55 protein-coding genes are annotated in these 55,257 nt (G+C 71.5%); 31 read left to right on the plus strand and 24 right to left on the minus strand.

The annotated features are described in order from the left end of the window. Positions 1 to 95: 95 nt before the first annotated feature. The 3 genes from NOD94_RS13395 to NOD94_RS13405 all read right to left on the minus strand — a co-directional run bounded on the left by NOD94_RS13395 (position 96) and on the right by NOD94_RS13405 (position 3,744). On the minus strand, positions 96 to 1,319 hold the full coding sequence (locus NOD94_RS13395; RefSeq protein ID WP_281206103.1) for a DUF5667 domain-containing protein: 1,224 nt from the start codon (positions 1,317 to 1,319) through the stop codon (positions 96 to 98). Positions 1,320 to 1,643: 324 nt separating this feature from the next. After that, on the minus strand, positions 1,644 to 2,450 hold the full coding sequence (locus NOD94_RS13400; RefSeq protein ID WP_281206104.1) for an ECF subfamily RNA polymerase sigma factor, BldN family: 807 nt from the start codon (positions 2,448 to 2,450) through the stop codon (positions 1,644 to 1,646). Positions 2,451 to 2,790: 340 nt separating this feature from the next. Beyond that, positions 2,791 to 3,744 (minus strand): HAD-IB family hydrolase, encoded by a 954-nt coding sequence (locus tag NOD94_RS13405; RefSeq protein ID WP_281206105.1) that lies wholly within the window; start codon positions 3,742 to 3,744, stop codon positions 2,791 to 2,793. 99 nt (positions 3,745 to 3,843) lie between these two features. Here NOD94_RS13405 and NOD94_RS13410 point away from each other — a divergent pair, with 99 nt between their 5' ends. The 8 genes from NOD94_RS13410 (at position 3,844) to proP (ending at position 13,909) form a co-directional block, all read left to right on the plus strand. After that, complete coding sequence (locus NOD94_RS13410; protein ID WP_281206106.1) at positions 3,844 to 4,122, plus strand: glutaredoxin family protein; 279 nt, start codon at positions 3,844 to 3,846, stop codon at positions 4,120 to 4,122. A 273-nt stretch (positions 4,123 to 4,395) separates the two neighbouring features. Beyond that, entirely contained in the window at positions 4,396 to 5,211 is an 816-nt protein-coding gene (locus tag NOD94_RS13415) for a redox-sensing transcriptional repressor Rex (RefSeq protein WP_281206107.1), read from the plus strand. After that, positions 5,208 to 6,893: a glutamyl-tRNA reductase gene (locus tag NOD94_RS13420; RefSeq protein ID WP_281206108.1), complete on the plus strand. Its 1,686-nt coding sequence runs from the start codon at positions 5,208 to 5,210 to the stop codon at positions 6,891 to 6,893. The genes NOD94_RS13415 and NOD94_RS13420 overlap by 4 nt, the downstream gene beginning before the upstream one ends. Beyond that, a complete protein-coding gene (gene hemC / locus NOD94_RS13425) occupies positions 6,890 to 7,894 on the plus strand; it encodes a hydroxymethylbilane synthase (protein WP_281206109.1) in 1,005 nt (334 codons plus the stop codon). Before NOD94_RS13420 ends, hemC begins: the two co-directional genes overlap by 4 nt. Next, the gene (locus NOD94_RS13430; RefSeq protein ID WP_281206110.1) at positions 7,891 to 9,558 is read left to right on the plus strand and encodes a uroporphyrinogen-III synthase; all 1,668 of its coding nucleotides are present in this window, start codon (positions 7,891 to 7,893) and stop codon (positions 9,556 to 9,558) included. The genes hemC and NOD94_RS13430 overlap by 4 nt, the downstream gene beginning before the upstream one ends. A 188-nt stretch (positions 9,559 to 9,746) precedes the next feature. Then, positions 9,747 to 10,835, plus strand: a complete 1,089-nt coding sequence (locus NOD94_RS13435; protein ID WP_281206111.1) for a hypothetical protein — start codon at positions 9,747 to 9,749, stop codon at positions 10,833 to 10,835. A gap of 114 nt (positions 10,836 to 10,949) precedes the next feature. Next, positions 10,950 to 12,287, plus strand: coding sequence for a HEAT repeat domain-containing protein (locus NOD94_RS13440; protein ID WP_281206112.1), 1,338 nt, complete (start codon positions 10,950 to 10,952; stop codon positions 12,285 to 12,287). A 122-nt stretch (positions 12,288 to 12,409) separates the two neighbouring features. Continuing rightward, positions 12,410 to 13,909: a glycine betaine/L-proline transporter ProP gene (gene proP / locus NOD94_RS13445; protein ID WP_281206113.1), complete on the plus strand. Its 1,500-nt coding sequence runs from the start codon at positions 12,410 to 12,412 to the stop codon at positions 13,907 to 13,909. 27 nt (positions 13,910 to 13,936) lie between these two features. On the opposite strand, the gene NOD94_RS13450 is transcribed toward proP, so the two are convergent. Further along, the gene (locus NOD94_RS13450) at positions 13,937 to 14,182 is read right to left on the minus strand and encodes a DUF397 domain-containing protein (RefSeq protein WP_281206114.1); all 246 of its coding nucleotides are present in this window, start codon (positions 14,180 to 14,182) and stop codon (positions 13,937 to 13,939) included. Next, complete coding sequence (locus NOD94_RS13455; RefSeq protein WP_281206115.1) at positions 14,179 to 15,003, minus strand: helix-turn-helix transcriptional regulator; 825 nt, start codon at positions 15,001 to 15,003, stop codon at positions 14,179 to 14,181. The genes NOD94_RS13450 and NOD94_RS13455 overlap by 4 nt, the downstream gene beginning before the upstream one ends. A 112-nt stretch (positions 15,004 to 15,115) precedes the next feature. Here NOD94_RS13455 and NOD94_RS13460 point away from each other — a divergent pair, with 112 nt between their 5' ends. From NOD94_RS13460 to NOD94_RS13470, 3 genes are all read left to right on the plus strand, one after another. Then, a complete protein-coding gene (locus NOD94_RS13460; RefSeq protein WP_281206116.1) occupies positions 15,116 to 15,550 on the plus strand; it encodes an ATP-binding protein in 435 nt (144 codons plus the stop codon). Positions 15,551 to 15,593: 43 nt separating this feature from the next. After that, complete coding sequence (gene hemB, locus NOD94_RS13465; RefSeq protein ID WP_281206117.1) at positions 15,594 to 16,595, plus strand: porphobilinogen synthase; 1,002 nt, start codon at positions 15,594 to 15,596, stop codon at positions 16,593 to 16,595. 126 nt (positions 16,596 to 16,721) lie between these two features. Further along, positions 16,722 to 16,988 (plus strand): DUF1876 domain-containing protein, encoded by a 267-nt coding sequence (locus tag NOD94_RS13470; RefSeq protein ID WP_281206118.1) that lies wholly within the window; start codon positions 16,722 to 16,724, stop codon positions 16,986 to 16,988. Between the two features lie 79 nt (positions 16,989 to 17,067). Here the strand turns inward: NOD94_RS13470 and NOD94_RS13475 are convergent, their stop codons facing one another. After that, complete coding sequence (locus tag NOD94_RS13475) at positions 17,068 to 17,817, minus strand: ABC transporter permease (protein WP_281206119.1); 750 nt, start codon at positions 17,815 to 17,817, stop codon at positions 17,068 to 17,070. Further along, positions 17,814 to 18,740 carry an ATP-binding cassette domain-containing protein gene (locus tag NOD94_RS13480; protein ID WP_281206120.1) on the minus strand — a complete coding sequence of 309 codons (927 nt, stop codon included), beginning with the start codon at positions 18,738 to 18,740 and terminating at the stop codon, positions 17,814 to 17,816. The genes NOD94_RS13475 and NOD94_RS13480 overlap by 4 nt, the downstream gene beginning before the upstream one ends. A gap of 112 nt (positions 18,741 to 18,852) precedes the next feature. Here NOD94_RS13480 and NOD94_RS13485 point away from each other — a divergent pair, with 112 nt between their 5' ends. Beyond that, positions 18,853 to 19,629: a TetR/AcrR family transcriptional regulator gene (locus NOD94_RS13485; protein WP_281206163.1), complete on the plus strand. Its 777-nt coding sequence runs from the start codon at positions 18,853 to 18,855 to the stop codon at positions 19,627 to 19,629. Here the strand turns inward: NOD94_RS13485 and NOD94_RS13490 are convergent. From NOD94_RS13490 to argS, 4 genes are all read right to left on the minus strand, one after another. Then, a complete protein-coding gene (locus tag NOD94_RS13490; RefSeq protein ID WP_281206121.1) occupies positions 19,626 to 20,138 on the minus strand; it encodes a DUF3995 domain-containing protein in 513 nt (170 codons plus the stop codon). The two genes, NOD94_RS13485 and NOD94_RS13490, sit on opposite strands and share 4 nt — an antisense overlap. Before the next feature lie 72 nt (positions 20,139 to 20,210). Next, the gene (locus tag NOD94_RS13495) at positions 20,211 to 21,008 is read right to left on the minus strand and encodes a VOC family protein (protein ID WP_281206164.1); all 798 of its coding nucleotides are present in this window, start codon (positions 21,006 to 21,008) and stop codon (positions 20,211 to 20,213) included. A 390-nt stretch (positions 21,009 to 21,398) separates the two neighbouring features. Continuing rightward, positions 21,399 to 23,417 carry a hypothetical protein gene (locus tag NOD94_RS13500; protein WP_281206122.1) on the minus strand — a complete coding sequence of 673 codons (2,019 nt, stop codon included), beginning with the start codon at positions 23,415 to 23,417 and terminating at the stop codon, positions 21,399 to 21,401. Between the two features lie 178 nt (positions 23,418 to 23,595). Then, positions 23,596 to 25,368 (minus strand): arginine--tRNA ligase, encoded by a 1,773-nt coding sequence (gene argS, locus NOD94_RS13505; protein WP_281206123.1) that lies wholly within the window; start codon positions 25,366 to 25,368, stop codon positions 23,596 to 23,598. 142 nt (positions 25,369 to 25,510) lie between these two features. Between argS and lysS the strand changes: the two genes are divergently transcribed. After that, positions 25,511 to 27,271 carry a lysine--tRNA ligase gene (gene lysS / locus NOD94_RS13510; RefSeq protein WP_281206124.1) on the plus strand — a complete coding sequence of 587 codons (1,761 nt, stop codon included), beginning with the start codon at positions 25,511 to 25,513 and terminating at the stop codon, positions 27,269 to 27,271. Between the two features lie 105 nt (positions 27,272 to 27,376). On the opposite strand, the gene NOD94_RS13515 is transcribed toward lysS, so the two are convergent. The 3 genes from NOD94_RS13515 to NOD94_RS13525 all read right to left on the minus strand — a co-directional run bounded on the left by NOD94_RS13515 (position 27,377) and on the right by NOD94_RS13525 (position 30,825). Next, complete coding sequence (locus tag NOD94_RS13515) at positions 27,377 to 28,855, minus strand: DUF2637 domain-containing protein (protein ID WP_281206125.1); 1,479 nt, start codon at positions 28,853 to 28,855, stop codon at positions 27,377 to 27,379. An 89-nt stretch (positions 28,856 to 28,944) separates the two neighbouring features. Further along, positions 28,945 to 29,760 carry a DUF3558 family protein gene (locus NOD94_RS13520; protein ID WP_281206126.1) on the minus strand — a complete coding sequence of 272 codons (816 nt, stop codon included), beginning with the start codon at positions 29,758 to 29,760 and terminating at the stop codon, positions 28,945 to 28,947. Between the two features lie 135 nt (positions 29,761 to 29,895). Continuing rightward, positions 29,896 to 30,825, minus strand: coding sequence for a DUF3558 domain-containing protein (locus NOD94_RS13525; RefSeq protein WP_281206127.1), 930 nt, complete (start codon positions 30,823 to 30,825; stop codon positions 29,896 to 29,898). Between the two features lie 176 nt (positions 30,826 to 31,001). Here NOD94_RS13525 and NOD94_RS13530 point away from each other — a divergent pair, with 176 nt between their 5' ends. Then, on the plus strand, positions 31,002 to 32,195 hold the full coding sequence (locus NOD94_RS13530; protein ID WP_281206128.1) for an RtcB family protein: 1,194 nt from the start codon (positions 31,002 to 31,004) through the stop codon (positions 32,193 to 32,195). Positions 32,196 to 32,239: 44 nt separating this feature from the next. Here the strand turns inward: NOD94_RS13530 and NOD94_RS13535 are convergent, their stop codons facing one another. Then, a complete protein-coding gene (locus NOD94_RS13535; RefSeq protein ID WP_281206165.1) occupies positions 32,240 to 33,070 on the minus strand; it encodes a hypothetical protein in 831 nt (276 codons plus the stop codon). A 367-nt stretch (positions 33,071 to 33,437) separates the two neighbouring features. Here NOD94_RS13535 and NOD94_RS13540 point away from each other — a divergent pair, with 367 nt between their 5' ends. Further along, entirely contained in the window at positions 33,438 to 34,550 is a 1,113-nt protein-coding gene (locus NOD94_RS13540; RefSeq protein WP_281206129.1) for a hypothetical protein, read from the plus strand. 41 nt (positions 34,551 to 34,591) lie between these two features. Then, entirely contained in the window at positions 34,592 to 35,272 is a 681-nt protein-coding gene (locus NOD94_RS13545; protein ID WP_281206130.1) for a polysaccharide deacetylase family protein, read from the plus strand. 96 nt (positions 35,273 to 35,368) lie between these two features. Here the strand turns inward: NOD94_RS13545 and NOD94_RS13550 are convergent, their stop codons facing one another. Further along, on the minus strand, positions 35,369 to 36,139 hold the full coding sequence (locus tag NOD94_RS13550; RefSeq protein WP_281206131.1) for an SDR family oxidoreductase: 771 nt from the start codon (positions 36,137 to 36,139) through the stop codon (positions 35,369 to 35,371). Positions 36,140 to 36,216: 77 nt separating this feature from the next. Next, a complete protein-coding gene (locus NOD94_RS13555; RefSeq protein ID WP_281206132.1) occupies positions 36,217 to 36,552 on the minus strand; it encodes a YnfA family protein in 336 nt (111 codons plus the stop codon). Positions 36,553 to 36,660: 108 nt separating this feature from the next. Between NOD94_RS13555 and NOD94_RS13560 the strand changes: the two genes are divergently transcribed. Next, positions 36,661 to 37,128 carry a hypothetical protein gene (locus NOD94_RS13560; RefSeq protein ID WP_281206133.1) on the plus strand — a complete coding sequence of 156 codons (468 nt, stop codon included), beginning with the start codon at positions 36,661 to 36,663 and terminating at the stop codon, positions 37,126 to 37,128. An 83-nt stretch (positions 37,129 to 37,211) separates the two neighbouring features. Here the strand turns inward: NOD94_RS13560 and NOD94_RS13565 are convergent, their stop codons facing one another. The 3 genes from NOD94_RS13565 to NOD94_RS13575 form a co-directional block, all read right to left on the minus strand. After that, positions 37,212 to 37,946 (minus strand): Mut7-C RNAse domain-containing protein, encoded by a 735-nt coding sequence (locus NOD94_RS13565; protein ID WP_281206134.1) that lies wholly within the window; start codon positions 37,944 to 37,946, stop codon positions 37,212 to 37,214. Between the two features lie 171 nt (positions 37,947 to 38,117). Continuing rightward, positions 38,118 to 38,639, minus strand: coding sequence for a GNAT family N-acetyltransferase (locus NOD94_RS13570; RefSeq protein WP_281206135.1), 522 nt, complete (start codon positions 38,637 to 38,639; stop codon positions 38,118 to 38,120). Positions 38,640 to 38,718: 79 nt separating this feature from the next. Beyond that, a complete protein-coding gene (locus NOD94_RS13575; protein ID WP_281206136.1) occupies positions 38,719 to 39,333 on the minus strand; it encodes a hypothetical protein in 615 nt (204 codons plus the stop codon). A gap of 133 nt (positions 39,334 to 39,466) precedes the next feature. On the opposite strand from NOD94_RS13575, the gene hemL reads away from it, so the two are divergent. The 7 genes from hemL (at position 39,467) to ccsB (ending at position 47,261) form a co-directional block, all read left to right on the plus strand. Further along, positions 39,467 to 40,801, plus strand: coding sequence for a glutamate-1-semialdehyde 2,1-aminomutase (gene hemL, locus NOD94_RS13580; RefSeq protein ID WP_281206137.1), 1,335 nt, complete (start codon positions 39,467 to 39,469; stop codon positions 40,799 to 40,801). Further along, positions 40,798 to 41,472 carry a histidine phosphatase family protein gene (locus NOD94_RS13585; protein WP_281206138.1) on the plus strand — a complete coding sequence of 225 codons (675 nt, stop codon included), beginning with the start codon at positions 40,798 to 40,800 and terminating at the stop codon, positions 41,470 to 41,472. Before hemL ends, NOD94_RS13585 begins: the two co-directional genes overlap by 4 nt. 238 nt (positions 41,473 to 41,710) lie before the next feature. Further along, positions 41,711 to 42,943 carry a hypothetical protein gene (locus tag NOD94_RS13590; RefSeq protein ID WP_281206139.1) on the plus strand — a complete coding sequence of 411 codons (1,233 nt, stop codon included), beginning with the start codon at positions 41,711 to 41,713 and terminating at the stop codon, positions 42,941 to 42,943. A 66-nt stretch (positions 42,944 to 43,009) separates the two neighbouring features. Further along, positions 43,010 to 43,654 (plus strand): TlpA disulfide reductase family protein, encoded by a 645-nt coding sequence (locus NOD94_RS13595; RefSeq protein ID WP_281206140.1) that lies wholly within the window; start codon positions 43,010 to 43,012, stop codon positions 43,652 to 43,654. 4 nt (positions 43,655 to 43,658) lie between these two features. Then, complete coding sequence (locus NOD94_RS13600; protein ID WP_281206141.1) at positions 43,659 to 44,432, plus strand: cytochrome c biogenesis protein CcdA; 774 nt, start codon at positions 43,659 to 43,661, stop codon at positions 44,430 to 44,432. A gap of 13 nt (positions 44,433 to 44,445) precedes the next feature. Beyond that, complete coding sequence (locus NOD94_RS13605; protein ID WP_281206142.1) at positions 44,446 to 46,185, plus strand: cytochrome c biogenesis protein ResB; 1,740 nt, start codon at positions 44,446 to 44,448, stop codon at positions 46,183 to 46,185. Beyond that, on the plus strand, positions 46,182 to 47,261 hold the full coding sequence (gene ccsB / locus NOD94_RS13610) for a c-type cytochrome biogenesis protein CcsB (protein WP_281206143.1): 1,080 nt from the start codon (positions 46,182 to 46,184) through the stop codon (positions 47,259 to 47,261). The genes NOD94_RS13605 and ccsB overlap by 4 nt, the downstream gene beginning before the upstream one ends. A 105-nt stretch (positions 47,262 to 47,366) precedes the next feature. Here the strand turns inward: ccsB and NOD94_RS13615 are convergent, their stop codons facing one another. Then, a complete protein-coding gene (locus tag NOD94_RS13615; RefSeq protein WP_281206144.1) occupies positions 47,367 to 47,903 on the minus strand; it encodes a hypothetical protein in 537 nt (178 codons plus the stop codon). 112 nt (positions 47,904 to 48,015) lie between these two features. Continuing rightward, the gene (locus NOD94_RS13620; RefSeq protein WP_281206145.1) at positions 48,016 to 48,393 is read right to left on the minus strand and encodes a PLD nuclease N-terminal domain-containing protein; all 378 of its coding nucleotides are present in this window, start codon (positions 48,391 to 48,393) and stop codon (positions 48,016 to 48,018) included. 90 nt (positions 48,394 to 48,483) lie between these two features. On the opposite strand from NOD94_RS13620, the gene NOD94_RS13625 reads away from it, so the two are divergent. Genes NOD94_RS13625 through mqnP form a run of 3 tightly spaced genes read left to right on the plus strand, consistent with a single transcriptional unit; the run spans position 48,484 to position 51,343 of the window. Beyond that, the gene (locus NOD94_RS13625) at positions 48,484 to 49,941 is read left to right on the plus strand and encodes a menaquinone biosynthesis decarboxylase (RefSeq protein ID WP_281206146.1); all 1,458 of its coding nucleotides are present in this window, start codon (positions 48,484 to 48,486) and stop codon (positions 49,939 to 49,941) included. Next, entirely contained in the window at positions 49,938 to 50,423 is a 486-nt protein-coding gene (locus NOD94_RS13630; RefSeq protein ID WP_281206147.1) for a hypothetical protein, read from the plus strand. The genes NOD94_RS13625 and NOD94_RS13630 overlap by 4 nt, the downstream gene beginning before the upstream one ends. Next, positions 50,420 to 51,343: a menaquinone biosynthesis prenyltransferase MqnP gene (gene mqnP / locus NOD94_RS13635; RefSeq protein WP_281206148.1), complete on the plus strand. Its 924-nt coding sequence runs from the start codon at positions 50,420 to 50,422 to the stop codon at positions 51,341 to 51,343. Before NOD94_RS13630 ends, mqnP begins: the two co-directional genes overlap by 4 nt. A gap of 11 nt (positions 51,344 to 51,354) precedes the next feature. On the opposite strand, the gene NOD94_RS13640 is transcribed toward mqnP, so the two are convergent. Beyond that, positions 51,355 to 51,960 carry a rhomboid family intramembrane serine protease gene (locus NOD94_RS13640; RefSeq protein ID WP_281206149.1) on the minus strand — a complete coding sequence of 202 codons (606 nt, stop codon included), beginning with the start codon at positions 51,958 to 51,960 and terminating at the stop codon, positions 51,355 to 51,357. 98 nt (positions 51,961 to 52,058) lie between these two features. On the opposite strand from NOD94_RS13640, the gene NOD94_RS13645 reads away from it, so the two are divergent. Continuing rightward, positions 52,059 to 52,748 (plus strand): UbiX family flavin prenyltransferase, encoded by a 690-nt coding sequence (locus NOD94_RS13645; RefSeq protein ID WP_281206150.1) that lies wholly within the window; start codon positions 52,059 to 52,061, stop codon positions 52,746 to 52,748. Here the strand turns inward: NOD94_RS13645 and NOD94_RS13650 are convergent. Further along, on the minus strand, positions 52,745 to 52,879 hold the full coding sequence (locus NOD94_RS13650; RefSeq protein WP_266947896.1) for a hypothetical protein: 135 nt from the start codon (positions 52,877 to 52,879) through the stop codon (positions 52,745 to 52,747). The two genes, NOD94_RS13645 and NOD94_RS13650, sit on opposite strands and share 4 nt — an antisense overlap. A 121-nt stretch (positions 52,880 to 53,000) precedes the next feature. Between NOD94_RS13650 and NOD94_RS13655 the strand changes: the two genes are divergently transcribed. The 3 genes from NOD94_RS13655 to NOD94_RS13665 all read left to right on the plus strand — a co-directional run bounded on the left by NOD94_RS13655 (position 53,001) and on the right by NOD94_RS13665 (position 55,162). Continuing rightward, positions 53,001 to 53,456: an Lrp/AsnC family transcriptional regulator gene (locus NOD94_RS13655; RefSeq protein WP_281206151.1), complete on the plus strand. Its 456-nt coding sequence runs from the start codon at positions 53,001 to 53,003 to the stop codon at positions 53,454 to 53,456. A gap of 53 nt (positions 53,457 to 53,509) precedes the next feature. After that, the gene (gene mqnE, locus NOD94_RS13660) at positions 53,510 to 54,673 is read left to right on the plus strand and encodes an aminofutalosine synthase MqnE (protein WP_281206152.1); all 1,164 of its coding nucleotides are present in this window, start codon (positions 53,510 to 53,512) and stop codon (positions 54,671 to 54,673) included. Positions 54,674 to 54,853: 180 nt separating this feature from the next. Next, positions 54,854 to 55,162 (plus strand): DUF4229 domain-containing protein, encoded by a 309-nt coding sequence (locus NOD94_RS13665; RefSeq protein ID WP_281206153.1) that lies wholly within the window; start codon positions 54,854 to 54,856, stop codon positions 55,160 to 55,162. Positions 55,163 to 55,257 lie beyond the last annotated feature (95 nt).

Below are 55,257 nucleotides of genomic sequence, written 5' to 3' on the forward strand. Positions count from 1 at the left end.
GGTGGGTGGGGGGGGGGGGGGGTTTTTTTTGGGGGTTGGGGGGGGGGGGGGGGGGGGGGGGGGGGCGCCCCGCCCCCCCCCCCCCCCTCTCCCCTTTACTGTTCCGCGTCCTCGGCGTTGAGGCCCAGGCCCGGGAGGAGGCCTGGGAGGAGGGGCGGGAGGGTGATGTCCGGCTGGGGGAGCTCGGGGGTCCCCGGGGCGGGCGTGTTCGGAGGGGCCTGCCCCGTCGGCGGGTTCAGCAGGTCGCCCGTGCCGCCCAGGAGACCGCCGCCGGAGGGTGCCGGGGTACGGCTTCCGGTGGACGGCGTCGGGGTGGCCGCGGGTGCCGATGAGGGCGTACTCGAAGCCGACGGCGAGGTCTGCTGTTTGCCGGTGGCCGGGGTGCTCGGCGTGGCCGAGCCGCTCGGCCGGCCGCGGGTCTGCTCCGGGGGCTTCGGTAGCAGGCCCTGGAGCGGGGCGACGTCATCGTCTATGGCCTGGAAGACCGATTCGACCTCGCCCCCGACGTCGGTGAGCTGCGCCGGGAGTTTCTCCCGGAGCTTGCCCCAGGCGTCGCGGTGGGAGCGGGAGAACGAGGACAGGGCCTGGATCGGGCCGAGCGAGCCGTCCCGTTCGTACGCGGCCTGGAGCAGCCGGTGGCCCTGTTCGGCATCGTGCTTCATGCCGGAGAGGGCGCGGCGGATCTCGCCCAGGGATTCGTGGTCGAGTACTCCCGTCCGGCCTCTTTCCATCAGTCGGCGGGCCTCCGACAGGCGGTTCGAGGCCCGGTCGAGGTAGAGCTCACCCCGGTCCGAGTCCTCATCGGCCATGCCCAGCTTGAGGTCCTCCATGCCCCGTTTGATCGGGTACAGGGAATCACCGGGCAGGGCGTCCGTGCTGGCAGCGGCCACTCCGCTGAAGGCCCCTGCGGCCACACCCACGGTGAGGCCTCCCGCTGCGATGCCCTTGGACCAGCGGGAGCGGGGCCGCAATTTCCGGAGCGACGTCGCCCGGTGGGCGCCGCGGCCGGTCCGCTGTTCGGGCACCAGAGGGTCCGCGGCGGCACCGCCCCCGGCCCTCTCCTCCATCACCATGGCCTCCATGGCGGCGACGAGCTGGGCTCGTTGCACCACTTTGACCTCGGGATCCAGCACCGGGCGCGGCATTCTTTCGCCGAGTGCGTTCGCCAGGGCCAACAGCCGGTCGTGGTCGGCAGGTTCGGCAGGTGCCTCGGACTGCTCGGCCGCCGGGTCCGGTTCTGGGAGATCGGATGGGTTCCGATCCTCCAGGGCCTGGGCGAAGGCGTTCGCCCGCCGGTGCGGAGTCACGTTCGCGATCACTGGCGGCACCTCCTCTCGTCATGACGATCGACTCCCCAAGGTGTCCGGAAGGTTGCCTTCCTTGAGCACGTCCACACTTTCGGGTGAGCGGCTTCGGGCAGGGCGTGTCCACAGGGAGCCTGCATCCCGCACAACGAGCGGCGCGGCACTTGGGTTACGGACGAAGGATGATCGGACCACAGCGTCATCGAGGGGTCACCGGGGGTGAGGTCGTGTCGTCGTTGAGTGTTGTCTTGTGGAGCGTTGTCGTACGGGGTGCGTGGGGCGTGCGCGACGTGCGGGAGGCACGGGGCGTACGTCGTGTGGGTCGGGTGGGCGGGCGCGTCAGCGTGCGTCTTCCGGGAGCAGGCGGGCCAGCGTGCGGACCGCCCTGTACTGGAGCGTTTTGATGGCCCCCTCGTTCTTCCCCATGACCCGGGCCGTTTCGGCGACCGAGAGGCCCTGGAGGAAGCGGAGGGTGACGCACTCCTGCTGCTGGGGGTTGAGTTTGCGCACGGCTTCCAGCAGGGCCGCGTTGGAGAGCGACTCCAGGACGGAGTCCTCGGGGCTGCGCTCCACCTCGTTGGCGTCGAGCATCTCGCCGGTGGTGACCTCCAGGCGGAAGCGGCTGGACTTGAAGTGGTCCGCCACCAGGTTCCGCGCGATGGTCACCAGCCAGGCGCCGAAGTCACGGCCCTGCCAGGTGAAGGTGGAGATGCGGCGCAGCGCGCGCAGGAAGGTCTCGCTGGTGAGATCCTCCGCGGTCGCCTTGCCGCCGACGCGGTAGTAGATGTAGCGGTACACCGTGTCGCTGTACTGGTCGTAGAGCCGGCCGAAGGCGTCGGCCTCGCCGGCCTGGGCGCGTTCGACCAGGTCCATCATGCGGGCCTGGTCGCTGTCCGCGGTGGGGCGGCGGGCGGCGGGCGCGGTCGTGCCGGCGGAGCCGGCCGATCCGGAGCCCGCGCGACCGCGTCTGCCCACCGTCGCTCCGCCGTCGGTCAGGGCGTAGCAAGGACCGGCCGGACCGAGGCCGGCGGGTACGGCGAAGGCGGGGACGGCGTACGCGGTGGGGACGAAGCCACGCAGGTGGTCGAGGACCGTTGCGCGCAGCGTAGCCAGGCCCGAGGCGTCAACCCCGACAGGTGGGTACACGGGACTCCCAGAGGCAGAGCTTCCATCACGTGCAGTGCGGGACCGTTCACCCGTCGTGGCGACAGATGGGCGGTGGCATGCGTTTGAGGAGAATAACGCTTCGTACAGGCAGCGCTACACCCAGTTGTCTAAATCACCGGTTCCGACACTTCTGTTGCGTGTCCAGGGCATATTCAGGCCCGATTGGTGATCGATTCTTGATCGCTTGGGTGCACGGAATGGAAGCTTCCACGGTGGCTCGCGACCGAGTGGGGCAGGTCGGAGTGCCGCGCCGAGGGCGCGGGTAGAGGTGAGCGAATGAACGCCGGGCGGGCCGGAATCGGGCCCCGGCCCGGCGTTGCTACTTGCGGCGGCGGTGGAGGGCGATGGCGGCGGCCGTGCCGCCCGCGATCGCGCCGACCCCGGCGGCCGCCGGGACGCCGACCTTCACGGCCTTGCGGCCGGTCCGATAGTCGCGCAGCCGCCAGTCGTTGGTGCGGGCGTGCTTGCGCAGTTTTGTATCGGGATTGATCGCGTACGGGTGCCCGACCAGCGACAGCATCGGAATGTCGTTGTGCGAATCGCTGTACGCCGCGCAGCGGGCGAGGTCGAGGTCCTCGGCGGCCGCCAGGGCGCGCACCGCCTCCGCCTTGGCGGGGCCGTGCAGGGGTTCGCCGACCAGGCGGCCGGTGTAGATGCCGTCCACGGACTCGGCGACGGTGCCCAGGGCCCCGGTCAGGCCGAGGCGGCGGGCGATGATCGTGGCCGTCTCGACGGGGGCGGCGGTGACGAGCCAGACCTTCTGGCCGGCGTCGAGGTGGGCCTGGGCCAGGGCGCGGGTGCCCGGCCAGATCCGCTCCGCCATGTACTCGTCGTAGATCTCCTCGCCGATCGACATGAGCTCGGAGACCTTGTGGCCCTTGACGATGGACAGGGCGCTGTCGCGGGCGTCCTGCATGTGCTCGGGGTCCTCGACGCCGGCGAGTCGGAACCAGGCCTGCTGCCAGGCGAAGCGGGCCAGTTCGCGGCGGCGGAAGAACTCGCGCTTGTAGAGGCCGCGGCCGAAGTGGAAGATCGCGGCGCCCTGCATGACGGTGTTGTCGAGGTCGAAGAAGGCGGCGGCGAGGTCGTCCCCGGGGACCGGGAACTCGGGCTCGGCGGCTTCCGCCTCGGCTTCCGGTTCCGCGGTCGTGGGGAAAGGTGGCGCTTCCGCCCGCGCGGTCTTGCGGGCGGCCTCGGCCGAGGCCTCGCCTGCCAGCACGCTCCGCGCGGTGGCGGAGCGCCTACGGGGGGTGAGCCATCCCAGAGCGGCCATGACGCGAGCATAGCCATTGTGTTCGGGAGTTCCCGAACCGCCGGGAAACGGGGTGGTTAACACTTCGGGGCCCCCGCCCCGACGCGGGACAATGAGGACATGAGTCCTCTGCTGCGCCGTAAGGAAAAGAAGCGTCCCGACGAGCGGATGGTCACGCTCATCGGGAAGCCGGGGTGCCACCTTTGTGACGACGCCCAGGAAGTGATCGAGAAGGTCTGCGCCGAGACGGGTGCACAGTGGGAGAAGAAGGACATCTCGCAGGACGAGGAGCTGTACCGGCTGCACTGGGAGCAGATTCCGGTCGTGCTCGTCGACGGCGAGCAGCACACCTTCTGGAGGGTGAACCCGGACCGGCTGCGGCGGGCGTTGGGGGCCTGACCGTCCCGGCCGTTACCATCATGGGCGATTTATGGGGACACGGGGGCGTATTGATGAGGAGTGTGCGCGGTTTTGCCCCCTTCTGGATTTGAACGGGTTCGGCCCGTTCTCGGTCCTACCCCCGGTCGTCCGGCCCGCGTGACCCCGGTCACTTTGGCCGGACAAAGCGGACACAATCTTTGTGCACGCGTTCACAAAGACATAGCCTGCATTCGACGGGGCGGTCCTGGGACAAGAGGCCGCCTGCAGCCCCGCTCATCCCGCAGGAGCATCGTGGCAACTGGCCGAACTCACCGACCGGCGACCCGCAGCCGAGGTATTCCCGAGGCCACTGTCGCCCGGCTTCCGCTGTACTTGCGTGCCCTCACCGCGCTCTCCGAGCGATCGGTGCCCACGGTGTCCTCCGAGGAACTCGCGACCGCCGCCGGAGTCAACTCGGCGAAGCTGCGCAAGGACTTCTCGTACCTCGGTTCCTACGGTACCCGGGGCGTCGGCTACGACGTCGAGTACCTCGTCTACCAGATCTCCCGCGAGCTCGGACTGACCCAGGACTGGCCGGTCGTCATCGTCGGCATCGGTAACCTCGGCGCCGCCCTGGCCAACTACGGCGGTTTCGCCTCCCGCGGCTTCCGCGTGGCGGCGCTGATCGACGCCGATCCCGCCATGGCCGGGAAGATGGTCGCCGGCATGCCCGTGCGGCACACCGACGAGCTCGAGGCGATCATCGAGGACAACGGCGTCTCGATCGGGGTCATCGCGACGCCGGCCGGCGCCGCGCAGCAGGTGAGCGAGCGGCTGATCGCCGCGGGCGTCACCTCCATCCTGAACTTCGCGCCGACGGTGCTGTCCGTGCCCGAGGGCGTCGACGTGCGCAAGGTCGACCTGTCGATCGAGCTCCAGATCCTGGCGTTCCACGAGCAGCGCAAGGCCGGTGAGGGCGCGGCCGCGGCCGCCGAGGAGCTCACGGGTCCGGCCACCGGCACCGGGGCCGCTCCGGCCGCCGCCGTCGTGCCGCCGGCCGGGCGGGCCGCCGCCGCCGCGCGCAAGGGCGGTCCCGAGGGTGACGTCCCGGCGGTGATGCCGGCATGAGTCTGCTCGTCGTTGGCCTGAGTCATCGCAGCGCGCCGGTGAGCGTGCTGGAGCGGGCCTCGCTGTCCGCCGATGCCAAGGTCAAGCTGCTGCACGACACGCTGGCCGCCGAGCCGGCCGCCGAGGCGACGGTCCTGGCCACCTGCAACCGCATCGAGCTGTACGCGGACGTGGACAAGTTCCACGCCGGTGTCGCCGAGCTGTCGACGCTGCTGGCCCAGCACAGCGGGGTGGCCCTTGAGGAGCTCACCCCGTACCTCTACGTCCACTACGAGGACCGGGCGGTGCACCACCTGTTCTCGGTGGCGTGCGGGCTGGACTCCATGGTCGTCGGCGAGGGCCAGATCCTCGGGCAGATCAAGGACGCGCTGGCGCTGGGGCAGGAGCTCCACACCGCCGGCCGGCTGGTCAACGACCTGTTCCAGCAGGCGCTGCGGGTCGGCAAGCGGGCGCACTCCGAGACCGGGATCGACCGGGCCGGGCAGTCGCTGGTGACCTTCGGGCTGGAGCAGCTCGCCGTGCGCGAGCCGGTCGGGCAGTGGGCCGCGGGCAAGCGGGCGCTGGTGATCGGCGCCGGTTCGATGTCCTCGCTGGCCGCCGCCACGCTGGCGCGGGTGGGCGTCGCCGACATCGCGGTGGCGAACCGGACCGCGGAGCGGGCGGAGCGTCTCGCCGAGATTCTGGTTGCCTCGGGCACCGGTGTGACGGCGCGGGCCGTGACCATGGGCTCGGTCGCCGAGGAACTGACACGTGTTGACGTCGTCGTGTCCTGTACGGGCGCGACGGGCCTGGTGCTGAGCGCGGACGACGTGTTCGCCGCCGTGTCCGGCGACCCGACGGCGGAGCTCCTCCCGGTCGGCGCCGTCGCGCGGGCCGTGCGGGTGCCCGTCGCGGAGCCCGCCGGTGGCGATGTACTGGCCCGGCTGGTCGCGGCCGCCGAGGCCGGTCGGCGCATCGCCGACGCCGGGGCCGTACGGACCATCCCGGCCGCCGAGCCCGACGGCTGTCCGCTGGGGCTGGACGCACCCTCCGGTGACGGCCGCGCCGCGCTGACCGGCGTCGACGCCGACTCCCTCGAACTGCACGGCACCTGGGCCGACCAGGGCGAGGCCGCCGCCCAGCGGCAGCCCCGCCGGACGGCGCGCAGCCGGGCGGACGGGGCCCCCGTACGCCTCGCGCTCCTCGACCTGGCCATGCCGCGGGACATCGACGCCGCGGTGCACCGGATCCCCGGGGTGCGGCTGGTCGACATCGAGTCGCTGGCGGAGACCTCCGCCGACGCCCCGATGGCGGCCGACGTGGACGCCGTACGTGGGATAGTCGCGGAGGAGGTGGCCGCGTTCGGGGCCGCCCAGCGGGCCGCGCACATCACGCCCACCGTCGTCGCCCTACGGGCGATGGCCGCCGAGGTCGTCGCCATGGAGGTGGCACGTCTCGACGGGCGCGTACCCGATCTCGACGAACGGCAGCGGGCCGAGGTCACCCAGACCGTGCGCCGCGTCGTCGACAAGCTCCTCCACGCGCCGACCGTGCGCGTCAAGCAGCTCGCGAGCGAGCCCGGCGGCGCCGGGTACGCGGAGGCGCTGCGCGAACTCTTCGACCTCGACCCTCAGACGGTGGCTTCCGTCAGCCGGGCGGACGCGGCCGATCCGAAGAACGACGACCCAGGACGGGCATCATGAACACACGTCCCGACCGGCCCCTCAGGCTCGGAACGCGGCGGAGCAAGCTGGCCATGTCCCAGTCCGGGCACGTCGCCGAGGCGGTCCGGGCGGTCACCGGCCGACCCGTGGAACTCGTGGAGATCACGACCTACGGTGACGTGTCCCGCGAGCACCTCTCGCAGATCGGCGGCACCGGCGTGTTCGTCACCGCGCTGCGCGAGGCCCTCGTGCGCGGCGACGTCGACTTCGCCGTGCACTCGCTGAAGGACCTGCCGACCGCACAGCCCGACGACCTGGTCATCGCGGCCATGCCGAAGCGGGAGGACCCGCGCGACGCGCTCGTCGCCCGCGACGGCCTGACCTTCGAGCAGCTCCCCGACGGGGCGCGGATCGGCACCGGTTCGCCCCGGCGCACCTCGCAGCTCCACGCCTACGCCAAGAGCCTGGGCAAGCGCATCGAGACCGTCGCCATCCGCGGCAACGTCGACACCCGGATCGGATTCGTCCGCTCCGGTGAGCTCGACGCCGTCGTGCTGGCCGCCGCCGGCCTGAACCGGATCGGCCGCGGCGACGAGGCGACCGACCTCCTGGCGGTCGACAACGTGCTGCCCGCTCCCGGTCAGGGAGCCCTGGCCGTGGAGTGCCTGGCCTCCGACACGGCCCTCATCGCCGCGCTCGGCGAACTCGACGACCCGCACACCAGGGCCGCCGTGACCGCGGAGCGTTCCCTGCTCGCCGCCCTGGAGGCCGGCTGCAGCGCACCCGTGGGCGCGCTCGCCGACCTTCCCCCACTCTCGGCTCCGCTCGAGTGGGGGGACCCCCTCGCCGACGGGCAGATTGTCAATGAAATGCGCCTGCGCGGCGTCGTCGGCACCCTCGACGGCTCGACGCTGGTGCAGCTGTCCACCACCGGACCCGTGCCCCAGTCGTATGACGAGGCCATGGCGCTCGGCCGCGAACTCGCGGACGAGATGCTGGCCAAGGGCGCGGCCGGTCTTATGGGGGAGCGATCGCTTTGAACCCCTCACGTCCGACCACCTCCGCTTTTCCGGTCGTCGCCGCCCACGGACTCGTCACCTTCCTCGGTGCCGGCCCCGGCGACCCGGGTCTGCTGACGCTGCGCGCCGTGGAGGCGCTCGCCGCCGCGGACGTACTGATCGCCGAGCCCGAGGTGCTCGACGTCGTACGGACCCACGCGCGGGCGGGCATCGACACACCGCAGCTGACGGTTGCTGACGAACTGTCAGCCGCCGCCGGGGTCCCGGTGATCCGCGACGCCGCCAATCTTGTCATGGAGGCCGCACGGTCCGGCAGGCGGGTCGTCCGTGCCGTCACCGGCGACCCCGGGCTCGACGGGAACGCGTCCGGCGAGATGCTGGCCTGCGCCGCGGAGGGGATCCCCTTCGAGGTGGTGCCCGGTGTCGCGACGGCCGTCGGCGTGCCCGCGTACGCGGGTGTCCCGCTGCGCGGTGAGCAGGGCGCGGACGTCCGTTTCGTGGACGCCCGGCACGCGTCGGCGCAGTGCTGGAGCGAGGCGGGCGCCAGCGGTGGCCGCCTCGTCGTCACGGCGACGCTGGAGACGGTGTCGGCCGCGGCCGCCGAGCTGGTGGCCGCGGGCCGCAAGCCGGAGACCCCGCTGACGGTGACCGTCGGCGGTACGACGACCCGGCAGCGGACCTGGAGCGCGACGCTCGGCACGATCGCCCAGGTGTTCAAGCAGGGCAAGGTGCTCCCGTCGCCCGAGGGCGCGCGTCCGGTGATAGCCGTGGTCGGTGAGCAGGGCGCCGCCGCGCGGCGCGAGGAGATGGCCTGGTTCGAGTCGAAGCCGCTGTTCGGCTGGCGGGTCCTCGTACCGCGTACGAAGGAGCAGGCCGCCTCGCTCTCCGACCAGCTGCGTTCGTACGGCGCGGTGCCCCACGAGGTGCCGACGATCGCCGTGGAGCCGCCGCGCACCCCGCAGCAGATGGAGCGGGCCGTCAAGGGCCTGGTGACGGGGCGGTACGAGTGGATCGCCTTCACCTCGGTCAACGCGGTGAAGGCGGTGCGGGAGAAGTTCGAGGAGTACGGGCTCGACGCGCGCGCGTTCGCGGGCATCAAGGTCGCCGCGGTGGGCGAGCAGACCGCGGCCTCGCTGGTCGAGTTCGGTGTGAAGCCGGACCTGGTGCCGAGCGGTGAGCAGTCGGCGGCGGGTCTGCTGGAGGACTGGCCGCCCTACGATCCGGTCTTCGACCCGATCGACCGGGTGTTCCTGCCGCGTGCGGACATCGCGACGGAGACGCTCGTGGCCGGGCTGATAGAGCTGGGCTGGGAGGTCGACGACGTCACCGCCTACCGGACGGTGCGGGCTTCGCCGCCGCCGGCCGATACGCGCGAGGCGATCAAGGGGGGCGGGTTCGACGCCGTGCTCTTCACCTCGTCGAGCACGGTGCGGAACCTGGTCGGGATCGCGGGCAAGCCGCACAACGTGACCATCATCGCGTGTATCGGGCCGGCGACGGCCAAGACCGCGGAGGAGCACGGGCTGCGCGTGGACGTGCTGTCGCCGGAGCCGTCGGTGTCGAAGCTGGCGGAGGCGCTGGCCGCTTACGGGGAGGCCCGTCGCGAGGCGGCGAAGCAGGCCGGCGAGTCGGTGTCGCGGCCGAGCGAGCGGCGGCCGGGGGCGCGGCGGCGTCGTACGACGTGAGCGCGTTAGACGGGCCGGCCCGGGGCCGGGTACAGGTGGTGCGGAGGGGTTCGGGCGCGGGATGCGCTCGGGCCCCTTTCCGTTGGTGGGGGCGCCCCGTTCGGACGGGCGCCCACCGCCCGAAAGGCCCCTGAGCAGCTGGGATACGTTGTGCGTTTCATCGAGGCGGCAACGACGGGGAAAACCGAATGACGCAGAATCAAGGGTGGGGATCCGGACATCACGGCGGTTGGGGCGGATATCCGCCGCCTCCGACCGCCAAGCCCGGAGTGATCCCGCTGCGGCCGCTGGGTGCGGGCGAGATCATCAGCGGATCGTTCTCGACCCTCGGCCGCTACTGGAAGCAACTGGGCGGCGTCTTCCTGGCCGTCCACGGCATCTGGCTGTTGATCGTCGTCGCCGCCGCGGGCATCGCCTTCGCCGCGGTGCGCGAGCACGTCGCCCCCGTTTTCGACGTGACCGACGGCCGGGCGCCTGATCGTGAACATCTGACTCCGATCCTCCTCGCGGGCGCCACGCTCCTGGTCCTGCTGGTCGTTCTCGGAATCACGTCGTTGGCGCTCTCCGCCTCGCTCCATCAGACCGTCCTGCGGAACGCGGTCCTCGGCCGTCCCGTCGCCTTCCGCGCGCTGTGGCGGGCGACGTGGCGGCGGGCACCCGCGGTGGCAGGCACGGTCGTTCTCTCCGGACTGATCGCCGCCGCTCCGATGCTCGTCGTCATGGCGGTCTGGCTGCCCATGACCTTCGCCGGCGCGGCGGACGATTCCCCATCCGGGATGGTCGTACTGCTGCCGTTCCTCCTGATCCTCACCATGCCACTGATGGTCTGGCTCACCACGCTGTTCGGCCTGGCGCCGGCCGCCGTGGTCATGGAGCCGGCCGGGCCGGTCACCGCGCTGCGCCGTTCGGCGCGCCTGGTCAAGGGCGACTGGTGGCGCGTCTTCGGCGTCACCATGCTCGCGGGCCTCATCGCGGGGCTGGTCGCGTGGCTGATCCAGCTGCCGTTCCACCTCGTCGCCCTGTTCACGCTGATTCCGGCGGTGTCCGACATGCCCGAGGGCGGGGTTCCCCCGGTCGGCGCGCTCTTCCTCTTCGTCCTGCTCGTGCTGGTCGGCGGGATCGGTGGCCAGCTGGTCCAAACCGGCTTCATGCAGTTGGTCAGCGGCCTGTTGTACGTCGACCTGCGGATCCGGCGCGAGGGCCTGGCCGCGGAACTCCTCCGCGCGGTCCAGGCCGGTCCGGCCGCTCCCGTGCCGTCGCCGTCGCCGGTCGCCTGACCCGACGCACGCGGCCGACACCGCGCCCCCGGTCGCCCCGGGGGACGGGGCCGGCCTTCCGGCGGGGCCGGGCGACGGCGATCATCGGCGCAAGGATCGGCAGAGGGGGGACTCGTGGGCGAGTTGGATGCTCGGCTGGTGGGCGCGGTGGGGGTTGGGGACGCGGATGCCGTGCGGGAGTTGGTGGAGGCGGGCGCGGACCCTGACGCGGTGGGCGGGGACGGGCTGCCGGTGTTGTGCGCGGCGGTGAGCGCGTGGGGGGTTGAGACCGTACGGGCGTTGGTCGAGGGCGGGGCGCAGCCGGACCGGGTGCTGCCTGACGGGACGACGCCGCTGTTGCGGGCCGTCGAGGGTGGTTCTCCGGCCCTGTGGGACGCGTTCCTGTCGGCGGACGTGAGGGAGCGGCTGTCGGAGGGGGAGCGGGTACGGCTGCTGGAGGCGGCCCGGCGGTGGTACGAGGCGGGCGCCGAGGCGGAGTTGCGGCGGCTGACGGGGGCGGAGGGGCCGGCGCGGGTGGAGGTGGTCGCGGAGGGCGAGTTCGCCCGGGTCGAGGAGATCACCCTCGGCGGGCGGACCGTGCGCGGTGGTCACGGGGCCGTTCTGACCCGCATGGAGTGGGAGTTCCGGATCCTGGCGCCGGTGGACGAGTTGATGGGCCGCGCGGTGCGGTTCGAAGACGAGGACCACGTCGACCGGTCGGCGGCCGAATGGATTCTTCTGGTGCGGGAGAGCGCGGAGACCTGGTTGCAGGTGGTGGAGCACCACCGGCACCCCTTGCCCGCGCATCGGGCGTTCGTCGCCGACTTCCTGAGCATGGGCGACATGATGGCGTGGGTGGTCGCGCACCCCCGCTGGTACGAGAAGCAGCGGTTCGCGCTGCTCCCCGGGTGGGCGGAGGTGGAGCCGGACGGTGGGGTGCTGGCGCTCGTGCTGGGCCTGCTCTGCGCCGACGAGCATCCTCGGGCGCGGGAGTTCGGGTTGCGGTACGCCGGGCATCCGGACCCGAGGGTGCGGCGGCGGGTGCCGCCGCTGTTCCTGCGGCCGCTCGACCACGAGACGGCGCGGGTGGTGCAGGACCTCGGGCGGGACGTCGACGCCGGGGTGCGGGCGGCCGCGGCGGAGGCGCTGGCGTGGGAGCCGCTGAGGCAGTCGGAGCGGGAGGTGCTGTTCGCCCTGCTTCGGGACGAGGATCCGCAGGTCAGGGAGCGGGCCGTGTACGCGGCCGGTCACGGGTCCGACCGCTCGCCGGCCATCGCCGAGGCGTTGATGGAGCTGCTCGACGTCGGGGATCAGGACGCCCGGCTCGGAGTCGCCTACGCCCTGTCCCTGCGCGATGACCCGCGCACGCGGGAGGCGTACGCGCGGGTGGGGCCGCTCGGCCCGGAGCTGGTGGGTGACCACCGGGCGGACGGACTGTGGCGGTGGGAGCACAGGAACGCGGGCGGGGGGTGAGGGCGGGATCGGGGTGGGGCCGTTTGGTGTGATCCACGTCCCATCGGGGCCTGCGGCCCGTTTGCCGGCGCTGTGATCGCGCAGGCGGGAGGGCTGGAACACTCCCGAGGAAAGGACCGTCCATGGCGGCTCCCCGCCCCCCGAAGACGGCCGACCCCGAAGCCGTGAAGCGTCACCCCGGGCTTTTTCGTGCGATCCGGCAGCGCCAGAACCCCCGGCTGCGCCGGACGGACATCACCGTCACGGACGACCGCGCGGTCAAGCGGGCCGTGAAGGCGGCCTCGCTCGGCAACGCCATGGAGTGGTTCGACTTCGGGATCTACTCCTACCTGGCCGTCACCCTGGGGCAGGTCTTCTTCCCGTCGGGGAGCGGGACCACGCAGCTGTTGTCCTCGTTCGCGACGTTCGCGGTGGCGTTCCTGGTGCGGCCGCTGGGCGGGATGTTCTTCGGTCCGCTGGGGGACAGGTGGGGGCGAAAGCGGGTGCTGGCCCTCACCATGATCCTGATGGCGGTGGGCACGTTCGCCATCGGCCTGATCCCCTCGCACGACGCGATCGGCCTGTGGGCCCCGGCCCTGCTGATCCTGTTCCGGATGGTCCAGGGCTTCTCGACCGGCGGGGAGTACGGCGGTGCGTCGACCTTCATCGCCGAGTACGCGCCCGACCGGCGCCGGGGGTTCTTCGGGAGCTTCCTCGAATTCGGCACCCTGGCCGGGTACGTGGGCGCGGCCGGGCTCGTGACCACGCTGTACGCGCTGCTCGACGACGGGCAGATGCTGTCCTGGGGCTGGCGCGTGCCGTTCCTCATCGCCGGACCCCTCGGTCTGGTGGGCCTGTACCTGCGGATGCGGTTGGACGAGACGCCGGCCTTCCAGAAGCTGGAGGGCGGGGCGGCCGTGCGGGCGAGCGAGGCCGCCGATGGCGTGGAGACGATCGGCAAGGGTGACCTCGCGCGGATCTTCCGCGAGCAGTGGCGGGCGCTGATCCTGTGCAGCTGCCTCGTCGGGGCGTACGGCATCACCGACTACATGGTGCTGTCGTACATGCCGACCTATCTGTCGGACGAGCTGGGTTACAGCGAGACGCACGGCCTGCTGATCCTGATCGCGGTCATGCTCTTCCTGATGCTGCTGATCAGCCGGGTCGGCGCGCTCTCCGACCGCTTCGGCCGCAAGCCGGTGCTGATGGCGGGCATGGCCGGGTTCCTCGTGCTGTCCCTGCCGGCGTTCCTGCTGATCGGCCAGGGCAGCATTCCCGCCGTCACCGCGGGGATGCTGATGCTGGGCCTGTCGCTGCTGTGCATGCTCGGCACGATGTCCGCCGCCCTGCCGGCGCTCTTCCCCACCCGGGTCCGTTACGGCTCGCTGTCCGTGGGCTACAACCTGGCGACGTCGGTCTTCGGCGGGACGACCCCGCTGGTGATCACCGCGCTGATCGGTTGGACCGGCTCGAACCTGATGCCGGCCTACTACGCGATGGGCGCGGCCCTGGTCGGCCTCATCGCGGTGGCGTGCATGAAGGAGACCGCCGGCCAACCCCTGGACGGGTCGCCGCCGGCCGTCGAGACGGACGAGGAGGCGGCCGAGCTGTGCGCGGCCCAGTCCCCGACACCGCGGTTCTGAGCCCGGCCGGCCCCCTGCCGCTGGGACCTAGACGCGCACCCAGCGGGTGAGGTCGGTCCAGGCGGCGGGGGTGAGGGCGAGCGTCGGCCCGTCGGTGACCTTGGAGTCCCGGACATGGACCGTGTCGGCGCAGGTGCAGATGGCGACCTCGACGCACTGGCCGCCTTGGTCGCTGCTGTGGGAGGACTTGCGCCAGGCGATGGCGACTTCGAGGCAGGCGCCGCCCTCGCTGGAGCTGTAGCTGGACTTGAACCACTTCAGTGGGGTGCTCATGGCTCTCCTAGCAACCGGTCCAACAGGTCCTTCGTCTCCGTGAAGTTGAGGGCCTGTGACCGCAGCATCGCATATTTCTGAGTGAGGATGCTGACCTCGTTCGGGTCGCGCACGAGGAAGCTTCCGCGCTGGGTTTCCGAGTACGCGAGGTGCTGGAACTCGGGTGTTTCCAGCAGGATGAACGGGCCGTCGAGGCCCGCGTGCGCGGTGATGCCGAGGGGGAGCACCTGGATCGAGGCGGTGGGTAGATCTGCGCAGGCCCGCAGGTGGCCCAGCTGCTCCCGGTACACCTCGTCGCCGCCGATCCGGTCGCGCAGGGCGGGTTCCCAGATGATGAAGCTGAGGGTCGGCGGGACCGGCCGGGTGAGGATCTTCTGGCGCTGGATGCGGTGGGCGGTCTGGCGCTCGATCTTCTCCGTGCCGACGAAGGGCACGCGGCAGCCGAGCACCGCGCGGGCGTAGTTCTCTGTCTGGAGCAGGCCCGGCACGGTCAGCGTGTCGTACCAGGACAGGGCGAGGGCCTCGACCTCCCGTTCCATGTACTCCTCGGCCCACGCAGGGACCGTGTCGACCTCCGGCATCCGGTTCGCCGCGACCGTCAGGAGTCCGGGGAGGCCGAGGACGCGGTCCATCTTCTCGGCGACGTTGGGCATGAGGGTGCGCCTGCCCTGTTCGATCGAGGCGACGGTCTCCATGTCGATGTGCAGCGCCTCGGCGAAGGCGCGTTGGGTCAGTCCTGCGGCGACTCGTGCGGCGGCGACCAGGGCGCCGACCATCTTCATCGCGGTCTCGTTGGGCCGTGGCCTCTTGCGTGGTGGCATGCCTGTGAACTCCCCCCGTGCGCATGCGGGATACCGGTACGGACCCGTACTCATCAAGGAGTACGGGTCGGCCGTCTCCCTCACGCTAGTCACGGAACGCGACCATCACCGCGTGAACGTGGAAATCCATCCGGCCCTGCTGCGCGAGCGGTTCTACCCCCGCAGCCGCCAAACCGTCCGCTCTGCCAGGGAGTTCGCGGCAGTGACACTGCACGCGTGGGGTGTCACGTGCCGTCGGGACGACGTGTTGCTCTGCGTGAGCGAGCTGGCGACCAACGCCTTGCTGCACGGGGTCCCGGCCGGTCGGGGATACCGGTTGCGGATGCTGCGGTTCGGGGGCGTCGTGCGGGTCGAGGTGCACGACAGCGGGGGTGGGCGGCCGCGGGTCGAGCAGCGGGATCCGGGGGCCGAGGGTGGGCGGGGGTTGTTGCTCGTGGCGGGCGTCGCGGATCGGTGGGGGGTCGGGGCGCGGGTGCCGGGGAAGGTGGTGTGGTGCGAGTTCGGGCTCGGGGCGTCCGGCGCGGGGTGGGCCGGTGGCAGCGCCTAGGCTGGGTTCCGACTGCTGTCGATGCTCGAAGAGGCGACTGAGAATGAGCGCGTACGGATCCTTCCCCGGCTCGCGGCCCCGCCGGCTGCGCACCACCCCGGCCATGCGGCGCATGGTCGCGGAGACGCGGCTGCACCCCTCGGACCTGATCCTGCCCGCGTTCGTACGCGAGGGGATCTCCGAGCCGCTGGCCATTTCCGCGATGCCGGGCGTCGTCCAGCACACCCGGGACACGCTGCGGAAGGCGGCCGCGGAGGCCGTCGAGGCGGGTGTCGCGGGCATCATGCTGTTCGGCGTCCCGGCGGACGAGAACAAGGACGCGCTGGGTACCGCCGGCACCGAGCCGGACGGGATCCTCCAGCTCGCGATCCGGGACGTGAAGGCCGAGGTCGGGGACGACCTCGTGATCATGTCCGACCTGTGTCTGGACGAGTACACCGACCACGGGCACTGCGGCGTCCTGGACGAGCACGGCCGCGTCGACAACGACGCCACGCTGGAGCGGTACGCGGAGATGGCGCAGGTCCAGGCCGACGCGGGCGTCCACGTCGTGGGGCCGAGCGGCATGATGGACGGCCAGGTCGGCGTCATCCGTGACGCGCTGGACGAGACGGGCCACGAGGACGTGTCGATCCTCGCCTACACGGCGAAGTACACGTCCGCCTTCTACGGGCCGTTCCGCGAGGCCGTCGCGTCGAGCCTCCAGGGTGACCGCAAGAGCTACCAGCAGGACCCGGCCAACGCCCGCGAGTCGCTGCGGGAGCTGGCGCTGGACCTGGAGGAGGGCGCCGACATGGTCATGGTCAAGCCCGCCGGCCCGTACCTGGACATCCTGTACCGGGTCGCGCAGGAGGTCGACGTACCGGTGGCGGCGTACCAGATCAGCGGCGAGTTCGCGATGATCGAGGCGGCCGCGGAGAAGGGCTGGATCGAGCGCGACCGGGCCATCATGGAGACCCTGCTCGGCATCAAGCGGGCGGGCGCGGACACGATCCTGACGTACTGGGCGACCGAGGTCGCGGGGTGGCTGCGCCAGGAGCGCTGAGCCCGACCGCGGTAGGTGTGTGCGGGAGGCCCCCGGATCCGGTCCGGGGGCCTTTCGCGTGTCGTTGCGGGGCGGTGCGGGTGGGCGCACCCTGGAGGGAGAGGCCGACTCTGGAGGTGGTCCGCGATGCCCACGCTCGTCGGATGGCATGTCGAGCTGGAGTTCTCCGAGGAGGGCCACCGCACGGGCGCGGCGGCTATGCTCCGGCTCGCTGACGGCACCGAGATGAGGGCGCGCGGCTATGCCATGCGCCACCCGTCCGACCCGGAACAGCTTCGGGTCGGCGAGGAGATCGCGGGCGCGCGGGCGCTCATGGATCTCGCGTCCCAGATGCTGCAGAAGGCGCACACCGAGATCGACGAGGCCACGGGTAGGCCCTCCTATCCGCTGTAGCCGCGTCCGCGTACGAACGAACCGGGTCCGACGGGCCCCTGCCGGACCTCGGGGCCCGGCAGGGGCCCGTCCGCGCGGGTCAGCGGGTGCGGCGTTCGAACAGGGCCGCCGACAGGACGACGGACACGGTCAGGATCCCGGCGCACCAGATCAGCGCCACCCAGGGGGAGTTGCCGGCGGGCTGGTCCAGCAGGAGGGCGCGCAGGGATTCGATCACCGGTGTGAGGGGCTGGTGGTCGGCGAAGCCGTGGAGCCAGCCGGGCATCGTGTCGATGGGGACGAAGGCGCTGGAGGGGTAGGGCAGGAACATCATCAGGAAGGTGAAGCCGCCGGCCGCCTCGGGGGTTTTGGCCAGCAGGCCGAGCGCGGCCGCGAGCCAGGAGATCGCCGTGATGTACGCGAGCAGCAGTCCGGCCGCCGCGAGGAAGGCGAGGGGGCCGGCCTGAGGCCGGAAGCCGATGGCGAGGGCCACGGCGAGGACGAGGGTCGTGGAGATCAGGTTGCGGGCCACGGAGGCCGCGACGTGTCCGGCGAGTATCGGCACGCCGCCGACGTCCAGGGAGCGGAAGCGGTCGACGACGCCGTTCCTCATGTCGTCGGCGACGGCGACGGCGGTGCTCGCCGCGCCGAATCCCGCGCAGAGCAGCATGGCGCCGGGGACCACGTAAGTGACGTAGGCGGTGCCGGTGTCGATCGCGCCGCCGAAGAAGTAGACGAAGATCAACATCAGCATGACGGGCAGCATCAGGGCGGTGACCAGGGCGTCCGGCTGCCTGCTGCTGATGCGCAGGCTGCGGCCGGCCAGGGCGAAGGCGGCGGGGGTCGTCATGGAGCTGCTCCCGTCAGGGTGAGGAACACATCGTCGAGGGTGGCCGTGCGGAGTGCGAAGCGGGCGATGTCGGTGCGGTCGGGGTCGATCTCGTCGAGCAGGGCCCGGACGTGGGCGGCGGTGCCGTCGGTGGGCAGGCCGAGGGTGAGTTCGTCCGGTACGAGGTGCACCGCGCGCGGCGCCAGCGCGTCGTAGGCGGTCCGGTCGGCGAGGGTGAGGTCGAGGCGGTGTCCGGCGACGCGGGACTTGAGTTCCGCCGGGGTGCCCTCGGCCGCGATCCGCCCGTCGGCGAGCAGCGCGACGCGGTCGGCGAGCCGGTCGGCCTCCTCCAGGTACTGGGTGGTGAGCAGCACGGTCGTGCCGTCGGTGCGCAGTTCGCGTACGAGGTCCCAGAGGTCCTGCCGGCTGCGCGGGTCCAGGCCGTTGGTCGGTTCGTCGAGGAAGAGCACCTCGGGGCGCGCGACGAGGCTCGCGGCGAGGTCGAGGCGGCGGCGCATGCCGCCCGAGTACGTCTTCGCGGTGCGTCCGGCGGCCTCGGCGAGTCCGAAGCGGTCCAGGAGTTCGGCGGCCCGCGCCTGGGCGCGGGGGGCGCTCAGGCCGCTGAGGCGGCCCATCATGCGCAGGGTCTCGGCGCCGGTCCGGAGCTCGTCGACGGCGGCGAACTGGCCCGCGAGGCTGATGCGTTCGCGGACCCGGGCCCGTTCGGCGGTGACGTCGTACCCGGCGACGCGGGCGGTGCCCGAGTCGGGGACGGCGAGGGTGGCGAGGAGGCGCACGGTGGTGGTCTTGCCGGCGCCGTTGGGGCCGAGGAGGGCCAGGACGCTGCCGCGCGGGACGGCGAGGTCGATGCCGTCGAGGACGCGGAGCGGGCCGTAGGACTTGGCGAGGGCGGTGGCGTGGATGCCGAGGGCGGTCGTGGTCATCGAGGACCGCGCTCCCTTCTGCTGGGCTTCTGCGTATGGGTTACGCGCTTCTGTGTAAGTAATACACAGAACTAGGATGTGGGTCAACGATCGAGGAGGGAGGGTGGGTGACATGACGCGCGAACCGGCGGACGATCCGGCACGGGACACCGGGCTTCCGGCGAGCCTGGAAGTGGCCTGGGGCCTGCGCGAACGCCCCGCCAAGGGCCCCAGACCCACCCTCACCCTCACGAAGATCGTGGACGCGGCCGTCGCGCTCGCCGCGAGCGAGGGCACCGACGCCGTCTCCATGGGCCGGGTCGCCAAGGAGCTCGGCGTCTCCACGATGTCCCTGTACCGGTACGTCACGGCCAAGGAGGAGCTCTACATCCTCATGTCGGACGCCGGCGTCGGCGCCCCGCCCGAACCCGCCGGCGAACCCGGCGCGGGCTGGCGGGAGCTCGTGTCGCGGTGGGCGTACGCGCAGCGCGCCGTCCTGATGGCCAACCCCTGGATCCTGCGCATCCCGCTCACCGGAGCCCCCGTCAGCCCCAACCAGCTGGCTTGGATGGAACGCGGGCTCGCGGCCCTGGCCGACACCGGACTCCACGAGGGCGAGAAGATCTCGGCGATCATCCTGATCGGCGGCCTGGTGCGCAACGAGGCCACCATGGCCGCCGACATGATGGACGCCATCGTGAAGTCCGGGGTCGCCCCCGACCAGGTGATGGCCCGCTACCTCCGCACACTGCGCCTGATGACCGGCCCGGACACCCATCCGGCGGTGACCCGGCTGCTGGAGTCCGACGCGTTCACGGGCTCCGACGACCCGGACTTCCAGTTCGCCTTCGGCCTCGGCCGCGTACTGGACGGCCTGGCCGCACTGATCAGCGAGCGCTCCGCTCCTTAGGCGGGCCGCCCCGGGCGGGGACGCCCGGGCGCCGGGGTGCCGGTACGCCGGGGTGCCCGTACGAGTCGGGCCGCCGCCCAGGCGAAGGCCAGGCAGACGGGCGTGTACAGGGCCAGGTTGAGGACGCGGAACGGCCCGTCGGGCGGGGAGTCGAGGAGCCCGACGGCCCAGCCCAGGCCCGCGAGGCCGCGTACGGCGAGCCCGGCGGCGACCGCGGCCGTGACGGCGCGCGCGACGCGCCCGCCCCGGTCGTGCGCGCGGGCGAGGACGGCCGCGGCGCCGATCAGGGTCACGGCGGCCAGCGGCAGGACGACGCGCGGGGCGAAGGAGGTCTCCAGGCCGAGCACGGCGAGGGACAGGGCCCGTTCGTCGGCCGCGGGCCACGTCGCGCCGGTGGCCCAGTACAGGTGGGCCAGCCCGTCGGCGGCGAGGAGGGCGGCCGTCGCGCGGCCCAGGCGGAGGCGGGTCGGGGGTGTGCGCTTTGTGGACGTGAGCGTCGTGGTCTGCATGCAGGAAGGGAGGGGGCCCTCGGGAGGAACATTCCCGTGGGCCCCGTCACAGTGCGGGTGGTGGGGTGGGGATCAGGCGGGCGGCTCCGGGGCGTTCGCCGTGATCACCGCGAACGGGCCGCCCTGCGGGTCGGTGAGGACGGCCATGCGGCCCACCGGCATGTCGAAGGCCGGGGCGAGGACGTTGCCCCCGGCGCGGGTGGTGGCGGCCTGGATCTCGTCGACGCTGTCGGCGTGGAAGTACGGCAGCCAGTTGGGCGGCGTACCGGGCGGCAGGTTGTCGAGGTTCATCATCCCGGCGACCGCGCGCCCGCCCACCTTGAACTCCGTGTACCCCTCGGTGCCGGGCATCTCGGACGCGGCCGTGGTGACGGGCAGGATCGACGAGTAGAACGCGGAGGCGGCGGCGGTGTCGCCGGTGGTCAACTCGTTCCAGATGAGGGCGCCGTGCTCGTTGACGATGCCCGCGCCGTCGAAGGTGCCGGGCTCCCACAGGCCGAAGACGGCGCCGGTCGGGTCGGCGACGACCGCCATCCGTCCGAGGTCCATGACGCCCATCGGGCCCATCATGACCGTGCCGCCGGCGTCGGTGACGGACTTGAGGGTGGAGTCGATGGCGTCGGTGGACAGGTACGTCGTCCACACGGTCGGCGGCATCGGGTCGGGGACGGAGCCGTCCGGGTTCGACGCCTTCATGATCCCGGCGACGGGCTTGCCCTTGAGGGTGCAGACGGAGTACCCGCCCTGCTCGGCCGGGCCGATCTCGCCCTGCCAGCCGAAGAGGTCGCAGTAGAAGTCGAGGGCCGCCTGCTGGTCGGGGACGAACAGGTCGATCCAACAGGGAGTGCCGGGCTTGTAGGGGCCGTTCATGTCGGGCACGGATGCCTCCGGGTGGTGCGGGGGCGGGCGGGCGCCCGCCGGGGGAAGGACGGGCCGTCCCCTACCCGGCCGGTGGGGGACGAACCGGGCCGTACGGGTGACCGTCGCCTGGCCGGCGGTGGGGCGGGGGCCTGCGGCTGCGGCTGGGCCTGGCCGGGGGTGGGGGCCTGCGGAGGGTGCGGGGGCTTGGTAGCGGGACTGGGGTGGGAGGCCGCCGGCGGGGCCGGTTGCTGGTGGGCCGTTAGGTGGTACGGGTGGCGGTGGTGCCGTGCCGTGCCGTGCCGGCGGCGGACGTGGGGTGGTGCTGGGTGTTCGACGGCGGCCCTCAGGTGGTGCCGGAGTATTCGGGGGCCGCCGTCGGGGCGGGGTGCTGGTGGGTCGTCAGGTGGTGCGGCGGCGGTGGCGGCCCGTACCGGCCGCCAGCGCCGCTCCGAGGGCCACGGTGAGGCCGGCGCCGTTGAGGGCCCAGCCGGTGGCGCTGCCGGTGGAGGCGAGTTCACCGGACGGCTGGTCGCCGATCGGCTGGAGGCCGCCGTTGGGCACCGGCACGTTCCCCGCGCCGCCGCCGCTGCCGCCCCCGTTGCCGGTGCTGCCTCCGGGTGTGCCACCCGAGTTCCCTCCGGGGGCACCGCCCGGGTTTCCGCCGGAGTTCCCACCCGGTGTGCCGCCCGGGTTTCCACCGGGCGTGCCGCCGGGGCCCCCACCCGGCGTGCCGACGGGGTCGCCCCCGGGAGTTCCCCCTGGCGTCCCGCCGGGGGTCCCGCCGGGGTCGCCCCCAGGAGTTCCGCCGGGCGTGCCGCCCGGGTCACCTCCCGGTGTACCGCCAGGTTCTCCGCCGGGCGTCCCGCCGGGGTCGCCTCCGGGCGTGCCACCTGGCGTGCCGCCGGGGTCTCCGCCGGGGGTCCCGCCGGGGTCGCCCCCGGGAGTTCCGCCCGGGGTTCCGCCCGGCGTGCCGCCGGGGTCGCCCCCGGGAGTTCCGCCCGGCGTTCCGCCCGGGTCGCCCCCGGGAGTTCCGCCTGGGGTGCCGCCCGGCGTTCCGCCCGGGTCCCCGCCAGGCGTGCCGCCAGGCGTGTCGCCCGGGGTGGGGGCCGGTGTCAGGAGGGTGGTCAGGTGGCGGGGGGAGCGGGAGGCGGCCCAGGGGGGTGGGGTTTCCGCGTCTACCTGGGAGGTGCCCCAGGAGAAGAAGGACATCGAGCCGGTCGGGGTGTCGGCGGCGAAGCGGACGCGGACCGGGACGTCGAAGGTCTCGCCGGCGGCGATCGGGCCCTGGGTGAGACCGGCCGCGTAGAAGAAGCCGCCCTCCTCGGCGAGGACCTCGACGGGCTGCCAGGTCACCGCGCCGTCGGTGCCGGTGCGTTGGACCTCGACCGTGATCTGCGAGGCCTGCATGGCGACGAAGTCCGGCCGGGCCATGACCAGTCCCAGGTTGAACGCGGCCAGCGCGCCCTTCCCGCTGTTGTCCACGCGCACCGAGAGGTTCGTCCAGTCGCCGCCCGCCCGCACGCTCTCGGGTACGCCGCTCACCGTCAGCGCTGGGCCGGCGACGAGGACCGGGTCCTCGTCGCCGCCGGTCGCGCCGGTGATCCTGGTCGGGTACGAGGACGTGGGGGAGGTGCCGGTGGAGTTGCCGACCCGGCTCTTCCCGTCCGACGTCAGGTCGAACAGCACGACCGGGGTGTCCGCCGCGAAGCTGATCCGTACGTCGATCGCGCGGACCTGACCGGCCGGTACCGACGCCGAGGTGCCCAGGGCGTAGCCCAGGGCGGGCGCCGCGTCCGGGTCGTCCACGGGCGCGGCCGGCTGCCAGACACCGTCGGCCGTCCGGTACTCGACCTTGACGTGGGCGGACGTGAACGCCCCCGCGGCCTGCGCCACGCCCAGCTCCGGCGTGTACCCCGGCACGGCCACGTGCCCCGAGTTGTCGACGGTCACCGTGAGCGGCGTCCAACTGCCGTCGGCCGGGAAACCGCCCTGCGGGATGCCCTGGACGGTGACCTCGGGCCCCATCAGGATCCGGTCCGACGTCTCCTCGGCCGTTTCGGACGGCGCCGACGGCTCCGACGGCGCCGACGTCTCGGCCGCGGTGTTCTGGGCATCGGCCCCTGCCGCGCCCTGCGGCTGCGCCGCCGCGGGCACCGGCACCGGCGCCGGTACGGACACCGGTACGGGTGCCGGGACCGGAGCGGGGGCCTGCGCCTCGGCCGCCGGCTCGGAGGCCACGGCCTCCGCCGCCTTCTCCGGAGCCGGGGCCGGAGCCGGAGCCGGAACCCCGTCCTCCGCCGGCAAGGCGTCCGGCACGGTCATCGATGGTTGGTCTTCGGCCATCGCGGGCGCCGCCATCAGCAGTGTTTGACCCGCCACCGCCGCGGCGGCCGCCACGGCCATGCGCTTGAGCTGCATGTTCTTTCCTCCCCGGGCTCCGAACGCTTGCCCGGACCCACCCCGAACCCCTTGGAACGCGCCCAGGTTAGTGAGACGGAAGGAGCCGGCGGGGAGATATGGAAATCAGAAATGCGTACGGCCCCGGCAGCGGGTGCCGGGGCCGTACGCGCTCACCCGGCCGTGCGCCGGGCCGGGGTCACAGCTTCTCGGGGGTGCGGATCCCGAGGAGGGACATGCCCTTGTTGAGGGTGCGGGCGGTCAGCTCGCACAGGAACAGCCGGTTCTCACCGACGACGAGTTCCGGCTGCGGCTTCACGACCGGGCACTCCGTGTAGAACGTCGTGAACAGCGACGCCAACTGGTACAGGTACGCGGCCACCTTGTGCGGCGCGTACTCCGCGGCCGCCTCCTCCACGAGCGCCCCGAACGCGTCCAGGTGCAGACCCAGCGCCCGCTCCGCCGGGGCCAGTTCCAGCTCAGGGTGGGCCACCGGCGAACGGTCGCCCGCGTTGCGCAGGATGGACCGGATGCGGGCGTACGCGTACTGGAGGTACACGGACGTGTCGCCGGTCAGCGAGACCATCTGGTCCAGGTCGAACTTGTAGTCCCGCGCGGCGGAGGTGGACAGGTCCGCGTACTTGACCGCGCCGATCCCGACCTGGAGACCGTTCTCGACGATCTCCTCCTCGCTGAGCAGGCCGCGCTCCGCGTCCTTGTCGCGGACCACGGTGGTCGCCCGCTCCACGGCCTCGTCGAGCAGGTCCACGAGCCGTACGGTCTCGCCCTCACGGGTCTTGAACGGCTTGCCGTCCTTGCCGAGGACGGTGCCGAAGGCCAGCTGGACCGCCTTGACCTCGTCGTTCAGCCAGCCGGCCCGGCGGGCCGTCTCGAAGACCATCTTGAAGTGCAGGGACTGACGGGCGTCGACGACGTACAGCAGCGTCGAGGCCTTCAGGTTGCCGACGCGGTCACGGATCGCGGACAGGTCGGTCGCCGCGTAGCCGAAACCACCGTCGGACTTCTGGACGATCAGCGGGGTCGGGTTGCCGTCCTGGCCCTTGTACTCGTCGAAGAACACGCACAGCGCGCCGTTGGACCGGACGGCGACGCCCGAGTCCTCCAGCAGCTTGCAGGTCTCCACCAGCATGTCGTTGTAGCCGGACTCGCCGACGACGTCCTCGTCCTGGATGTCCATGTCCAGCTTGTTGAAGACGGAGTAGAAGTAGATCTTCGACTCGTCCACGAACCGCTGCCACAGGGCGAGCGTCTCCGGGTCGCCGGCCTGGAGGCCGACCACACGGGCCCGGGCCCGGGTCTTGAAGTCCTCGTCGGAGTCGAAGACGGCGCGCGAGGCCTTGTACAGCCGGTTCAGGTTGGACATGGCCTCCTCGCCGGAGACCTCCTCGTCCGACTTGTGGTCCAGCTCGTGCGGGTGCTCCAGCAGGTACTGGATCAGCATGCCGAACTGGGTGCCCCAGTCGCCGATGTGGTGGCGACGGACCACGGTCTCGCCCGTGAACTCCAGGATCTCCACCATCGCGGCGCCGATCACGGCGGAACGCAGGTGGCCGACGTGCATCTCCTTCGCGACGTTCGGCTGGGCGTAGTCGATGACCGTCGTGCCCGGGTTCGCCGCGAGGGCGACGCCGAGGCGGTCGTCCGCGGCGCGCGCCGCGAGGGTCTCGATGATCGCCCGGTCGGTGATCGTGATGTTGAGGAAGCCGGGGCCGGAGACCTCGATCTCACGGATCAGGTCACCGGTCGCGATGGCCTCGACCACGGTCGTCGCCAACTCGCGCGGGTTGGCCTTGGCCTTCTTCGCGAGCGCGAGGATCCCGTTGGCCTGGAAGTCGGCCCGGTCGCTACGTCGCAGCAGCGGGTCGGTCGCACCGGCCTCCGGCAGGGCGGAGGCAAGGGCGTCCGCGACGCGCTGATCGACGGAAGAAGCGAGGGAAGGGACCGAGGCCATGAGCTGCCGTTCCTGTGAGGTTGCACGTGAGGACGCACTTGGGTGTTCCGACAAGTGCCGAGTATCCCACGCGGGGGCCGTCGGCCTCGCGGGATATCAGAGGGTGGAAGCAACCCCGGAGCGCTCCCCTCCGTCTGGGAGAATGGCTGAAGCCAGCATTCGAGTAGAAGGACGTGTCGTGGCTCAGAGCAGCACCGAGACCGACTGGGTCTCCCGTTTCGCGGACGAGGTCATCGCCGAGGCGGAGCGCCGAGCACCCGGCAAACCTGTCGTCGTCGCGTCCGGACTCTCCCCCTCGGGCCCGATCCACCTGGGCAACCTCCGCGAGGTCATGACCCCGCACCTGGTCGCGGACGAGGTCCGCCGCCGGGGCTTCGAGGTCCGGCACCTGATCTCCTGGGACGACTACGACCGCTACCGCAAGGTTCCGGCCGGCATCCCCGGCATCGACGAGTCGTGGGCGCAGTACATCGGCCGCCCGCTGACCTCGGTGCCCGCCCCGGCCGGTTCCGCGCACCCGAACTGGGCCGAGCACTTCAAGGCCGCCATGGTCGAGGCGCTGGCCGAGCTCGGCGTCGAGTACGACCCGATCAGCCAGACGGAGCAGTACACCTCAGGCGTGTACCGCGAGCAGATCCTGCACGCGATGAAGCACCGCGGTGACATCGACGCCGTCCTCGACCAGTACCGCACCAAGCAGAAGCCGGGCAAGAAGCCCCAGCAGAAGCAGGTCGACGAGGCCGAACTGGAGGCCGCCGAGGGCTCCGGCGCGGCCGCCGAGGACGACGGCAGCGCCGGCGAGGGCGGGTACTTCCCGTACAAGCCGTACTGCGCCGAGTGCGGCAAGGACTTCACGAAGGTCACCTCGTACGACGACGCGACCACCGAGCTGACCTACGTCTGCGCCGAGGACGGGTTCACCGAGACGGTCAAGCTCAGCGAGTTCAACCGCGGCAAGCTGGTCTGGAAGGTCGACTGGCCGATGCGCTGGGCCTTCGAGGGCGTGATCTTCGAGCCCTCGGGCGTCGACCACTCCTCGCCCGGCTCGTCGTTCCAGGTCGGCGGCCAGATCGTGCACATCTTCGACGGCGAGCAGCCGATCGGCCCGATGTACGCGTTCGTCGGCATCTCCGGCATGGCGAAGATGTCCTCCAGCAAGGGCGGCGTCCCGACCGCGTCCGACGCGCTGAAGATCATGGAGCCGCAGCTGCTGCGCTGGCTCTACGCCCGCCGCAAGCCGAACCAGTCGTTCAAGATCGCCTTCGACCAGGAGATCCAGCGGCTGTACGACGAGTGGGACAAGCTGGAGGGCAAGGTCGCCGACGGCTCCGTGCTCCCGGCCGACGCCGCCGCGCACACCCGCGCCGTCCGCGTCGCCTCGCACGAGCTGCCCCGCACCCCGCGGCCGATGGCCTACCGCACGCTCGCGTCGGTCGTCGACATCACCGCCGGGCACGACGAGCAGACCCTGCGCATCCTCAGCGACCTGGACCCGGAGCAGCCGCTCACCTCGCTCGACGAGGTACGGCCGCGCCTGGACCGCGCCGAGAACTGGATCACCACCCAGGTCCCGGCCGACCAGCGCACCCTCGTCCGCGAGGAGCCCGACACCGAGCTGCTGTCCTCGCTGGACGAGGAGGCCCGGCAGTCGCTGCGGATGCTCGTCGACGGCCTCGACACGCACTGGTCCCTCGACGGGCTGACCACGCTCGTCTACGGCGTGCCGAAGGTCATGGCCGGGCTGGAGCCCGACGCCAAGCCGACGCCGGAGCTCAAGGTCGCGCAGCGCACCTTCTTCGCGCTGCTCTACCGGCTGCTCGTGACCCGCGAGACCGGCCCGCGCCTGCCCACGCTGCTCCTCGCGGTGGGGGCGGACCGGGTGCGCGAGCTGCTGGCCGTCTGATCCGGTACGCGCAACACGCGGAAGGGCCCGCACCCCTCGGGGTGCGGGCCCTTCCGCATGCGGCCCGTGTGCTGCCGGCGCGGAGCGCGGCGGGTGGCCTCGGCCTCAGGAGGGCAGGAAGTCGCTCTCCAGGGCGCGCTGGTAGTGCTGCTTCAACCTCGGCATCATCGCCTCGATGATCGAGACGCTGTCCGGGTGGATCGGCCCGTACCGCTCGGTGAGGGCCTGGTCCACCTGATGCGCGCTCGGGTGGCGTCCGTGCGCCTCCACGTGGGCGTGGAACGCCTCGTAGGCGGCGTCCTCGAACTCCTCCTGGTCCTGCTCCTCGACCACCTCGTCGCGGGGCGCGGGGGCGGGCGACTGCTCGGCCGGGGTCGGCTGGGCCGCCTGGGTTGCCGGGGCCTGCTGGGCCTGCTGGGTCGCCTGGGCCGCCTGGGTCGCCTGGGCCGGCGGGGCTGCCGGTTCCGGGGCCTCGACGTACTGGGCGTTGTAGTCGCCCTTGTACTTCGTCGGGTCCGGCGCCACGGGCCCGGCGAACCAGGCGCTGTTGTGGGCGGCGGGCATGGCCGTCGGGTCCACCGCGAAGGCCGGCGGGGCGTGCGTGGCGGCGGGCTGGGGCTGGACCGCGGGCTGGACCGCGGGCTGGGGCTGGGGCACCGGCTGAGGCTGCGGCTGGTCCGGGGCCTGCTTCTGGAGCGGGATCGTGGGCCCGGCAGCCGCTTCCGGTTCGAGCCGTACGGAGGCGGCGGCGGCCGCCTCCGGCACCGCGGCCGTCTCCTGAGCCGCGGCGGCCGGCAGGGCCGGGGCGCTCGGGCCGCCCTGACCGACCTGGACGCTCGGGGAGGTCTGGCCGACCTGGCCGACCTGGGCGGCCGTCGCCGGGGGCAGCAGGACCGGGTCGATGCCCGCCGCGGCCAGCCCCTCCGGGGCCGTCTGCGACAGCGGGACGCCGATCCGGGCCAGGCGCAGCGGCATCAGCGCCTCCACCGGGGCCTTGCGGCGCCAGGAGCGCCCGTACCGGGCCTGGAGCCGCGCCTGGTAGATCAGTCGGTCCTGCTCCATGGTGACGGCCTGCTCGTAGGAACGCAGCTCCCACAGCTTCATCCGGCGCCACAGCTTGAACGTGGGGATGGGGGAGAGCAGCCAGCGCGTGATGCGCACGCCCTCCATGTGCCGGTCGGCGGTGATGTCCGCGATCCGGCCCACGGCGTGCCGGGCGGCCTCGACGGTGACCACGAACAGGATCGGGATCACGGCGTGCATGCCGACACCGAGCGGATCCGGCCAGGCCGCCGCGCCGTTGAACGCGATCGTCGCCGCGGTCAGCAGCCAGGCGGTCTGGCGGAGCAGGGGGAACGGGATCCGCATCCAGGTCAGCAGCAGGTCCAGCGCCAGCAGGACGCAGATGCCCGCGTCGATGCCGATCGGGAACACCAGCGAGAAGCTGCCGAAGCCCTTTTGCAAGGCCAGGGCACGTACCGCGGAGTACGAACCCGCGAAACCGATGCCCGCGATGACCAGGGCTCCGGCGACCACGACGCCGATGAGTATCCGGTGCGTACGTGTCAGCTGCATCGCGGCCACACGCGATCCCCTCCCCTGTTCGAGCTACGGCAGGCACAGCGTACGGGTGACTGGATGTCAGTGGTCCCGTAGGTCCCCCCAGCGGCGTGCTACTGGGCCGGAGCCGATGCGGACTCGGAAGCGGAACCCGAGGGGGCAGCCGACGGTGAGCCCTCGCCCGGCGACTGCGAAGGGGCCGCCTCCTGGTTGGCGGTGGCGACGGACGTCACGCTCTCCTTGGCCGCCGTGATGGCGTTCTCCAGCAGCTTCTTCTTGTCCGGGGCGCCGGCGCCCTCATAGGCGGCACCGTTGTAGTCGATGGTGATCACGACGTTCTGGGTGCGGGTCACGATGGTCGTGTTCGAGAAGTCGACGTCCTTCTTGACCGAGTACGCGACGGACGAGGCCTGGTCGCCGATCCCACCGGCCTGCTCGACCTTGACGTCGTTGGCGCCCTCGGTGGTCTTCGACGCCTCGATCTGCTTGTTGTACTGCTCCTCGGCGCGCTTGTTGCCGCTGCCCAGGGAGGCGTGCGAGTCGTAGCGCACGAGGGAGATGGAGAGCCAGCGGTACTGCGAGCCCTTCAGGCCGTCGGTGTCGAGGCCGTTCCAGGAGCAGCTGGCGCGGTTCGCCAGGTCGTTCGACTTGGTCGCCGTGCCGTTCTTCTCCTTCGCCTCGGGGACGAACGAGTCGATGGACTTCGCCGCGACGGTCTTGCAGGGGTCGGGCAGCTTCGCGAACGCCACCTTCTCCAGCACGGGCGCCGCCTTCGCGCTCGGCTTGGACGACGCGGTGGATTCGGACTTCTTGCCGGAGTCCTTGCCCGAGTCCTTGCCCGAGTCGGAGGAGCACCCGGCGACGGTGAGTATCACCGGGACGGCTGCGCAGGCGAGGACGCGGGTGAGGCGCGAGGCTGATCGGTGCATGGTTCCTTCAGACGTTGAGGGTCTACTTACGGACCCGTTGCGGGCGCGGGACCCGTGCAACGGTAGCCCGACCGGGCGTCCGCCTGCTGTGCGCGCCGTCACGCGGGCGGCGCGCAACCCCGGGCGGCGGGGGTGTCACTCGTTGAATCGTTCCACCAGGGCCTCCGCCAACAGGCGGGCCTTGTCCTGCGTTTCCGTGCTCGGGGGCACGGTCCCGGGCCCGGTCGGCTGCACGCTGTACTCGACGGTGACGATCACGTTCGAGGTGCGGAACACGATCCGTACGGTGCGCGCCTGGGCGGCGGTCGCACCGGCCGCGCTCAGCTTGTCGTCGAGGAAGGCCTCGTTGCCGAGCCCCTCCAGGACCCGGGACCCGAGCTCCGGCGAGTTGCTGGGGGAGGGGGATGCGGAGGAGGAAGCGGAAGGAGAGGCGGGCCCCGTCGAAGGGGTCGTGGAGGGAGCCGCGGCGGGAGCGCCGGGCGGGGTGGCGGAAGGGGCGGACGGGGCGGGCGGCCCGCCGGGCGCCGGGCTCCCGGAGGGGTTCGTGCCGGGCGTGCCGGGCGTGCCGGGGCTCGCCCCCGGGGTGGTGGCCGGGCCGGGGAACGGCAGCTGGGCCGCCGTCAGCCGGTTGACGTAGACCTCGTGGGCCTTGTCGTCGTCGCTCGTGGTGACGCGGTCGTACGAGACGACCCGCTCGAAGTTCACCGACAGCAGCAGGGTCCCCTCGGGGACCTGCGAGTTCCAGCGGCAGCCGACGTGCCGGTCGCCGTCGTACGAGGCGTCCGCGATCCCCTCGTAGAGGCGCTCGCGCGCTTCGAGGGTGAGGGAGTCGGAGGTCGGCAGCATCGCCTTGAGCGGCTTGCCGTCGGCGGCCTTGCAGGGTTGGGGCAGGCTGCGGTACTTGCCGGGCTGGGCGGGGGCGGCGGTGTTGCCGCCGTTCTTCTGATCGCTCGTACCACTGCCGTTGCCGTCGGTGCAGCCGCTGAGGCCCGTCACGGCGGCGACCAGGGTGGTGAGCATCGCGATGCCGGGCAGGACCCGCCGACGTACCGTCTTGCGCTCCACGTCCACTGGCTCCCTGGCTCCCTGGGGAAAATGCGTTGCCGCGACTTGGGCGCGGATGGACACAATGTCTATCGCACACGCTGGTGCCGGCGCCGGTCCCCTGACCGTTTTGGGGTGATGAGCGAGGCTTTTTGCGTATTCCTACTTTTCTTTGTTTTCCGGGGGGTTGACGCCGTATGTCGTACGTAGAGGTTTCGGGAGGGAAAGTCCCGATCCGCATGTGGACGGATCCGGCGTCGGTCGAGGACAGCGCCATGCGCCAGCTCCACAACACCGCCGGCCTCCCGTGGATCAAGGGACTGGCCGTCATGCCGGACGTCCACTACGGCAAGGGCGCCACGGTCGGTTCGGTGATCGCCATGAAGGACGCGGTCTGTCCGGCGGCGGTGGGCGTCGACATCGGCTGCGGCATGTCCGCGGTGAAGACCTCCCTGACGGCGAACGACCTGCCGGGCGACCTGTCGAAGCTGCGGTCGCGCATCGAGCAGGTGATTCCGGTGGGAGCCGGAATGCACCGCGAGGCCGTCGACCCGGCACGCCTGTACGGGTTCACCGACGCGGGGTTCGGGGACCTGTGGCAGCGCTTCGACCACGTCGCGGACGCGGTGAAGTTCCGCCGGGAGCGGGCGGGGCGCCAGATGGGGAGCCTGGGCCAAGGAAATCACTTTTGGGAGTTTTGTATCGATACATCCGGATCGGTATGGATCATGCTGCACTCCGGATCCCGGAACATCGGCAACGAGTTGGCGGACTTCCACATCAACGTCGCCCGTGGGCTCTCCCACAACCAGGGCCTGGTCGACCGGGACCTCGCGGTGTTCCTCGCGGCGACGCCGGAGATGCGCGCCTACCGGGACGACCTCTTCTGGGCGCAGGAGTACGCGAAGTACAACCGCGCCGTGATGATGAGCCTCTCGAAGGAGGTCATCCGGAAGGAGTTCCGGAAGGCCAAGGTCTCCTTCGGGCAGGAGATCAGTTGCCACCACAACTACGTGGCGGAGGAGCGGTACGACGGCATGGACCTGCTCGTCACGCGGAAGGGCGCCATCCGCGCCGGCAGCGGTGAGTACGGGATCATCCCGGGCTCGATGGGCACGGGCTCGTACATCGTGAAGGGACTCGGCAACGAGAAGTCTTTCAACTCCGCCTCGCACGGCGCGGGGCGCCGGATGAGCCGTACGGCGGCGAAGAAGCGGTTCTCGGCGCGCGACCTGGCGGAGCAGACGCAGGGCGTGGAGTGCCGCAAGGACTCCGGGGTCGTGGACGAGATCCCGGCCGCCTACAAGTCGATCGACCAGGTCATCGAGCAGCAGACCGACCTGGTCGAGGTCGTCGCGAAGCTGAAGCAGGTCATCTGCATCAAGGGCTGACGGGAGGAGGCGCCACGCCGGGGCGCCCCCTCGCAGGAGCGCGCCTACTGAGGTGCGACGACGACCCGGCCGCTACGGATTCGCCAGAGACGCATCGTGCAGCTCTGCTCCGTGCGGCCCAGGGCCGTGGCCGCTGCGGCTGCGTTACCGAGTCGGATGAGCACCTGGTCGTCCTGTGCCGTCCAAGGACGTCGCGTCGGGGCCACCCGCATCCCGGCGGGCCTGACCCATGTCTGGATCCCGTCGGCGTTCGCCTTCTTGTGGGTGAGCGCGAGGCAACCGTCGTAGTAGAGGTGCGCGGCCAACTGCTGTGCCGTCTCCTTGTAGTAACAGATGTTGTAGACGCCATCCCGCGCGTTCCGGGAGATGGTGCGCTCCGTCCCGGTGATCTTCTTGCCGTAGTGGCAGAGGTAGGCCGCGAGGGCGGTGCTCGCGGATGTCAGGGAGAGGAAGGGGAAGCCCTGGGCGGTCCAGCCCAGGGAGCCGTCCGCGTCGATGATTCCGCGGAGGTAATCGGGGCGGGAGAAGTCGGTGCGCGGCGGTTTGACGCTCAGGGACTTCTTGCCGTAGGGGATGCCGAGTTCGTTGACGATGGTCCTGGCCTCAAGAGAGCAGACGGCCCAGGTCGCCGAGTGGTGAAGCTCTGAGAAGTTCGTGCTCCTCGTACGTTCGATGATGGAGCTGTAGTAGGGCGTGAGGCGCTGAAACTCGCGGAGAATGTGTATGTCCCGAGCGTTGATCTCGGCGGTGAGCCTGCCCTTTTGTCCGTGCCCGCGGGCGAGGTGTCCGTCGGCCTGGAGGAAGCCGAACATGTAGGCATACTCGGGGATTCGGAGATCCATGAAGTGCGAGGCGCTAGTGTCCTGGTCGGCCATGAGGAAGCTGATTCCTTCCTTGTGGGTGAAGCCCTCACTCGGGACTGCCATCCCGGGTGAGGGTTGTTTCGTTTCCGCTGACGGTAGGCGCGAGTTCGCTCGACTCGGTCCCTTTGGGTAGCCGTCACTCGAACGTGTGGCGGAATGTTCGGTTTCCCGGATGGTGTGCTTGTGATCCGGGCTGCCCGCATGGCCGCGGCGGGTTCCGCTCCTTTCGCGTTTCGGGTGGTTCGTGATGTGGGGGGACATCCCGGGAGAGGTTCTGTCGCGGATGGCCCGATCGTGACCTGGGCGTCGTCAAGGCGTGGCCGGTGGCGTGTTCTCATGCGCTGTGCCGGTCGTTCGGTGGGTGGGGGAGTGGGTCGTCGTGGCTGGTCCGTGGAGGGTTCGGGGGGTGGTGGCCGGGCTCGTGGCGGGCTGCGTGCTGGCGGCCGGTGGGTGCGCCGGCGGGGGTGCGGACGGCAAGGCCCCGGCTGCCGCGCGGCCTTCGGTCGCGCCCGTGGCGACGGTCATCGGGCAGTGGCAGGCGCAGCAGGTCTTCGACCGGTACGTCGCCGCGCGGAAGGCGGCCGTCGAGGGGCTGGACGCCGACGGCTTCGGCCGGGTGGAGACCGGGCCGCTGTTGGCGGAGAGCCTGGCCGTGGTCGAGGCGCGGCGTAAGCGGAAGGCCGACTGGCCGGCGGGGGTGTTCCGGCGGCCGGAGTTCTTGCTTCCGGCGGAGCGGGACCAGCCCGGGTATCCGCGTACGTTCGTCGCGCTGAGCCGGGGGGATTCGCCCATCGACAACCAGCGGGCGCGCGCCGTGCACTACTTCGTCCAGGAGGCGGCGGGGGTCGAGTGGAAGGCGGCCGTCCTGTCCTGGGTGTACGACGCCCCCCGCAAGTCGGGGGTGTTCGACGACAACGCCCCCTCGCTCCATGGCTACGACGTGCGGCCCCGTGAGGTCGCGACGTTCGCCCGGGGCGCGGGGGGTGAGGCGGCGCTGTCGCCGAGGGCCGGCGAGGACCGGGAGGTGTGCGGGCGGTACGCGCGCTGGATGAGCTTCACCGCGCCGGAGGGCGATCCGGAGAACGCGGACTTCGTGCCGGGTGCGTTGACGGGTGGGTTGGTCGACGCGTTCAACACGGGCCCTTCGGGGTGGGGGAGGGTGGTGCGGGAGCAGGCCTTCGAGGTGACGGGCGGCGGTGCGGAGCTGCCGGTGGTGCGGCTTGCTGACGGGAGGGCGCTGGTGACGTGCGCGTTCACGCGGACCGACCGGTGGACGGGGCGTTCGGTGGTGTTCCAGCACGGAGGCAGGGGCTCCCACGCCGACGTGGAGGCGCTGCTGGGCGGCGGGGAGGAGCCGGGCCGGTGGCGGCGTACGACGGTGCGGTGGAGCGTGACGGTGACGTTCGAGGTCCCGGAGCGGGGGCCGGCCGAGGTGGTGGCGTGCAACTGCGTGCGTCCGCATCCGCTTTCGGCGGAGGGAATCCCCAAGTAGGGCCTTGACGACCAGAGTTGGTCTAGACCAAGGTGTGCGGCATGTGGAGATCCCGCGTGCTTCTGGCCGCGCTCGCGTCGTTGTCGCTCGTCCTCGGAGCCGCCGGGCAGTCCCAGGCCACCGTGGGGCTGCCGCCCGTCGTGTCGCACGTTCCGACCCAGGAGAAGGTCGTCTTCATCACCATCGACGACGGCTGGAACCACGATCCGGAGGCCGCCCGGATCCTGCTGGACAAGCGCGTCCCGGTCTCGCTGTTCCTGCTGCCGGGCGCGACCTCGTACGACACCGGCTACTTCACCGCGCTGACCGCGTCGGCCGGGCAGGGGCGGGCGACCGTGGAGAACCACACGGTCAACCACCCCGACCTGACCACCCTCGATGCGGCCGGCAAGGACGCCGAGGTGTGCGGGGCCGGGGAGCAGGTGGAGGCGACCTTCGGCAGGGCGCCGAAGCTGTTGCGGCCGCCGTACGGGGCCGTGAACGACGACGTGCGGCTCGCGGCGAAGGCGTGCGGGGTGAAGGCGCTGGTCACGTGGACGCACGACTTCACGACGTGGGGGCAGACGCCGCCGACGCCGCGGCTGGAGGCGGGGGACATCGTGCTGCTGCACTTCACGCCGACGCTGGCGGCCGACCTCCAACGTGCCCTGGACGCGGCGAAGGCCGCCGGGCTGAAGCCGGCGGCCCTCATGCCGCACCTGAAGTCGGCCGGGTTGGTCTGACCCCGGGCCGGTGTGACCGGGCCGGTGTGACCGGGCCGGTTGGACGGGGCCGGTCGGTCCCGGCCGCCGGTCCGAGCGGCCCGGTCCCGAGGGGGCCTACAGCTCCCGGTGGACCTTCGTGTTCGAGGCCTGGGCGCGGGGGCGGACCACCAGGAGGTCGATGTTGACGTGGCTGGGACGGGTCACCGCCCAGGTGATGGTGTCGGCCACGTCGTCGGCGGACAGGGGCTCGGCCACGCCCGCGTAGACCTTGGCGGCCTTCTCGGTGTCGCCGCGGAAGCGGGTGGTGGCGAACTCGTCGGTCTTGACCATGCCGGGGGCGATCTCGATGACGCGGACCGGCTGGCCGACGATCTCCAGGCGGAGGGTCTCGGCGATGACTCGGGCGCCGTTCTTGGCGGCGACGTAGCCCGCGCCGCCCTCGTAGGTGGAGTGGCCGGCGGTGGAGGAGAGCACGACGACCGTGCCGTCGCCCGAGGCGGTGAGTGCCGGGAGCAGGGCCTGGGTCACGTGGAGCGTGCCGATGACGTTGACCTCGTACATCGTGCGCCAGTCGGCCGGGTCGCCGGTGGCGACGGGCTCGGCGCCGAGGGCGCCGCCGGCGTTGTTGACGAGGACGTCGACGGAGGGGAAGCGCTCCAGGAGGACGGCGAAGGCGTCGACGGCGCCCCGGTCGGTGACGTCGAGGGCGTGGGCGGTGGCCTCGTGGCCCGCGGCGGTGAGCTCGGCGGCGAGGGCCTCGATGCGGTCCTTGCGGCGGGCGGTGAGGACGACGTGGTAACCGGCTGCGGCGAGCTGCCGGGCGGTGGCCGCGCCGATTCCGCTGCTCGCGCCGGTGATGACGGCGGTGCGGGTGGCCGTGCTCATGGGCGGGGCTCCTCGATCGTTCGTACGGGCGATTTCCGTCAGCATAGGCCGGGGCGGCGGGTCGGGTGGCCGGGCGCTCAGTGACTGCGTGGCGCGTACATGATGAGGGCCATGCCGGCGAGGCAGACGAGGGCGCCCGTGACGTCCCATCGGTCGGGTCGGTAGCCGTCGGCGACCATGCCCCACGCCAGGGACCCCGCGACGAAGACCCCGCCGTAGGCGGCGAGGACGCGGGCGAAGTCGCCGTCGGGCTGGAGGGTGGCGACGAATCCGTAGAGGCCGAGGGCGATGACGCCGGCGCCGATCCAGGCCCAGCCGCGGTGCTCGCGCACCCCCTGCCAGACGAGCCAGGCGCCGCCGATCTCCAGGACGGCGGCGAGGACGAAGAGGAGCGCGGAGCGGGCGATCGGCATGGCGGGAAGCCTACGCAGGCGTATGGGTGAGGGCTCGCCCTCGTTCGTGTGATGGTCCGATCGGGCGGTGGGTGCGCCGGCTAGCGTCCGCGCGAGGAGGTGGTCGCGGTGCGTCGTGGTGCCGTACGGAGTGTGGTGTTGGCCGGTCTGTTGGTGCTGGGCGGGGCCGGGCAGGCCGGTGCCTGGGCGGGACCGGAGGCCGACCTGGCCTACCACGGGCGGGTGTCCCTGACCCAGGGGCAGCTGCGGGTGTGGATGGTCCCGGAGAACGAGGGTCCCTCGGCGCTGGCGAACGCGACCCTGCGGGTCCGCCTGTCGGTGGACCTCGCCGACGTGCAGCACCTCGCCGGCGGCTGCGCGCGGGCCGGCCTGCGCGAGGTGGTCTGCGAGACGGGCCCGCTGCCGGAGCACGGCAGGGGGCGGCACATCGGGCTTCTGCTGAACCTGCGGGAGCGGCCGGCGGAGGTGGTCGTGCGGATCGACACCTGGTGGAACGGCGGGGCGACCGACCGCAACCGGACGAACGACGACCACGTGGTGCTGGCCCTGGACACGGGCGACGACTACGCGTTCTGAGCCGGAGGGGGCGGCGGGGGCGGCGGGGACGGAACGGAGGGGGCGGCGGTGCGTCCCCGGGCCGGTCGGGTCGCCCCTCCCGACTACCCCGCGCCGCCGCCGAACTCCGCCACGGCGTCGACGACGATGCGTTCCAGACGGGCGTGGTGGGCCCCGCGCCAGTAGACGCGGTCGCAGGCGGCGCACTGGGCGAAGACGTCGTACGAGCGCTGCGTGCCGTGCTCCAGACGGTCGCCGACGCTGTCCTTGTCGGCCTCCTCCAGCGGGCCGTTGCAGGCGGTGCAGCGCGTCCAGGGGGTGAGTGCGGGGGCGAAGCGGCCCAGGACGTCGCGCAGTTGCTCGTCCGGGTTGTCGCTGTAGACGTACGCCCCCGCGAACAGCTCGCGGCGGCGCAGCAGCCCGCGGTCGCGGGACAGCAGGACGCGCCGCTCGGCCGCGGAGCGGGTGGCGAGGGCCGGGTCGCCGATGTCCTCGTTCTCGTACGCGGCGTCGACGCCGAGCAGCCGCAGGCGGCGGGCGAGCGTGCCGAGGTGGACGTCGAGCAGGAAGCGCAGCGGGGCGCCGGTGACCTGCTGGGGGCGGTCCACGCCGAACACCTCGACGGACTCCCCCTCCCGGGGGACGTACGAGAGGGGTACCTCGTGGCCGTCGACGAGCAGCCGGCCGACCTCGGTGAGGGGGACGCCCGCCGACTCGACGACGTGGCCGATGCTGGACGCGCCGTCGGTGGTGGTCGGTACGCGTTCCGCGCGCCGGCTGGGCGGGGCGAAGATGCGCAGTTCGGGGGCGAGGGTGAGCTGAATGCCGGGACCGTTCACGGGGTCAGCATGCCATTGCCGTCCCGGCCCGCGCCGCCCGATTACGCGGGTCCGCGTCCGTCGGCGGAACGGCTGAAAGCGAGCGGACCGACGAGGGCCGACGAGCGCCGACGAGCGCCGACGAGCGCCGACGAGGACCGACGAGGACCGACGAGGGCGGCGCCGGCCGGCTCAGGCGGCCGGCGGTGTCAGGTCCAGGCGCCAGTCGTTGCCGGGGTGCGGGACGCCGGCCGGGTACTCGAAGTCGACCGGGCCCAGGCAGGTGAACCCGCCGCGCCGGCAGACCGCGTTGGACGCCGGGTGGTCGACGCCCGGGAAGGCGTGCAGGGCGCGGCGGTCGCCGTGGGCGGTGACGTGGCGGACGAGTTCCGCCAGGGCGGTGACCGCCAGCCCCCGGCCCTGGAACTCGGGAAGGACGGCCCAGCCGGTCTCGTACACCGGCTCGCCGCGCCAGTCCCGTTCCCAGAAGCCGATCGACCCGACGGTCTCGTCCGTGTCCTCCAGCACCACCCGGAACATCCGCCCGGCGGCCGGTTCCCGGGCGGAGAGCTCCTGGTAGCGGCGGTGTCGGTCGGCGAGCTTCTCCGGTGACTCGGGGCCCCCGAGGTGCTCGGTCATGGCGGGTTCGTTCTTGCGCTCCAGCAGCCAGAAGTCCCCGGCGGCCCAGGCTTCCAGCCGTACGCGTGTCTCCATGCCCCCACGCTACGCACCGCGCGGCGGGGAGTCCCGGGGATTTGACGGGACGCGGGGACCGCGGGGAGGTCGGCGCGGGTCAGGGCCAGACGAGACAGTAAGGCTGGTGGCCCGCTTCGTGGAGGCGGTGGGAGAAGTCCTGCCACTCGTGCAGGAGCTGGTAGACGTTGAAGGCGTCGCGCGGGCCCCCGCGGTCGGGGACCGTGGACCAGATGAAGGCGGCCGCGCCGACGGATTCCTCACCCACGCCGCGCAGCGGGTCGACGACCGTCATGGGGAGCTTGACCACCGCGTAGTCGGGATGGAGGACGACCAGCTCCAGCGGCGGCACCTTGTGCAGGGGTATGCCCTCGATGCCGGTCAGGACCATGGCGGCGACCGTCTCCGGCTTGATCTTGGTGAACATGCCGCCCATGCCGAGCTCGTCGCCGCCCAGCTCCTCCGGCCGCATCGTCACGGGGACGCGGGCGGCGGTCGCGCCGTCGGGGGCGCCGAAGTACTTGTACGTCACTCCCATGCCGCGGCCCCGGGGGAGGCCGTCCGCGCCGGCGTCGTCAGGATCGCGGGTGGGGCCCGGTACGGGGTCGGCGGCTTCCGCTCCGCGGCGTCGGTGCTTGCCTCGGCGGCGGGCATCGCGGGCGCGCTGCGGGTCCAGGCCGTCCGTACCCTCGCCCGGTCCACCACCGCGTTGCATATCTCCACCCGACTGGTATTGCCTGCCCCGGCCCCGCGGCCCCCGCCACGCAGCCTGATCATCATGGCAGTGACCTCCCCCGCGGCGGCGCGGTGAAACGCCCGTCCGCAAGTCTGTCGCGGCCTCTGAGACCATGGCTGGTGTGAGCTACCCGTACCCGTATGAAGCCCCAGTTTCGCAGACGCTCTTCGAGCGCGCGTCCCTCGTGACCCCCGGCGGCGTGAACTCTCCGGTCCGCGCCTTCCGTGCCGTGGGCGGTACGCCCCGGTTCATGGTGTCCGGTACCGGTCCCTACCTGACCGATGCCGACGGGCGTGAGTACGTCGACCTGGTCTGCTCGTGGGGACCGATGATTCTCGGCCACTCCCACCCCCAGGTGATCGAGGCCGTCCAGGCCGCCGTCGCCCGCGGCACCTCCTTCGGGACGCCCGGTGAGGGCGAGGTTGCCCTCGGCGAGGAGATCGTCGCCCGCATCGAGCCCGTCGAGCAGGTGCGCCTGGTGTCGTCCGGCACCGAGGCGACCATGTCGGCGATCCGGCTGGCCCGTGGGTTCACCGGCCGCGCCAAGATCGTCAAGTTCGCCGGTTGCTACCACGGACACGTGGACGCCCTGCTGGCCGCCGCCGGTTCCGGACTCGCGACCTTCGCGCTGCCGGACACCCCGGGCGTGACGGGCGCGCAGGCCGGCGACACGATCGTGCTGCCGTACAACGACCTGGAGGCCGTCCGGGCCGCGTTCGCCGCGCACCCGGGCGAGATCGCCTGTGTGATCACCGAGGCGGCGCCCGGCAACATGGGCGTCGTGACCCCCGGTGAGGGCTTCAACCAGGGGCTGGCCGACCTGTGCCGGGAGAACGGCGCGCTGTACATCTCCGACGAGGTGATGACGGGCTTCCGTACCTCCCGCGCCGGCTGGTACGGCGTCGACGGCGTCAAGCCCGACCTGATGACCTTCGGCAAGGTCATGGGCGGCGGCTTCCCGGCGGCGGCCTTCGGCGGGCGTGCCGACGTGATGGGCCACCTGGCCCCCGCCGGCCCGGTCTACCAGGCGGGCACGCTGTCCGGTAACCCGATCGCCACCGCCGCCGGTCTCGCGCAGCTGCGGCTGCTGGACGAGGCGGCGTACGAGAAGGTCGACGCGGTCTCCCGGGAGATCCAGGGCCTGGTGACGGCCGCGCTGACCAAGGAGGGCGTGGCGCACCGGCTGCAGACGGCCTCCAACATGTTCTCCGTGTTCTTCACGGAGAACGAGGTCCGCAACTACGACGACGCGAAGAAGCAGGAGAGCTTCCGCTTCAACGGGTTCTTCCACTCGATGCTGGCGCAGGGCGTCTACCTGCCGCCGTCGGCGTTCGAGTCCTGGTTCGTGTCTACGGCGCACGACGAGCGGGCGGTCGAGCGCATCGCCGCCGCCCTGCCCGCCGCGGCCCGTGCCGCCGCCGAGGCGACCTCGGAGGCGGGCGCATGAGCGAGATGACCGTGGTCCACCTGATGCGGCACGGCGAGGTGCACAACCCGGACGGCGTCCTCTACGGGCGCCGGGCCGGCTACCACCTCTCCGAGCTCGGCCGGGAGATGGCCGACCGGGTCGCCGAGCACCTCCAGGACCGGGACATCACCCATGTGGTGGCCTCCCCGCTGGAGCGGGCGCAGGAGACGGCCATGCCGATCGCGAAGACGCACGGCCTGGACCTGGCCACCGACGGCCGGCTGCTGGAGGCGGGCAACGTCTTCGAGGGCAAGACCTTCGGCGTCGGCGACGGCGCGCTGCGCAAGCCGGGCAACTGGAAGCACCTGACGAACCCGTTCAAGCCGTCCTGGGGCGAGCCGTACGTCGAGCAGGTCGTGCGGATGATGAGCGCGATCGAGGCCGCGCGGGACGCCGCGCGCGGGCACGAGGCGGTGGCGGTCAGCCACCAGCTGCCGATCTGGATCGTGCGCAGTTTCGCGGAGAAGCGGCGGCTGTGGCACGACCCGCGCCGTCGGCAGTGCACGCTGGCCTCGCTGACGTCGTTCACGTACCAGGGCGAGCGGTTGGTGTCGGTGGGTTACAGCGAGCCGGCGCGGGACCTGGTTCCGGCGCACCTGTTGGCCGGTGCGAAGCCGGTGAAGGGCAAGTCGAAGGCGTTCGGGGCCTGATCCCCGTTCGGCCGGGGGCGCGCTCGTTCCCCCGGCCGGCCCGGCTCCCGGTCGCCCGGCCGGGGACGGCCGGGGACGGCTCTCGTCCTCCCCGCCCGCCCCCAGGCCCCGGTTGCGGCGTGAAGGTCAAAAGGACGCCATGGTTCGGGATGGGTTCGATCAAGTTCCGTGCAAGTTCCGTGCACTCGGGCGGGGCGAGGTGTCGACGCCCATGGATTGTCCGTTTATATGACAGTTCATGAGCGACGTACGAGACTTCAGTCGAAGGACACTGCTCGGACTCGGCGCTGCCGCCGCCGCGACGGCCGTCGCGGGCTGCGGTGGCGGTGGTGGCGGATCCGGACAGGGCGGCGCTGGGCCGGACTCCACCGGGGGCCCCGCGAAACCCGACGCCAAGCCGATCGGTGACGGCTCCACCGCCGACACCGGGCGGCAGCCCCGGCAGCCGGCGGCGCCCGTACCGCTCCAGCCGGGCGAGACGCCACCGCAGTTCGTCGTCTTCAGCTGGGACGGCGCCGGCGAGGTCGGCAACGGCCTCTTCCCGCGCTTCCTCAAACTCGCCCGCGACCACAACGCGACCATGACCTTCTTCCTCTCCGGCCTCTACCTGCTGCCCGAGTCGAAGAAGCACCTCTACAAGCCGCCGCGCAACCCCGTCGGGGCCTCGGACATCGGCTACCTCAAGGACGAGAACATCCGCGCCACCCTCGGCCACGTCCGCGAGGCCTGGCTCGACGGGCACGAGATCGGCACCCACTTCAACGGGCACTTCTGCGCCGGACCCGGCTCCGTGGCCCGCTGGACCTCCGACGACTGGCGCACCGAGATCGACCAGGCCGTGTCCTTCGTCACCGGCTGGCGGACCAACACCGGCTTCACCGGGCTCGAACCGCTGCCCTTCGACTACCGCAAGGAACTGGTGGGCGGCCGTACCCCCTGCCTGCTCGGCCGGGACACCCTGCTGCCCGTCGCCCGCGAGCTCGGCTGGCGCTACGACGCCAGCTCGCCCGGCGGCCTGCAGACCTGGCCGGTGAAGAAGGAGGGGGTCTGGGACCTGCCGCTCCAGTCGTTGCCCTTCCCCGGGCACTCCTTCGACGTGCTGTCGATGGACTACAACATCCTCGCCAACCAGTCGAAGAACTCGACGAAGGGCGCCCCGGCCAACTACCCGGGCTGGCGCTCCCAGGCCACCGCCACCTACCTCGGTGGCTTCCGGCGGGCCTACGAGACCAACCGCGCACCCCTCTTCATAGGCAACCACTTCGAGGAGTGGAACGGTGGCATCTACATGGACGCCGTCGAGGAGGCCCTCAAGGGCATCGCGGACAAAAAGGATGTACGCCTCATATCCTTCCGGCAGTTCACCGACTGGTTGGACGTCCAGGACCCGGCCGTACTGGCCAAATTGCACGCCCTCGGACCGGGCAAGCAGCCGGACGGTGGCTGGTCCACGTACCTCTCCCGTACCTGACCAGCGCATTGACTTCGCGTCGGGGGGTGCGGAAGATCCGCAAATCGCTCATGCGAAACTTTTCACATGAGCCTTAGCCGCGCCCTTCGCCGCCGAAGTAGCCGCCGCTCGACCAGCGGCCGCACCGTCCTGCTGACCGCGGTGGCCCTCGCGAGCGCCATGACCCTGACGGCGTGCGGCGACGGGGACAACGGCGGCAAGCCCTCCGGGTCCGCCGGCGGCAACTACGTGGCGGGCCCCAGCGGCATCTCCACCGTCGCCCGGGCCGACCGCAAGGAAGCCCCCAAGCTCGACGGCGAGACGGTCGCCGGCCAGAACCTCGACACCACCACCCTCAAGGGCAAGGTCGTCGTCCTCAACGTCTGGGGCTCCTGGTGCCCGCCGTGCCGCGCCGAGGCCCCGTACTTCGCGAAGGTCTCGAAGGAGATGGCCGACGGAGGCAAGGACGTCACCTTCGTCGGCCTCAACACCCGCGACAACAGCAAGCAGAACGCGGCCTCCTTCGAGGAGACCTACGGGATCACCTACCCGAGCCTCTACGACCCGGACGGCAAGCTGATGCTCCGCTTCCCCAAGGGCACGCTCAACCCGCAGGCCATCCCCTCCACGATCGTCCTCGACAAGGAGGGCCGGATCGCGGCCCGCGCCCTCGTCGCGCTCAACGAGGAGCAGCTGCGTTCGATGATCGACCCGCTCCTCGCGGAGAAGTGACCTCGTGGTCGAGTACCTCCTGGCCGCCGAGCCGATCGGCGTCAACACCACGGTCCTGAACGGCGGCCTGCTGGCGGCCCTGCCGATCGCCCTGTTCGGCGGTCTGGTGTCCTTCTTCTCGCCCTGCGTGCTGCCGCTGGTCCCCGGCTACCTGTCGTACGTCACCGGCGTCGGCGGGGTGGACCTCGCCGACGCCCGGCGCGGCCGGATGGTCGCCGGGGCCACCCTCTTCGTCCTCGGCTTCACCGCCGTCTTCGTCTCCACCGGCGCGCTCTTCGGGTTCTTCGGCCAGAGCCTCCAGGCCCACCAGGACGTGATCTCCCGGGTGCTCGGCGTCCTGGTGATCGTCCTCGGCCTGTTCTTCATGGGGCTCATCCCCGGTCTGACGATGCGCGAGTTCCGCTTCCATAAGAAGCCGGCCGCCGGACTGCTCGGCGCGCCCGTCCTCGGCGTCCTCTTCGGCGTCGGCTGGACGCCCTGCATGGGTCCGACCTTCGCCGCCGTCAACAGCCTGGCCTTCGAGCAGGCGAGCGCCGGCCGGGGCGCGCTGCTGACCACCGTCTTCTGCCTCGGACTCGGCGTACCGTTCATCCTCGCCGCGGTCGCCTTCCGCAAGGCGCTCGGCGCCTTCGGCTGGGTGAAGAAGCACTACGCGTGGGTGATGCGCATCGGCGGCGGCATGCTGGTCGCCACCGGAATCCTGCTCGTCACAGGATGGTGGGGCAGCATCGTCATGGAGATGCAGAGCTGGAGCGAGAGCTTCACGGTGGGGATCTGAGGACTACACGGACATGAGTACGACCGACAAGGCGCCCGGCGAGGCGCCCCACGACTCCGCCCCCGCGGACACCCCCGAGACCCCCGACACCTCGGCCGCGGACGCCACCGACCTCGCCGCGGGCGCGCAGCTGTCCACGGCCCCGCTGGAGGACGCGCCGTCCGCCCCCGTCGGCATCGGCGTGCTCGGCTGGGCCCGCTGGTTCTGGCGTCAGCTCACCTCGATGCGGGTGGCGCTGATCCTGCTCTTCCTGCTGTCCCTCGGCTCGATCCCCGGCTCGCTCGTCCCGCAGACGCAGGTCGACGCGATGAAGGTCGCCGAGTGGAAGGACAAGCACGAGTTCTGGGTGCCGATCGCCGAGAAGCTCCAGCTGTTCGACGTCTACAGCTCGGTGTGGTTCTCCGCGATCTACATCCTGCTGTTCGTGTCGCTCATCGGCTGCATCGTGCCGCGCACCTGGCAGTTCATCGGCCAGCTCAGCGGCCGCCCGCCGGGCGCCCCCCGGCGCCTGGACCGGCTGCCGGCGTACGCGACGTGGCGCACGGAGAAGTCCCCGGAGGAGGTGCTCGCCTCGGCGAAGACGCTCCTGGGAGGGCGGCGCTTCCGTACCGACGCGGCCGGCACGGCCGTCGCCGCCGAGAAGGGCTACCTCCGCGAGGCCGGGAACCTGGCCTTCCACATCGCCCTGATCTTCATGCTGGTCGCCTTCGCGGTCGGGCAGCTCTACAAGTCCGAGGGCGGCAAGCTCGTCCTGCGCGGCAAGGGCTTCTCGAACACGCTGACCCAGTACGACGACTTCAAGTACGGCGGCCTCTTCTCGCCCGACAGCCTGCCGCCGTTCTCGTTCACCCTGGACAAGTTCGACGCGACGTACGAGACGAGCGGCCCGCAGAAGGGCACGCCGCGCGACTTCAAGGCGTACGTCTCCTTCAGCGAGGGCGCGCACGGCAAGCCGGTCAAGACCGAGATCGAGGTCAACAAGCCGCTGGAGATCGACGGCTCCAAGGTCTTCCTCCTCGGCCACGGCTACGCGCCGGTCATCTCGGTGACCGGACCCGACGGCAAGGTGATCTTCAAGGACGCCGTGCCGATGCTGCCCTTCGACGCCAACCTCAGCTCCTCGGGCGCCGTCAAGGTCACCGACGGCTACAAGGACAAGGACGGCAAGCAGGAGCAGCTCGGCTTCAACGCCATGTTCGTGCCGACCTTCGCGGGCGAGGGCAAGGGCACGATGCTCTCGCAGTTCCCCGCCCTGGACTTCCCGGTGCTCGCGCTCAGCGCCTACCACGGCAGCCTCGGCGTGGACTCGGGCCTGCCGCAGAACGTGTACCAGCTGAACACCTCGAAGATGAAGGAGTTCAAGGACGAGCAGGGCGAGCTCTTCAAGAAGCGGCTGCTGCCCGGCGAGACGATGACCCTGCCGGACGGCGCGGGCACCGTGAAGTTCGAGGGCATCGAGCGGTGGGCGACCTTCTCGGTCACCCAGCAGCCCGCCAACGGCCTCGCCCTCGCGGGCGCGATCGTCGCCATCGGCGGTCTGGCCGCCTCACTGTTCATCCAGCGCCGCCGGATCTGGGTCCGGGCGGTGACCGGCAAGGACGGCGTCACCGTCGTCGAGATGGCGGGACTCGGCCGCAGCGAGTCCGCCAGGCTCCCGGAGGAGCTCGCGGTGCTCTCCGCCGCCCTCCACCAGCAGGCGCCCTCGGCGCCCGGACAACCTGTCAAGGAAAACGTTGAAGGGGAGCGCGGATGACGCCGCTCGCAGTCGCAGCCAATGAGAACCTGGCGCAGATCAGCAACTATCTGATCTATTCGTCGATGGCGGTCTACACGCTCGCCTTCCTCGCGCACATTCTCGAATGGACCTTCGGCAGCCGCAGCAAGGTGGCCCGTACGGCCGCCGCGCTGACCGCGTCGCAGGCCGCCGAGGCGCCCGCCGTGCAGGTGCGCGGCAAGGGGGGCACGGCCGTCCTCGACAAGCCGAAGGTCATCACCCGCTCCGCCACCGGCTCGCGCGACGTGCCGGACGGTCCGGGCGCCGCCGGTGGCGACGAGCAGGGCGACCTGTACGGGCGGGTCGCGGTCTCCCTGACGGCGCTGGGCTTCCTCATCGAGGCGGCCGGCGTGGTCGCCCGCGCGCTGTCGGTGCAGCGGGCGCCCTGGGGCAACATGTACGAGTTCTCGATCACCTTCTCCACGGTGGCCGTCGGCGCGTACCTGCTGCTGCTCGCGCTGAAGAAGAACGTCCGCTGGCTCGGTCTGATCCTGGTCACGACCGTCCTGCTCGACCTCGGCATCGCGGTCAAGGTGCTGTACACCGACAGCGACCAGCTGGTGCCGGCCCTGGACTCGTACTGGCTGTGGATCCACGTCTCCACCGCCATCTTCTGCGGCGCCGTCTTCTACATCGGTGCGGCCGGCGCGGTGCTCTACCTCTTCCGCGACAGCTACGAGAGCCACCTGGAGGCGGGCCGCACGCCGGGTCGTTTCCGCACCTCGGTGATGGAGCGGTTGCCCTCCTCGGCCTCGCTCGACAAGTTCTCGTACCGCATCAACGCGGCGGTCTTCCCGCTGTGGACGTTCACCATCGTCGCGGGCGCGATCTGGGCGGGCGACGCGTGGGGCCGCTACTGGGGCTGGGACCCCAAGGAGGTCTGGTCGTTCGTGACGTGGGTCGCGTACGCCTGCTACCTGCACGCGCGCGCCACGGCGGGCTGGAAGGGCCGCAAGGCCGCCTACCTCGCGCTGTTCGCCTTCGCCTGCTGGATCTGGAACTACTACGGCGTGAACATCCTGCTCAGCGGCAAGCACTCGTACGCGGGCGTCTGACCGGCGGATCCCACCCGCCGCGATTCCCGAAGGAGGCCCCGCCGCCCGCCCCGACCACGTCGGGCGGGCGGCGGGGCCTTTTCGCGGGCCCGGGGCCGGCTGCGCTCAGGCGTCCTTCTCCAGGACGTAGGCGCCGTTCCCCTGTGCGGGGCCGAGGAAGAAGTAGAGCTCCAGGGTCCGGCGTTCGTCGCGGCGGAGCTCGAAGGTCCAGGAGTAGCGGCCGGGCGTCCGCGTGACCGTGTTGCTGCGGGTCGCGGTGCCGGTGGCGGCGGGCAGGTCCAGGCGCAGGTGCTGGCCGAGGTTGCGGCCGGCCGGCTGGTCGTCGGTGAGCGTCCAGGTGGCCGGGCCGGAGAGCCGCCAGCCCGCCGCGTAGTCGCGTTCCTGGCCGTCGAGGAGGGTGACGGAGGCGGTTCCTCCGGAGTGGAAGACCACCACGGTGCCGTCGACGCAGCGCCAGGTGCCGACGATCTCGGAGAGGCGGGCGTCATAGACGGCGGGGACGGGGCCGGGGGAGGAGCGCTGCGGGTTCCAGCCCGTCATGGCGAGCAGGGCGGCGACGAGCACGCCGTACGCGAGGAGATTGCGCAGGGCCGTGTCGATGATCCGAGGCCCGCCGTGCTGCGGGGCCCGTGGCAGTGGCATGGGGCCATTCTGTCAGCCGACTTGAACGCGTTCAATCATCTTTGCGTCACATGCGGCGCACACCGGTACCCCGTCAACGAGCGCGTCCCGCGCGCGAGTTCCCGGATCGACGCTAGTCCTTGTCCTTGTCCGTGCCCGTGTCAGTGTCCGTGTCCTTGTCGCGGTCGTGCCCACCGTCGCGGTCCTCGCCCTCGCGCTGCGCCTCGTCCTTCTTCTCCTGCTCGTCGCGCAGCGACTTGAGGAAGTCCGGGTTGTCGTCGGGGGCGACCCACTGGTTCCGGCGGGGTCGGCCGCCACCGCCGCCCACCGCGGAGCGCTTCTTGCCCGCCCAGAGCCAGACCACCGGGCCGACGATCGAGAACAGCAGGATGATGATCACCCAGACCCCCTTGGGGAGGACCTTGACCTCTTCCTCCGGGGTGTTCAGGCAGTCGACGAAGGCGTAGATGGTCAGTGCGAGGAGAAGCAGGAAGGGCAGAAGGCGCAGCACGGTGTGGGACCGACTCCCGAGCAGTGGCGGCGGGACCGCGCGGGGCCCCGGTGACGCTTCCAGGGTAGAGGGTGACGGATACTGGGCCCCATGGCTTACGACGATCTCCGCTCGCTGCTCCGGGCTCTGGAGCGAGAGGGCGACCTCAAGCGCATCAAGGCCGAAGTCGACCCGTACCTGGAGGTCGGGGAGATCGTCGACAGAGTGAACAAGGCGGGGGGTCCCGCGCTGCTCTTCGAGAACGTCAAGGGCTCGGCGATGCCGCTCGCCATGAACGTCTTCGGGACCGACCGACGCCTGCTGAAGGCCCTCGGCCTGAAGTCGTACGCGGAGATCAGCGAGAAGATCGGCGGGCTGCTCAAGCCCGAACTCCCGCAGGGCTTCATCGGCGTCCGCGAGGCCTTCGGCAAGCTCGGCTCGATGGTGCACGTCCCGCCGAAGAAGGTGAAGGGCGACTCCGCGCCCGTCCAGGAGGTCGTCCTCACCGGCGACGACGTCGACCTCGACCAGCTCCCGGCGCTGTTCACCTGGCCCAAGGACGGCGGGGACTTCTTCAACCTCGGCCTCACGCACACCAAGCACCCCGAGACGGGCGTGCGCAACCTCGGCCTCTACCGCCTCCAGCGGCACGACAAGCGCACCATCGGCATGCACTGGCAGATCCACAAGGACAGCCGCAACCACTACGCCGTCGCCGCGGCGAAGGGCGAGCGGCTGCCCGTCGCCATCGCCTTCGGCTGCCCGCCGGCCGTCACCTACGCCTCCACCGCCCCGCTGCCCGGCGACATCGACGAGTACCTCTTCGCCGGGTTCGTCGCGGGCAAGCGGATCGAGATGGTCGACTGCAAGACGGTCCCGCTCCAGGTCCCGGCCAACGCCGAGGTCGTCATCGAGGGCTGGCTGGAGCCGGGGGAGATGCTCCCCGAGGGCCCCTTCGGTGACCACACCGGCTTCTACACCCCGCAGGAGCCCTTCCCCGCGCTGAAGATCGACTGCGTGACGATGCGCAAGCGTCCGCTGATCCAGTCGATCGTGGTCGGCCGGCCGCCGACCGAGGACGGACCGCTGGGGCGGGCCACCGAACGGTTCTTCCTGCCGCTCCTGAAGATCATCGTGCCGGACATCGTGGACTACCACCTGCCGGAGTCGGGCGGCTTCCACAACTGCGCGATCGTCTCGATCGACAAGAAGTACCCGAAGCACGCGCAGAAGGTCATGCACGCCATCTGGGGCGCCCACATGATGTCGCTGACCAAGCTGATCATCGTGGTGGACAAGGACTGCGACGTCCACGACCTGCACGAAGTGTCCTGGCGGGCGCTGGGCAACACGGACTACGCGCGCGACCTGACGGTGGTCGAGGGGCCGGTGGACCATCTGGACCACGCCTCGTACCAGCAGTTCTGGGGCGGCAAGGCGGGCATCGACGCCACGAAGAAACTCCCGGAGGAGGGTTACACGCGCGACGGCGGCTGGCCCGACATGGTGGAGTCCGACCCCGCGACGGCGGCCCTCGTGGACCGCCGCTGGAAGGAGTACGGACTGTGAGTCCCATCGCCGTGGGCGGACCCGCCCTCTTCATCGGAACCGACACGCCCTGCGTCGCGCTGGTCCGCCCCGAGATCGACCCGGCGCAGCCGGGCGTCCGGGAGGCGGCCGAGCGCGCCGGAGTGACCCCCGAGGAGTTCGCGGGGCCGTCCGACCTGTGGCAGTTGATCGCCGACCGGACGGACGGGGAGGGCCGCGAGATCGCCCTCAACGAGCTGTCCACCGCCGACGCCGACGCCTTCGCGGGCAGCCTGCTCGCCGCGACCGCCGACCCGGACGCCGAGTTCACGGTCGTGCTGACCGTGGCCGCGCACGACGTGCTGCGCCTCAGCGGCCGTCCCGCCGGCGAGGGCTTCGCCTTCCTGGCGTCCGTCGTCCCGCCGCCGTCGGAGGGCACGCCCCCGCTGGAGATCGAGATCGGCCCCACCGCCCTCGCCGACCTGCGCGTCGAACTCGAACAGTTCCGGAGGTCCCTCGGATGACGTCGGCCGCCGAGGGGGTCCTCGAACCCGGGCCCGCGCCCCGCACGAACGGCAAGGTGAAGGCCTTCCTGCGACTCGTGATGATCGAGCACTCGGTCTTCGCGCTGCCGTTCGCCTACATCGCCGCCTTCACCGCGATGTTCCAGCTCGACGGGACCGTGCACTGGGGGACGCTGCTGCTCGTGACCATCTGCATGGTCGGGCTGCGGACCTTCGCGATGGCGGCCAACCGGATCATCGACCGGGAGATCGACTCCCGGAACCCGCGCACCGCCGGGCGCGAGCTCGTCACCGGCGCGGTGTCGGTGCGTTCCGCCTGGACCGGCGCCGGGATCGCGCTCGTCGTCTTTCTCGGCTCGGCGGCGCTGCTGAACCCGCTGTGCCTGATGCTGGCGCCGGTCGCCGTGGTGCCGATGGTGGTGTACCCGTACGGGAAGCGGTTCACGGACTTCCCGCACGCCATCCTGGGCCTCGCCCAGGCGATGGGCCCCGTCGGCGCCTGGCTGGCCGTCACGGGCGAGTGGTCGTGGGACGCGGTCGTGCTGGGGCTCGCCGTCGGCGTGTGGATCGGCGGCTTCGACCTGATCTTCGGCTGCCAGGACGTGGCGGCCGACCGGGCCGAGGGCGTCCGCTCGGTCCCGGCCCGCTTCGGCATCCCGGCGGCCCTGTGGGGCGCCCGGGGCGCGCACGTGGTGACCACCGGGCTGCTGGCCTGGTACGGCGTGCTGACGGAGGCGGGCGTGCTGTTCTGGGCCGGCCTGGTGATCGTGGTCGGTGCGTTCCTCTACGAGCACACCATCGTCAAGCCGCACGACCTGTCCCGCCTGAACCGCGCCTTCTTCACGGTCAACGGGTTCATCGGGATGGCCCTGTTCGTGTGCGCGCTGCTGGACCTGGTCGTGCGGGGGCTGACCTTCTAGAGGGTGAGGTTCTAGAGGGTGAGGGCGGTGGTGGGCTTCGGCCGGCGGAAGAAGAGGGCCGTGACCACGCCGGCCGCGAGGCCGCAGAGGTGGCCCTGCCAGCTGATCCCGTCGTCGGAGGGCAGGAGGCCGTAGAAGATGCCGGCGCCCCAGTAGAGGCCGATCGCCACGCCCACCACGACGCCCAGGACCTTGCGCTCGACGAAGCCCCGCACGACGAGGTAGCCGAAGAGGCCGAAGACGAGGCCGGAGGCGCCGGTGGTGATGCTGTCCGACTCCGAGATCAGCCAGGTGCCGATGCCGTCGGCGACGATGATGATGGCGCTGACGGCGAGGAAGCGGCGGATGCCGCCGAGCGCGGCGACGAAGCCGAAGACCAGCAGCGGGACGCTGTTGGCGGCGACGTGGTCGAAGCCGAAGTGCAGGAACGCGGCCAGCGGGGACCGCAGGAGGCTCTCGGGCTCCCGGGCCACGATGCCGTACTCGTCCAGCGCGTTCCCGGTGGCGTGGTCGACCGCTTCTATCAGCCAGAGCAGCCCCACCCACCCCAGCATCAGCAGGCCGGCCGCCTTGGCCCGCTGCGTACGGCTCCACTCCTCGACGTGTGCTTCCGCCATGGCGGCCCGCCCCCCTCGTGCGTCGTGCGTCCCACCCCTTGAAACGTCGGGTCACCTTACCCAGTGCCCTTCCGGTGTGGCCGGATAGTCTCGGAGGTATGACTGAGCGCAATCGCACCCCGTGGGTGGTCGGGGTTTCCGGGGCGTCCGGGACGCCGTACGCGGCGGCGGTGATCCGCGGGCTGCTGGCAGCGGGGGAAAGCGTGGACCTGGTGGTGAGCAGGGCCTCCCGGCTCACCCTCCTGGACGAGACCGGCATCGCCTTCCGTGACGCGCACTGGCGCGACGACCTGGCCCGGTGGCTGGAGCGCGGGGCGGACGGGAAGCCGGGCACGTTCGCGGCGCCGGTGCTGGACGACGTCCGTCACTGGGCGGCCGGCGACCTGGCGGCCGGGCCGAGCTCGGGTTCGTACCCGGTGAAGGGGATGCTGATCGTGCCGGCGTCGACGGCCTGTGTGGCCGGGGTGGCGCTCGGGCTGTCGAAGGACCTGCTCCAGCGGGTCGCGAGCGTGACGCTCAAGGAGCGGCGCCGGCTGGTGGTCGCGGTGCGGGAGACCCCGCTGAGCGGGCAGACCCTGAAACACCTGGTGGCGCTGGACGAGGCGGGCGCAGTGGTGCTGCCCGCCTCTCCGGCGTTCTACGCGGGTGCGACGCACATCCAGGATCTGGTGGACTTCGTCGCGGGGCGGGTGCTCGACGCGGCGGGTGTGCCGCACGTGCTGTACCGCAGGTGGGAGGGGGAGCTCGGTGGCTCCCGTGCTCCCGAGGGGGCAGGCGGCGGTGACTAGCGCTTCTTGGCGCTGCGCGGCTTGCGGGTCTTGTCCACGCGGTGGGCGGCGGACGGCTGGTCGGTGCGGGATCGGTTGGCCAGCTCCTGGAGCTGTCGCATGTGTGCGTAGGCCATCTCGATCGTGTACACGGTGAACCACTCCTGAAGATCGTCTTTGATCTGTTGAAAGATTCGCAGGGTGTTGACCCTGCGTGCCTTTGATTCTATACCTAGACTTGCAGAATCGCCGAATAATGGAAGGCTCCACGTAATGGACACGGTGGACAGGCAGCTCATCCAGGCACTTCGTGAGAACGGTCGTGCCTCGTATGCGGAGCTGGGCCGTCTCGTGGGCCTCTCCGGCCCCAGCGTCACCGACCGCATCAACCGGCTGGAAACGGCCGGCGTCATCACCGGCTACCGCGCGACGGTGGCCGCCGCCGAGCTCGGGCTCGGCGTCACCGCGCTGATCGGGATCTCCCTCTCCGACGCGGCCGACCACGAGGACGTGGCCCGCAGGCTCCGCGACCTCGCGGAGATCGAGGACTGCTGGTTCATCGCGGGCGACGACTCCTTCATGCTGAAGGTCCGCGCCAGCGACGTCGACGGCCTGGAGAAGATCATCCGTAGGCTCTCGGGCACCAAGGGCGTCTCGCGCACCCGCACCACGATCGTGCTCTCCACGAAGTGGGAGAACCGGGTCGGGGAGCTGCCCGAGGAGAGCTGAGAGTACGGTGGGTGGCGGTTGCAGGCAGGTCAGGACAAAGAGGAGACACCGGCATGGACGCTGGGCTCAAGCGTGAGCTGGAGGAGAAGGTCCGCTCCGGCGAGCGGCTGACGCGTGAGGACGGCATCGCCCTCTACGAGTCGGACGACCTGGCCTGGCTCGGTGGCCTCGCGCACGAGGTGCGCACGCGCAAGAACGGTGACGTCGTCCACTTCAACGTCAACCGCCACCTGAACATGACGAACGTATGCACCGCGTCCTGCGCGTACTGCTCCTTCCAGCGCAAGCCGGGGGAGAAGGACGCGTACACGATGCGCATCGAGGAAGCCGTCCGCCTGGCCAAGGCCATGGAGAACGAGAACCTCACCGAGCTGCACATCGTCAACGGTCTGCACCCCACCCTGCCGTGGCGGTACTACCCGCGTTCGCTGTCCGCCCTCAAGGAGGCGCTGCCGAACGTCTCGCTGAAGGCGTTCACGGCGACCGAGATCCACCACTTCGAGACGATCTCCGGGATGTCGGCCTCCGACATCCTGGACGAGCTGATCGAGGCCGGTCTGGAATCGCTGACCGGCGGCGGCGCGGAGATCTTCGACTGGGAGGTCCGCCAGCACATCGTCGACCACCGCACCCACTGGGAGGACTGGTCGCGCATCCACCGGCTGGCCCACTCGAAGGGGCTCAAGACCCCGGCGACGATGCTCTACGGGCACATCGAGGAGCCGCGCCACCGCGTGGACCACGTGCTGCGGCTGCGCGAGCTCCAGGACGAGACCGGCGGCTTCCAGGTCTTCATCCCGCTGCGCTACCAGCACGACTTCGTGGACATGAAGGACGGCAAGGTCCGCAACAAGCTCCAGGCGCGGACGACGATGGCGACCGGCGCCGAGGCGCTGAAGACCTTCGCGGTCTCCCGGCTGCTCTTCGACAACGTCCCGCACGTCAAGGTGTTCTGGGTGATGCACGGCGTGCAGACCGCCCAGCTCGCGCTGCTGCACGGTGCCGACGACATGGACGGCTCGGTCGTCGAGTACAAGATCACGCACGACGCCGACAACTACGGCACCCCGAACAAGCTCGGCCGCGAGGACCTCCTCGAACTCATCCGCGAGGCGGGCTTCCGTCCCGTGGAGCGCAACACGCGCTACGAGATCATCCGCGAGTACCCCGGCCCGGACGCCGACCTGCGGGAGACCCCGCAGGCGATGCGCCTCTGAGCGCTCGTACCCCTTGACGGAGCCCCGGTCCCCCGCGGACCGGGGCTTTTCCGTCGCCCCGCCCCCGGTGCCGCGCCGGCCGGTGCGGCACCGACCCCCGGCGGGCCGGCGCGGAGCCCCGGCGTGCTTCACTGGACGGGCACGCCATGCCCGCAGGACGACGAGAGAGAAGGGGTCACCGTGTCCCTCAAGACGAGCGCGACGATCCGCTACACCGCGATGCGCCTGGGCATCTTCGTCGGATGCCTGGTCCTCGTCGCCCTCCTGGTCCGCCTGGGCTGGGTGCCCTCCGGCCTCGGCGACGCCAACCCCGCCTGGATCGTGCTGCTCGCGCTCGTGCTGTCCGCCCCGCTCTCGTTCGTCCTCCTGCGCAAGCAGCGCGACGCGATGTCCGTGCAGATCTCCGGACGCGTCGCGGGTGCGAAGGACAAGCTCGCGGCGAACCGCAGCCAGGAGGACGTGGCCGACGACGCCGCCCGCGTCGGCTGACCGCAGCCGCGTTGGCTTCCTCACACACCGAACGGCCCCAGCTACGGGAATACCGCCCGTAACGCTGGGGCTTTCGTGTTTTCCCGGTCGCGCGG

The sequence above is a fragment of the Streptomyces sp. Isolate_45 genome (assembly GCF_024721315.2).
Classification (GTDB): Bacteria; Actinomycetota; Actinomycetes; order Streptomycetales; family Streptomycetaceae; genus Streptomyces.

Coding starts and splice junctions, on each gene's coding strand:
- NOD94_RS13405 (WP_281206105.1), bottom strand. CDS start 3,744: ATGGCCGCTCTGGGATGGCTCACCCCCCGTAGGCGCTCCGCCACCGCG.
- NOD94_RS13410 (WP_281206106.1), top strand. CDS start 3,844: ATGAGTCCTCTGCTGCGCCGTAAGGAAAAGAAGCGTCCCGACGAGCGG.
- NOD94_RS13420 (WP_281206108.1), top strand. CDS start 5,208: ATGAGTCTGCTCGTCGTTGGCCTGAGTCATCGCAGCGCGCCGGTGAGC.
- hemC (WP_281206109.1), top strand. CDS start 6,890: ATGAACACACGTCCCGACCGGCCCCTCAGGCTCGGAACGCGGCGGAGC.
- NOD94_RS13435 (WP_281206111.1), top strand. CDS start 9,747: ATGACGCAGAATCAAGGGTGGGGATCCGGACATCACGGCGGTTGGGGC.
- proP (WP_281206113.1), top strand. CDS start 12,410: ATGGCGGCTCCCCGCCCCCCGAAGACGGCCGACCCCGAAGCCGTGAAG.
- NOD94_RS13450 (WP_281206114.1), bottom strand. CDS start 14,182: ATGAGCACCCCACTGAAGTGGTTCAAGTCCAGCTACAGCTCCAGCGAG.
- NOD94_RS13455 (WP_281206115.1), bottom strand. CDS start 15,003: ATGCCACCACGCAAGAGGCCACGGCCCAACGAGACCGCGATGAAGATG.
- hemB (WP_281206117.1), top strand. CDS start 15,594: ATGAGCGCGTACGGATCCTTCCCCGGCTCGCGGCCCCGCCGGCTGCGC.
- NOD94_RS13470 (WP_281206118.1), top strand. CDS start 16,722: ATGCCCACGCTCGTCGGATGGCATGTCGAGCTGGAGTTCTCCGAGGAG.
- NOD94_RS13475 (WP_281206119.1), bottom strand. CDS start 17,817: ATGACGACCCCCGCCGCCTTCGCCCTGGCCGGCCGCAGCCTGCGCATC.
- NOD94_RS13480 (WP_281206120.1), bottom strand. CDS start 18,740: ATGACCACGACCGCCCTCGGCATCCACGCCACCGCCCTCGCCAAGTCC.
- NOD94_RS13485 (WP_281206163.1), top strand. CDS start 18,853: ATGACGCGCGAACCGGCGGACGATCCGGCACGGGACACCGGGCTTCCG.
- NOD94_RS13490 (WP_281206121.1), bottom strand. CDS start 20,138: ATGCAGACCACGACGCTCACGTCCACAAAGCGCACACCCCCGACCCGC.
- NOD94_RS13495 (WP_281206164.1), bottom strand. CDS start 21,008: ATGAACGGCCCCTACAAGCCCGGCACTCCCTGTTGGATCGACCTGTTC.
- NOD94_RS13500 (WP_281206122.1), bottom strand. CDS start 23,417: ATGCAGCTCAAGCGCATGGCCGTGGCGGCCGCCGCGGCGGTGGCGGGT.
- argS (WP_281206123.1), bottom strand. CDS start 25,368: ATGGCCTCGGTCCCTTCCCTCGCTTCTTCCGTCGATCAGCGCGTCGCG.
- lysS (WP_281206124.1), top strand. CDS start 25,511: ATGGCTGAAGCCAGCATTCGAGTAGAAGGACGTGTCGTGGCTCAGAGC.
- NOD94_RS13520 (WP_281206126.1), bottom strand. CDS start 29,760: ATGCACCGATCAGCCTCGCGCCTCACCCGCGTCCTCGCCTGCGCAGCC.
- NOD94_RS13530 (WP_281206128.1), top strand. CDS start 31,002: ATGTCGTACGTAGAGGTTTCGGGAGGGAAAGTCCCGATCCGCATGTGG.
- NOD94_RS13535 (WP_281206165.1), bottom strand. CDS start 33,070: ATGGCCGACCAGGACACTAGCGCCTCGCACTTCATGGATCTCCGAATC.
- NOD94_RS13545 (WP_281206130.1), top strand. CDS start 34,592: ATGTGGAGATCCCGCGTGCTTCTGGCCGCGCTCGCGTCGTTGTCGCTC.
- NOD94_RS13550 (WP_281206131.1), bottom strand. CDS start 36,139: ATGAGCACGGCCACCCGCACCGCCGTCATCACCGGCGCGAGCAGCGGA.
- NOD94_RS13555 (WP_281206132.1), bottom strand. CDS start 36,552: ATGCCGATCGCCCGCTCCGCGCTCCTCTTCGTCCTCGCCGCCGTCCTG.
- NOD94_RS13570 (WP_281206135.1), bottom strand. CDS start 38,639: ATGGAGACACGCGTACGGCTGGAAGCCTGGGCCGCCGGGGACTTCTGG.
- NOD94_RS13575 (WP_281206136.1), bottom strand. CDS start 39,333: ATGCAACGCGGTGGTGGACCGGGCGAGGGTACGGACGGCCTGGACCCG.
- hemL (WP_281206137.1), top strand. CDS start 39,467: ATGGCTGGTGTGAGCTACCCGTACCCGTATGAAGCCCCAGTTTCGCAG.
- NOD94_RS13585 (WP_281206138.1), top strand. CDS start 40,798: ATGAGCGAGATGACCGTGGTCCACCTGATGCGGCACGGCGAGGTGCAC.
- NOD94_RS13590 (WP_281206139.1), top strand. CDS start 41,711: ATGAGCGACGTACGAGACTTCAGTCGAAGGACACTGCTCGGACTCGGC.
- NOD94_RS13595 (WP_281206140.1), top strand. CDS start 43,010: ATGAGCCTTAGCCGCGCCCTTCGCCGCCGAAGTAGCCGCCGCTCGACC.
- NOD94_RS13605 (WP_281206142.1), top strand. CDS start 44,446: ATGAGTACGACCGACAAGGCGCCCGGCGAGGCGCCCCACGACTCCGCC.
- ccsB (WP_281206143.1), top strand. CDS start 46,182: ATGACGCCGCTCGCAGTCGCAGCCAATGAGAACCTGGCGCAGATCAGC.
- NOD94_RS13615 (WP_281206144.1), bottom strand. CDS start 47,903: ATGCCACTGCCACGGGCCCCGCAGCACGGCGGGCCTCGGATCATCGAC.
- NOD94_RS13625 (WP_281206146.1), top strand. CDS start 48,484: ATGGCTTACGACGATCTCCGCTCGCTGCTCCGGGCTCTGGAGCGAGAG.
- mqnP (WP_281206148.1), top strand. CDS start 50,420: ATGACGTCGGCCGCCGAGGGGGTCCTCGAACCCGGGCCCGCGCCCCGC.
- NOD94_RS13640 (WP_281206149.1), bottom strand. CDS start 51,960: ATGGCGGAAGCACACGTCGAGGAGTGGAGCCGTACGCAGCGGGCCAAG.
- NOD94_RS13645 (WP_281206150.1), top strand. CDS start 52,059: ATGACTGAGCGCAATCGCACCCCGTGGGTGGTCGGGGTTTCCGGGGCG.
- NOD94_RS13655 (WP_281206151.1), top strand. CDS start 53,001: ATGGACACGGTGGACAGGCAGCTCATCCAGGCACTTCGTGAGAACGGT.
- mqnE (WP_281206152.1), top strand. CDS start 53,510: ATGGACGCTGGGCTCAAGCGTGAGCTGGAGGAGAAGGTCCGCTCCGGC.